Source organism: Pseudomonas sp. JV449, from assembly GCF_032424295.1.
GTDB lineage: Bacteria > Pseudomonadota > Gammaproteobacteria > Pseudomonadales > Pseudomonadaceae > Aquipseudomonas > Aquipseudomonas marginalis.
In genome coordinates this window covers 57,315-112,947 of the sequence record NZ_VYKD01000010.1, presented here as the reverse complement: position 1 = coordinate 112,947, position 55,633 = coordinate 57,315, and the positions used below count along the sequence as shown (strand labels likewise).

At 60.8% G+C, this 55,633-nt stretch carries 54 protein-coding genes, 1 tRNA gene and 4 pseudogenes (2 of these 59 only partly in view); 22 read left to right on the top strand and 37 right to left on the bottom strand.

The genetic code is table 11. From position 1 onward, the window contains the following. Positions 1 to 410 carry the 3' portion of a 3-oxoacyl-ACP reductase family protein gene (locus F6S08_RS11125; RefSeq protein ID WP_027603657.1) on the top strand. The gene continues 337 nt to the left of window position 1, outside the view, so only the last 410 of its 747 coding nucleotides appear in the window; its start codon lies off the left edge, out of view; it ends in the stop codon at positions 408 to 410. A 48-nt stretch (positions 411 to 458) separates the two neighbouring features. On the opposite strand, the gene F6S08_RS11120 is transcribed toward F6S08_RS11125, so the two are convergent. Next, the gene (locus F6S08_RS11120; protein ID WP_053132697.1) at positions 459 to 1,148 is read right to left on the bottom strand and encodes an HAD-IA family hydrolase; all 690 of its coding nucleotides are present in this window, start codon (positions 1,146 to 1,148) and stop codon (positions 459 to 461) included. A gap of 259 nt (positions 1,149 to 1,407) precedes the next feature. Between F6S08_RS11120 and F6S08_RS11115 the strand changes: the two are divergent. The 6 genes and pseudogenes from F6S08_RS11115 to F6S08_RS11090 form a co-directional block, all read left to right on the top strand. Further along, positions 1,408 to 1,659 (top strand): annotated as a pseudogene (locus tag F6S08_RS11115) (type II toxin-antitoxin system RelE family toxin); the annotation flags it as partial. Continuing rightward, positions 1,643 to 1,969, top strand: coding sequence for a helix-turn-helix domain-containing protein (locus F6S08_RS11110; RefSeq protein ID WP_065946900.1), 327 nt, complete (start codon positions 1,643 to 1,645; stop codon positions 1,967 to 1,969). The pseudogene F6S08_RS11115 and the gene F6S08_RS11110, both read left to right, overlap by 17 nt. A 50-nt stretch (positions 1,970 to 2,019) precedes the next feature. Then, positions 2,020 to 2,385 (top strand): DUF2784 domain-containing protein, encoded by a 366-nt coding sequence (locus F6S08_RS11105; protein ID WP_065924798.1) that lies wholly within the window; start codon positions 2,020 to 2,022, stop codon positions 2,383 to 2,385. 54 nt (positions 2,386 to 2,439) lie between these two features. Next, positions 2,440 to 3,018 (top strand): DUF4337 domain-containing protein, encoded by a 579-nt coding sequence (locus F6S08_RS11100; protein ID WP_137212069.1) that lies wholly within the window; start codon positions 2,440 to 2,442, stop codon positions 3,016 to 3,018. Positions 3,019 to 3,109: 91 nt separating this feature from the next. Then, entirely contained in the window at positions 3,110 to 3,445 is a 336-nt protein-coding gene (locus F6S08_RS11095; RefSeq protein WP_074847470.1) for a hypothetical protein, read from the top strand. A gap of 62 nt (positions 3,446 to 3,507) precedes the next feature. Continuing rightward, positions 3,508 to 4,548, top strand: coding sequence for an EamA family transporter (locus F6S08_RS11090; RefSeq protein WP_315871585.1), 1,041 nt, complete (start codon positions 3,508 to 3,510; stop codon positions 4,546 to 4,548). A gap of 50 nt (positions 4,549 to 4,598) precedes the next feature. On the opposite strand, the gene F6S08_RS11085 is transcribed toward F6S08_RS11090, so the two are convergent. From F6S08_RS11085 to F6S08_RS11075, 3 genes are all read right to left on the bottom strand, one after another. Further along, positions 4,599 to 5,057: a DUF2442 domain-containing protein gene (locus F6S08_RS11085; RefSeq protein ID WP_074847472.1), complete on the bottom strand. Its 459-nt coding sequence runs from the start codon at positions 5,055 to 5,057 to the stop codon at positions 4,599 to 4,601. A gap of 3 nt (positions 5,058 to 5,060) precedes the next feature. Then, positions 5,061 to 5,294: a DUF4160 domain-containing protein gene (locus F6S08_RS11080; protein WP_074847473.1), complete on the bottom strand. Its 234-nt coding sequence runs from the start codon at positions 5,292 to 5,294 to the stop codon at positions 5,061 to 5,063. Positions 5,295 to 5,472: 178 nt separating this feature from the next. Next, a tRNA-Ser gene (locus F6S08_RS11075) sits at positions 5,473 to 5,562 on the bottom strand. A gap of 336 nt (positions 5,563 to 5,898) precedes the next feature. Between F6S08_RS11075 and F6S08_RS11070 the strand changes: the two genes are divergently transcribed. From F6S08_RS11070 to F6S08_RS11060, 3 genes are all read left to right on the top strand, one after another. Continuing rightward, a complete protein-coding gene (locus F6S08_RS11070) occupies positions 5,899 to 6,591 on the top strand; it encodes a crotonase/enoyl-CoA hydratase family protein (protein ID WP_315871584.1) in 693 nt (230 codons plus the stop codon). 212 nt (positions 6,592 to 6,803) lie between these two features. Next, positions 6,804 to 7,526 (top strand): lysophospholipid acyltransferase family protein, encoded by a 723-nt coding sequence (locus F6S08_RS11065; protein WP_065924809.1) that lies wholly within the window; start codon positions 6,804 to 6,806, stop codon positions 7,524 to 7,526. A 139-nt stretch (positions 7,527 to 7,665) separates the two neighbouring features. Further along, positions 7,666 to 8,637: a magnesium and cobalt transport protein CorA gene (locus tag F6S08_RS11060; protein WP_027603646.1), complete on the top strand. Its 972-nt coding sequence runs from the start codon at positions 7,666 to 7,668 to the stop codon at positions 8,635 to 8,637. On the opposite strand, the gene F6S08_RS11055 is transcribed toward F6S08_RS11060, so the two are convergent. The 3 genes from F6S08_RS11055 to F6S08_RS11045 form a co-directional block, all read right to left on the bottom strand. Beyond that, the gene (locus tag F6S08_RS11055; protein WP_027603645.1) at positions 8,634 to 9,359 is read right to left on the bottom strand and encodes an amidotransferase; all 726 of its coding nucleotides are present in this window, start codon (positions 9,357 to 9,359) and stop codon (positions 8,634 to 8,636) included. The two genes, F6S08_RS11060 and F6S08_RS11055, sit on opposite strands and share 4 nt — an antisense overlap. Before the next feature lie 94 nt (positions 9,360 to 9,453). Next, positions 9,454 to 11,598 (bottom strand): 3-hydroxyacyl-CoA dehydrogenase NAD-binding domain-containing protein, encoded by a 2,145-nt coding sequence (locus F6S08_RS11050; protein WP_315871583.1) that lies wholly within the window; start codon positions 11,596 to 11,598, stop codon positions 9,454 to 9,456. A 15-nt stretch (positions 11,599 to 11,613) separates the two neighbouring features. Next, positions 11,614 to 12,819 (bottom strand): acetyl-CoA C-acetyltransferase, encoded by a 1,206-nt coding sequence (locus tag F6S08_RS11045; RefSeq protein ID WP_065924811.1) that lies wholly within the window; start codon positions 12,817 to 12,819, stop codon positions 11,614 to 11,616. A 639-nt stretch (positions 12,820 to 13,458) separates the two neighbouring features. On the opposite strand from F6S08_RS11045, the gene F6S08_RS11040 reads away from it, so the two are divergent. After that, positions 13,459 to 14,265, top strand: coding sequence for a c-type cytochrome (locus tag F6S08_RS11040; protein WP_137212058.1), 807 nt, complete (start codon positions 13,459 to 13,461; stop codon positions 14,263 to 14,265). 28 nt (positions 14,266 to 14,293) lie between these two features. Here F6S08_RS11040 and F6S08_RS11035 read toward each other — a convergent pair whose 3' ends face one another. The 14 genes from F6S08_RS11035 to F6S08_RS10970 form a co-directional block, all read right to left on the bottom strand. Then, complete coding sequence (locus F6S08_RS11035; protein ID WP_027603641.1) at positions 14,294 to 15,097, bottom strand: transglutaminase N-terminal domain-containing protein; 804 nt, start codon at positions 15,095 to 15,097, stop codon at positions 14,294 to 14,296. After that, complete coding sequence (locus F6S08_RS11030) at positions 15,094 to 16,044, bottom strand: alpha-E domain-containing protein (RefSeq protein ID WP_027603640.1); 951 nt, start codon at positions 16,042 to 16,044, stop codon at positions 15,094 to 15,096. Before F6S08_RS11030 ends, F6S08_RS11035 begins: the two co-directional genes overlap by 4 nt. 4 nt (positions 16,045 to 16,048) lie before the next feature. Then, positions 16,049 to 17,458, bottom strand: coding sequence for a circularly permuted type 2 ATP-grasp protein (locus F6S08_RS11025; RefSeq protein ID WP_027603639.1), 1,410 nt, complete (start codon positions 17,456 to 17,458; stop codon positions 16,049 to 16,051). Between the two features lie 455 nt (positions 17,459 to 17,913). Continuing rightward, entirely contained in the window at positions 17,914 to 18,255 is a 342-nt protein-coding gene (locus tag F6S08_RS11020; RefSeq protein ID WP_015885395.1) for a ribonuclease E inhibitor RraB, read from the bottom strand. Between the two features lie 213 nt (positions 18,256 to 18,468). Next, positions 18,469 to 18,705, bottom strand: a complete 237-nt coding sequence (locus F6S08_RS11015; RefSeq protein WP_027603638.1) for a hypothetical protein — start codon at positions 18,703 to 18,705, stop codon at positions 18,469 to 18,471. Positions 18,706 to 18,808: 103 nt separating this feature from the next. Then, positions 18,809 to 19,414: an START domain-containing protein gene (locus F6S08_RS11010; protein ID WP_027603637.1), complete on the bottom strand. Its 606-nt coding sequence runs from the start codon at positions 19,412 to 19,414 to the stop codon at positions 18,809 to 18,811. A gap of 41 nt (positions 19,415 to 19,455) precedes the next feature. Continuing rightward, entirely contained in the window at positions 19,456 to 19,710 is a 255-nt protein-coding gene (locus F6S08_RS11005; RefSeq protein WP_065940713.1) for a YkgJ family cysteine cluster protein, read from the bottom strand. 162 nt (positions 19,711 to 19,872) lie between these two features. Next, complete coding sequence (locus F6S08_RS11000) at positions 19,873 to 20,364, bottom strand: translation initiation factor 2 (protein ID WP_137212057.1); 492 nt, start codon at positions 20,362 to 20,364, stop codon at positions 19,873 to 19,875. Between the two features lie 104 nt (positions 20,365 to 20,468). Next, on the bottom strand, positions 20,469 to 21,908 hold the full coding sequence (locus F6S08_RS10995; RefSeq protein ID WP_017527404.1) for a PLP-dependent aminotransferase family protein: 1,440 nt from the start codon (positions 21,906 to 21,908) through the stop codon (positions 20,469 to 20,471). Positions 21,909 to 22,179: 271 nt separating this feature from the next. Continuing rightward, positions 22,180 to 22,995 carry an OmpA family protein gene (locus F6S08_RS10990; RefSeq protein WP_065946914.1) on the bottom strand — a complete coding sequence of 272 codons (816 nt, stop codon included), beginning with the start codon at positions 22,993 to 22,995 and terminating at the stop codon, positions 22,180 to 22,182. After that, positions 22,992 to 23,354 (bottom strand): DUF4398 domain-containing protein, encoded by a 363-nt coding sequence (locus F6S08_RS10985; RefSeq protein WP_115489087.1) that lies wholly within the window; start codon positions 23,352 to 23,354, stop codon positions 22,992 to 22,994. Before F6S08_RS10985 ends, F6S08_RS10990 begins: the two co-directional genes overlap by 4 nt. A 9-nt stretch (positions 23,355 to 23,363) precedes the next feature. Beyond that, a complete protein-coding gene (locus F6S08_RS10980; protein WP_315871582.1) occupies positions 23,364 to 24,179 on the bottom strand; it encodes a transporter substrate-binding domain-containing protein in 816 nt (271 codons plus the stop codon). Between the two features lie 84 nt (positions 24,180 to 24,263). Continuing rightward, positions 24,264 to 25,193 carry an electron transfer flavoprotein subunit alpha/FixB family protein gene (locus F6S08_RS10975; RefSeq protein ID WP_065946916.1) on the bottom strand — a complete coding sequence of 310 codons (930 nt, stop codon included), beginning with the start codon at positions 25,191 to 25,193 and terminating at the stop codon, positions 24,264 to 24,266. Positions 25,194 to 25,195: 2 nt separating this feature from the next. Continuing rightward, positions 25,196 to 25,945: an electron transfer flavoprotein subunit beta/FixA family protein gene (locus F6S08_RS10970; protein WP_065924817.1), complete on the bottom strand. Its 750-nt coding sequence runs from the start codon at positions 25,943 to 25,945 to the stop codon at positions 25,196 to 25,198. Between the two features lie 533 nt (positions 25,946 to 26,478). Here F6S08_RS10970 and F6S08_RS10965 point away from each other — a divergent pair. Beyond that, the gene (locus F6S08_RS10965) at positions 26,479 to 28,143 is read left to right on the top strand and encodes an electron transfer flavoprotein-ubiquinone oxidoreductase (RefSeq protein ID WP_027603630.1); all 1,665 of its coding nucleotides are present in this window, start codon (positions 26,479 to 26,481) and stop codon (positions 28,141 to 28,143) included. 80 nt (positions 28,144 to 28,223) lie between these two features. Here the strand turns inward: F6S08_RS10965 and F6S08_RS10960 are convergent, their stop codons facing one another. Next, positions 28,224 to 29,117 (bottom strand): AraC family transcriptional regulator, encoded by an 894-nt coding sequence (locus tag F6S08_RS10960; protein WP_027603629.1) that lies wholly within the window; start codon positions 29,115 to 29,117, stop codon positions 28,224 to 28,226. Between the two features lie 222 nt (positions 29,118 to 29,339). Here F6S08_RS10960 and F6S08_RS10955 point away from each other — a divergent pair, with 222 nt between their 5' ends. After that, the gene (locus F6S08_RS10955) at positions 29,340 to 30,392 is read left to right on the top strand and encodes an NAD(P)-dependent alcohol dehydrogenase (RefSeq protein WP_315871581.1); all 1,053 of its coding nucleotides are present in this window, start codon (positions 29,340 to 29,342) and stop codon (positions 30,390 to 30,392) included. Here the strand turns inward: F6S08_RS10955 and F6S08_RS10950 are convergent, their stop codons facing one another. The 4 genes from F6S08_RS10950 to F6S08_RS10935 form a co-directional block, all read right to left on the bottom strand. Next, on the bottom strand, positions 30,393 to 31,196 hold the full coding sequence (locus F6S08_RS10950) for an IclR family transcriptional regulator (protein WP_027603627.1): 804 nt from the start codon (positions 31,194 to 31,196) through the stop codon (positions 30,393 to 30,395). 87 nt (positions 31,197 to 31,283) lie between these two features. After that, a complete protein-coding gene (gene araH / locus F6S08_RS10945; protein WP_065924819.1) occupies positions 31,284 to 32,249 on the bottom strand; it encodes an L-arabinose ABC transporter permease AraH in 966 nt (321 codons plus the stop codon). 19 nt (positions 32,250 to 32,268) lie between these two features. After that, entirely contained in the window at positions 32,269 to 33,768 is a 1,500-nt protein-coding gene (araG, locus tag F6S08_RS10940) for an L-arabinose ABC transporter ATP-binding protein AraG (protein ID WP_315871627.1), read from the bottom strand. Then, on the bottom strand, positions 33,765 to 34,772 hold the full coding sequence (locus F6S08_RS10935; protein ID WP_065926374.1) for a substrate-binding domain-containing protein: 1,008 nt from the start codon (positions 34,770 to 34,772) through the stop codon (positions 33,765 to 33,767). Before F6S08_RS10935 ends, araG begins: the two co-directional genes overlap by 4 nt. A gap of 67 nt (positions 34,773 to 34,839) precedes the next feature. Between F6S08_RS10935 and F6S08_RS10930 the strand changes: the two are divergent. After that, positions 34,840 to 34,929, top strand: a pseudogene (locus tag F6S08_RS10930) (outer membrane lipoprotein carrier protein LolA); the annotation flags it as partial. An 11-nt stretch (positions 34,930 to 34,940) separates the two neighbouring features. On the opposite strand, the gene F6S08_RS10925 reads toward F6S08_RS10930, so the two are convergent. From F6S08_RS10925 to F6S08_RS10910, 4 genes are read right to left on the bottom strand one after another with little or no spacing between them, the layout of a single operon-like run. Next, a complete protein-coding gene (locus F6S08_RS10925) occupies positions 34,941 to 35,804 on the bottom strand; it encodes an SMP-30/gluconolactonase/LRE family protein (RefSeq protein WP_074846071.1) in 864 nt (287 codons plus the stop codon). A 19-nt stretch (positions 35,805 to 35,823) separates the two neighbouring features. Further along, positions 35,824 to 37,404 carry an aldehyde dehydrogenase (NADP(+)) gene (locus F6S08_RS10920; protein ID WP_065926376.1) on the bottom strand — a complete coding sequence of 527 codons (1,581 nt, stop codon included), beginning with the start codon at positions 37,402 to 37,404 and terminating at the stop codon, positions 35,824 to 35,826. A 10-nt stretch (positions 37,405 to 37,414) separates the two neighbouring features. Then, positions 37,415 to 38,407, bottom strand: a complete 993-nt coding sequence (gene araD1, locus F6S08_RS10915; RefSeq protein ID WP_065926377.1) for an AraD1 family protein — start codon at positions 38,405 to 38,407, stop codon at positions 37,415 to 37,417. A gap of 15 nt (positions 38,408 to 38,422) precedes the next feature. Then, positions 38,423 to 39,745: an MFS transporter gene (locus F6S08_RS10910; RefSeq protein ID WP_053139479.1), complete on the bottom strand. Its 1,323-nt coding sequence runs from the start codon at positions 39,743 to 39,745 to the stop codon at positions 38,423 to 38,425. 192 nt (positions 39,746 to 39,937) lie between these two features. On the opposite strand from F6S08_RS10910, the gene F6S08_RS10905 reads away from it, so the two are divergent. Next, positions 39,938 to 41,674 carry an IlvD/Edd family dehydratase gene (locus tag F6S08_RS10905; RefSeq protein WP_027603618.1) on the top strand — a complete coding sequence of 579 codons (1,737 nt, stop codon included), beginning with the start codon at positions 39,938 to 39,940 and terminating at the stop codon, positions 41,672 to 41,674. A 48-nt stretch (positions 41,675 to 41,722) separates the two neighbouring features. Next, positions 41,723 to 42,445 (top strand): FadR/GntR family transcriptional regulator, encoded by a 723-nt coding sequence (locus F6S08_RS10900; RefSeq protein ID WP_065926379.1) that lies wholly within the window; start codon positions 41,723 to 41,725, stop codon positions 42,443 to 42,445. A 36-nt stretch (positions 42,446 to 42,481) separates the two neighbouring features. On the opposite strand, the gene F6S08_RS10895 is transcribed toward F6S08_RS10900, so the two are convergent. Then, positions 42,482 to 43,042: a hypothetical protein gene (locus tag F6S08_RS10895; protein ID WP_027603616.1), complete on the bottom strand. Its 561-nt coding sequence runs from the start codon at positions 43,040 to 43,042 to the stop codon at positions 42,482 to 42,484. 87 nt (positions 43,043 to 43,129) lie between these two features. Here F6S08_RS10895 and F6S08_RS10890 point away from each other — a divergent pair, with 87 nt between their 5' ends. Continuing rightward, positions 43,130 to 44,170 (top strand): hypothetical protein, encoded by a 1,041-nt coding sequence (locus F6S08_RS10890; RefSeq protein WP_083221121.1) that lies wholly within the window; start codon positions 43,130 to 43,132, stop codon positions 44,168 to 44,170. Between the two features lie 251 nt (positions 44,171 to 44,421). Here F6S08_RS10890 and F6S08_RS10885 read toward each other — a convergent pair whose 3' ends face one another. Together F6S08_RS10885 and F6S08_RS10880 are read right to left on the bottom strand one after the other, a co-directional pair. Beyond that, positions 44,422 to 46,548, bottom strand: coding sequence for a TonB-dependent siderophore receptor (locus F6S08_RS10885; protein WP_065926380.1), 2,127 nt, complete (start codon positions 46,546 to 46,548; stop codon positions 44,422 to 44,424). 277 nt (positions 46,549 to 46,825) lie between these two features. Further along, positions 46,826 to 47,917, bottom strand: a complete 1,092-nt coding sequence (locus F6S08_RS10880; RefSeq protein ID WP_065926381.1) for an NADH:flavin oxidoreductase/NADH oxidase — start codon at positions 47,915 to 47,917, stop codon at positions 46,826 to 46,828. 90 nt (positions 47,918 to 48,007) lie between these two features. On the opposite strand from F6S08_RS10880, the gene F6S08_RS10875 reads away from it, so the two are divergent. Continuing rightward, positions 48,008 to 48,307 carry an ArsR/SmtB family transcription factor gene (locus tag F6S08_RS10875; protein ID WP_051429299.1) on the top strand — a complete coding sequence of 100 codons (300 nt, stop codon included), beginning with the start codon at positions 48,008 to 48,010 and terminating at the stop codon, positions 48,305 to 48,307. An 8-nt stretch (positions 48,308 to 48,315) separates the two neighbouring features. Here the strand turns inward: F6S08_RS10875 and F6S08_RS10870 are convergent, their stop codons facing one another. From F6S08_RS10870 to F6S08_RS10860, 3 genes are read right to left on the bottom strand one after another with little or no spacing between them, the layout of a single operon-like run. Next, a complete protein-coding gene (locus tag F6S08_RS10870) occupies positions 48,316 to 48,774 on the bottom strand; it encodes a metallophosphoesterase family protein (RefSeq protein WP_315871580.1) in 459 nt (152 codons plus the stop codon). Next, positions 48,771 to 49,817 carry a GGDEF domain-containing protein gene (locus F6S08_RS10865; RefSeq protein ID WP_065926383.1) on the bottom strand — a complete coding sequence of 349 codons (1,047 nt, stop codon included), beginning with the start codon at positions 49,815 to 49,817 and terminating at the stop codon, positions 48,771 to 48,773. The genes F6S08_RS10870 and F6S08_RS10865 overlap by 4 nt, the downstream gene beginning before the upstream one ends. Next, entirely contained in the window at positions 49,802 to 50,680 is an 879-nt protein-coding gene (locus F6S08_RS10860) for a hypothetical protein (RefSeq protein ID WP_065926384.1), read from the bottom strand. The genes F6S08_RS10865 and F6S08_RS10860 overlap by 16 nt, the downstream gene beginning before the upstream one ends. Before the next feature lie 261 nt (positions 50,681 to 50,941). On the opposite strand from F6S08_RS10860, the gene F6S08_RS10855 reads away from it, so the two are divergent. The 4 genes and pseudogenes from F6S08_RS10855 (at position 50,942) to F6S08_RS10845 (ending at position 54,833) form a co-directional block, all read left to right on the top strand. Next, positions 50,942 to 51,832, top strand: a complete 891-nt coding sequence (locus F6S08_RS10855; protein ID WP_065926385.1) for a bestrophin family protein — start codon at positions 50,942 to 50,944, stop codon at positions 51,830 to 51,832. A 144-nt stretch (positions 51,833 to 51,976) separates the two neighbouring features. Then, positions 51,977 to 53,056 (top strand): annotated as a pseudogene (locus F6S08_RS31395) (cache domain-containing protein); the annotation flags it as partial. 348 nt (positions 53,057 to 53,404) lie between these two features. Continuing rightward, positions 53,405 to 53,920 (top strand): annotated as a pseudogene (locus F6S08_RS31390) (methyl-accepting chemotaxis protein); the annotation flags it as partial. Between the two features lie 91 nt (positions 53,921 to 54,011). After that, complete coding sequence (locus F6S08_RS10845) at positions 54,012 to 54,833, top strand: DeoR/GlpR family DNA-binding transcription regulator (RefSeq protein WP_065926387.1); 822 nt, start codon at positions 54,012 to 54,014, stop codon at positions 54,831 to 54,833. A 157-nt stretch (positions 54,834 to 54,990) separates the two neighbouring features. On the opposite strand, the gene otnI is transcribed toward F6S08_RS10845, so the two are convergent. Further along, a protein-coding gene (gene otnI, locus F6S08_RS10840; RefSeq protein WP_315871579.1) for a 2-oxo-tetronate isomerase crosses the window boundary here: on the bottom strand, positions 54,991 to 55,633 show its 3' portion. The gene runs 143 nt beyond the window's last position; 643 of the gene's 786 nt are visible here — the last part of the coding sequence; its start codon lies off the right edge, out of view; it ends in the stop codon at positions 54,991 to 54,993.

Sequence of the window (55,633 nt, the reverse complement as noted above, 5' to 3'; positions counted from 1 at the left end):
CCCTGGCGATCAACGTGCGCAGCGTGTTTATCGCCACCCAGGAAGCCGCCAGGCATATGGGTGAAGGTGGCCGGGTGATCAACATCGGCAGCACCAATGCCGAGCGCATGCCGTTTGGCGGTGGTGGCCCGTACGCAATGAGCAAGGCGGCGCTGGTCGGTTTGACCAAGGGTTTGGCGCGGGACCTGGGGCCGCGCGGCATCACCATCAACAACGTGCAACCTGGGCCGGTGGACACCGATATGAACCCGGCAAACAGTGATTTTGCCGAGAGCCTGATCGGGTTGATGGCGGTGGGCCGTTACGGGCACGTGGAAGAGATTGCCAGTTTCGTGGCATATCTGGCCGGGCCGGAAGCGGGGTATATCACCGGTGCCAGCCTGACTATCGATGGTGGCTTCAGCGCATAACCCAATGTGGGAGCGGCTTGCCCCCTCCCACCTGTTGACCTTGTTGGTTCAGGAGATGGGGGGTAGGCCATAGGCCGCCAGGTCGAAGTCCGCAAGCTTGCGGATGATCTGGTCGGCATGCTGGTACTTGCTGTCGGCCATGGCTTCATCAGGGACGGCGATCGCGGTCATATGGGCGGCCTTCGCAGCCGTTACACCAAACGGCGAATCCTCGAACACCAGGCAATCCTCCGGGGCAACGCCCAAGCGGCGTGCAGCGGTGAGGAAGATGTCCGGCGCCGGCTTGGCGGCACCGACTTCCGGGTCGTCAGCGGTGACGATGGTGTCGAACAAACCAAACCACTCGCGGTGCAAGGTGGTTTTGTGGCCAAACGAATTGCGCGACGAACTGGTGCCCACGGCAATCGGAATGTTGTGCGCCTTCAAGTGCCGCACCAGAGCTTCCGCGCCAGGCATGCCCAAGGCCTTGGGAAAGCGCTCGCTCATCAGCGGTTCGCGAATTTCGAGGAATTCAGCCGGGGTAATCGGCAGGTCCAGCGCCTTGACCACATAGTCGGCCAAATCCTGGGCACCGCGCCCGATGATGTGCTGCTTGATGCCCCAGTCGTAGGTTCGGCCGTAGCGTTCAGCGATGATCTGCGTGACTTCGGTGTAGATGCCTTCCGTATCCAGCAATAACCCGTCCATATCGAAAATCACGGCCTTGATCGGACCGACTGCGGTACGCGGTGCATTCATCACTACAAACCCTGGAAGAAGGACTAAATGGATTCAGCACAATAACGGCCTGGGTTACCTGCAAGCAACCTTCGCGGCCAGGTATTGAGCCGGCACAGGATTGCAGTCTGTGTGCGATCAGTGATTCATACCGGGCAGCAGTTTTACCCGCCCGCCTGCGATGCGGCCGTCTAGGGTTTGTAGGAACAGAGCGTTCGGCCGATAGCTCTCCTTTGAAAAATACCCCTTGCAAACCTTATAAAAGACTTATTAACCTCTGATGAACTCAATCCACTGGACCCGAAAAGCCGTCAAGCAATTGCTTCGATTGCATTCGTATCATCAACAACAAGTACGCGATGCCGTCTTCGCGCTTGAACGCATGCCCGAGGCAGTCAACGTCAAGGCGTTGGTCAACCACCCCCACGGTTACCGATTAAGGGTGGGTCATTACCGAGTCCTTTTCGACTGGGACGGCAATATCCAGGTAGTCAGCATTCAAGAGGTCAAGAAACGTGACGAGCGAACCTACTGCCATACAGATCATCCACAATACGGAGGGCAAGCCAGCCTTCGTGGTGATCCCTTATGAACACTATCTGGCCCGGCAGAACGATCCAAACCTCATTCCCCACGCGGTGGTCAGCCGCCTGGTAGATGGAGCCACTCCGATCCGAGCCTGGCGCGAACACCTGAACCTGACCCAGGAAGAAGTCGCCCAACGCCTGGGCATTTCCCAATCCGCATTTGCACAGCAAGAGGCGGTGAACAAACCTCGCCGGACGACGCGGGAAAAGATTGCCAAGGCATTTGGCATCAACGCCGTTCAACTGGAGCTATAGCCTCAAACGGGACAGTCCGCGCCTTCAGTCACCTAAAAGCGAAACCAAACATGCTCTATCGTCTAGCCGCAGACAGCCTCGTGCTGTTCCACCTGTGCTTCATCCTGTTCGTACTGTTTGGTGGGCTGCTGGCGCTGAAATGGCGCCCGGTTATCTGGCTGCACTTGCCCGCCGCTGCGTGGGGCGTGGCGGTCGAAGTGTTCCACCTGCCCTGCCCGCTGACCCGCTGGGAAAACCTGTTCCGCCACCTCGCCGGGCAGGACGGTTATGGCGGTGGGTTTATCGAGCATTACATCCTCACACTGATCTACCCGGCCGGGCTGACGCCACAGATCCAGCTGGGCCTGGGCGCATTGGTGCTGGCGATCAATATTGCGGTGTATGTGCGCTTGATCCGGCGTTACGTACAGGCTTGAGACAGCTTCACTGGTGAAGAATCAGACTCCCTCAGTCCCTTCACCGGCGCCACCATGTCCGAAGCCTTCGAAGTCCCCAGCCCCCACGAAAAACACCTCGAACACACCACCGAACACGCCCACGTCCACGGCGACAGTTTCGCCAGTCGCATCGCCGTCATGACCGCACTGATGGCCACCCTTGGCGCCATGCTCAGCTACCAGGCCGGCTCCACCGAGAGCGAAGCGGCGATGGACAAGAACAACGCGGCCATCATCAAGACCGAAGCCGCCAACCAGTGGAACTACTACCAGGCCAAGTCCAGCCGGCAGAACCTGGCGGAACTCGCGACCCATATTCCCGGTGTGGATGCCGCCCATTACAAGGATGAGATCGAGCGCTACAAAAGCCAGAAGGAAGAGGTACGCAAGCAAGCGGAGAAACTAGAGGCGACCTCAAAGGAATGGGATGAAAAATCCGAGCAGGCCCTGCACCAGCACCATCGTTGGGCCCAGGCGATGACCGCGATTCAGATCGCGATTTCGCTGGCGGCGATTACGTTGTTGACGAGAAGGGAATGGTTGAAGCGCATGTCCTATGCGGCGGCGGGTGTGGCGGTGGTGTTAGGTAGCCTGGCGTGGTTGCATATCTGACAGGGGAAGATTGATTTCAATCCCTTGCCGGGGCGATTAAAGTGCAGCCCCCGAGAATTGAATCTCGGGCTTTAGTCCATGGAGTTTCCCAGTGAAGTACATCAGTAAAGTGGTTGCAGCAGCCGTTCTCGGTTTCACCCTCGCAGGTTGCACCGGCACCGCCATCAAAACCCCGCAATACGACAGCAGCCAGTACACCGTGCTGGGTCACAGCGAAGCCAGCGCCACCGGCATCATGCTGTTCGGCGTGATCCCGATCGGCCAGAACAGCCGTTTCGTGCGCGCCCAGGACGCCGCCATCAAGGCAAAAGGCGGCGATGCGCTGATCAACACCCAAGTGCAGGAAAACTGGTTCTGGGCCTGGGTGCTCAGCGGTTACACCACCAAGATTTCCGGTGATGTGATCAAGCTGAAAACCGCGCAGTAAAATCGCTCGGGCTTTCAACTGAGCCCGCGCCGTATCATGGGCCAACCTTTCGAGGATGGCCCATGAACCTCAGTATCCTCTATGCACTCGCCGCCGCCGCCCTGTTCGGCGCCAGCACCCCGCTCGCCAAACACCTCGGCCTGGGCCTCTCGCCCGTGCTGCTCGCCGGCCTGCTCTATCTTGGCAGTGGCGTTGGCCTCGCTGGTGTGCGCGTTATTCGTGATCGCGGCTGGAAACCCTCCGGGCTAACCCCTTCGGAATGGCCCTGGCTACTCGGCGCCATCGCATTCGGCGGCATCCTCGGGCCCGTCGCGTTGATGTTCGGCCTGACCCGCACCGCTGGCGCCACCGCCTCCCTGATGCTCAACCTGGAATCGGTGCTGACCGCCGTTATCGCCTGGGTCGTGTTCAGGGAAAACGCCGACCGTCGCATCGTCCTGGGGATGATCGCCATCGTGCTGGGCGGCGTGCTGTTGTCGGGGGCCGACGGCGGTGGCACAAGCCATGACTGGACGGGGCCGCTGGCAGTTGCCGTGGCGTGCCTGTGCTGGGGGATTGATAACAATCTGACACGCAAGGTGTCTGCGTCGGACGCGCTGTTTATCGCCGGGGCCAAGGGGTTGATTGCGGGGCTGGTGAATGGCGGGTTGGCGCTTTATCTCGGGGCGCAGATCCCGGGCATGGCGCAGCTTGCGCCTATCTTGCTGGTGGGTTTTCTGGGCTATGGCATCAGCCTGGTGATGTTCGTGCTGGCGTTGCGCGGACTGGGCAGCGCACGCACGGGAGCCTATTTTTCCACCGCGCCGTTCCTGGGTGCTGCGATTGCGGTGCTGTTGTTGGGTGAGTCAGTGACGCTGGCGTTCTGGATTGCCTCAGCGTTGATGGCCGTGGGGGTTTGGCCGCACCTGACGGAACGGCATGCCCATGAACATCAGCATGACGCGACGGAACACGGGCATCGGCATGTGCATGATGAACATCATCAGCATGAGCACGGGTTTGAGTGGGATTCGGCGGAACCCCATAGCCATGTGCATGTGCACAGTCCGCTGAGGCACAGCCATGCGCATTTTCCGGATGTGCATCATCGGCATCGGCATTGAATGTATTAGGGCGGCGCTATAGGCCGCCCTTCTTTTGACATACAGGCCATTCAAGCGTGATGACCTGCGTGACCTTTATGCTCATATTCCCATCCCTTACACGCCAACCCTACGTGCTTGGGAATCAAGGCAGCACCGCTGCTATACGCCGTGATAGTCCTGCGCGAGAAGCCGAGTTCTACCGCCGCCGCAGAAAGAGACAAATTGTTGGTGAGCATCCACTTTCTGAAATCCTGCGTCAGCATGACCTCACCAGACTGCTCCAATGCCAGACGATGCAACGTAACGGCCGACACTTCGAGGTCACTGCCCCATGCCACATCAAACCCCCACTCACCTACTTGGGCCTGGCCGAATAACGCCAAATCCAAGAGAGGCTCGAGGACCGAGAAATTATTTATATGATCAGTGAGATCAACGGTGTGCCGCTTACCGTTGTGCCACTCGATCTCTAAGGCATGCTTGCCGGCAACTGGTTGCACAGCAGAGATGCGAAGCTTGCTGGCCATAAGTCAGTTCCTCCGGTTTTGTTCATCCCATACGCGCTTGAGATCAGCGATATGGGCTTTTGCCCAAAGCAGGGCGGCTTTCAAAGCTTTCGTTTCGGCACCTATACCGAGCACGACAAGCCCTTCTATCTGAACCAGCGACTCACCATCCGGCGTCTGCACGTGAAAGTGCGGCGGCGCGTGATCGTCAGGATAGATTTTTATTTTCCAGTTTCGTTCAGCGTGTAAGGTAGCCACGTAATCAGATGCTAGAGAAATTTTCTCCCTAGCATAACCGGCCTATTAGAACATCAAAACTGAAATTTTTAGCCATACCTCCAGACCGCGAAGATCTGTGGAGGTTAGTTTTTCAAACCCCTGAAATCACAAAACCCCTGGGTTCTTTCGAAACCAGGGGTTTTGTTTACATCAAATTTGGCGGTGAAGGAGAGATTCGAACTCTCGATACAATTTCTTGTATACACACTTTCCAGGCGTGCTCCTTAAGCCACTCGGACACTTCACCGTATCTCGTCAAACCAGTTCAGTCTGTCGAGGCGCGCTAATGTAGTCGAAAGCCTTTCTGATGGCAAAGGTTTTTTTCAGAATTTTCATGCGGTTAGACGGCTATGCCGGTAGTCGCCCGACAAGGGGTGGTGATTCTGCCATTCTTGGGCATGGGCGGCCTGGGTCTGGGGTCGGTGTTGCGCCCTGCCCCAGGCCTTCCAGTGCTCTCCCTGCGGGGAAAGTCTGACTGGGTAGTCAGTCACGGCGCTTTACCGGGGCGGGCGTGGTGGGTAACGTCTGCGCATGCGCCCCTATAAACAGCCTCTCTATAACAAATCCTACAAGGAACCGCGTCATGAGTGAGTTGATTGCTTACCACCTCGAAGACGGTATCGCGACCCTGACCCTGAGCAACGGCAAGGTGAATGCCATTTCTCCGGATGTGGTCAGTGCGTTTAATACAGCGCTGGACCAGGCCGAGAAAGATCGGGCGATGGTGATCATCACCGGCACGCCGGGGATCCTGTCGGGTGGTTATGACTTGAAGGTAATGACAGCCGGCCCTAAAGAAGCCATCGGCCTGGTGACGTCGGGTTCGACGTTGGCGCGTCGCCTGTTGTCGCACCCGTTCCCGGTGATTGTGGCGTGCCCTGGGCATGCGGTGGCCAAGGGTGCGTTCCTGTTGTTGTCGGCGGATTATCGGATTGGGGTGGAAGGCCCGTTCAGCATTGGCCTGAATGAGGTGGCGATCGGCATGACCATGCACCACGCCGGTATCGAGCTGGCGCGGGACCGTCTGCGTAAGTCGGCGTTTCATCGGTCGGTGATCAATGCCGAGATGTTTGACCCGCAAGGCGCATTGCAGGCCGGTTTCCTCGACAAGGTGGTGGCACCTGAAGAGCTGCAGGCGGCGGCGCTGGAAGCGGCACGTCAGTTGAAGAAGCTGAATATGAACGCCCATAAGCACACCAAGCTGAAGGTGCGTAAGGCGCTGCTGGAGGCGTTGGATGAGGCAATCATCCAGGATCAGGGGCATATCCTGAGTTAAGCCCTACAACCGAAACATCGAAGCCCGACCTTGCGTCGGGCTTTTTCGTACAAATGAATCCGAAACATCTTTAGCCACTCTAGCCTGCCTATATCGGCACATGTTGAAACATGTGCTTAAACATCGCCTATCTCCTACCTCTTTACGGGTAATTGCCGAATTCAGTGCACATCCGTACACTGCGCCACCTTTTATCCCGATGGGCCGTGTCGATGCTTTTTCTGTTACGCATGTTATTGATGGGCCTGCACTTTATGGTGGCCGGTGTACTGGGCGTGCTGCTCGGGGCCTGCCGGCCGTTCAACCCGGACAACAGCCGCTTGTGTGCGCGTCTCTATGCGCTGCCGGCCATGTGGATCCTGCGGCTGAAGGTGAAGACCGATGTAGACTCCCTGCGCAACAAGCCTGGTACGTGTGTGATCATCGCCAACCACCAGTCCAACTATGACCTGTTTGTGCTGGGCACCGTGGTGCCCCATCGCACTGTGTGTATCGCCAAAAAGAGCCTGAAATGGGTACCGCTGTTCGGCCAGTTGTTCTGGCTGGCGGGCAATGTGCTGATCGACCGCGGCAATGCGCACAAGGCACGTCGCGCGATGCTCACCACCACTCATACGTTGCAGCATCAGGACACGTCGATCTGGGTGTTTCCGGAAGGCACGCGCAACCTGGGCAAAGGCCTGTTGCCGTTCAAGAAAGGCGCGTTTCATATGGCCATCGCCGCTGGCGTGCCCATCGTGCCGGTGTGTGTCAGCAATTACGTCACCCATATGAAGCTCAATCGCTGGAACAGCGGTGATGTGCTCATACGTTCGTTGCCGCCGGTTCCTACTGCGGGCCTGACTTCGGATGACATCCCGCAGTTGATGCAGACCTGTCAGGCGCAGATGGATGAGTGCATTGCTGCGATGGATCGCGACGTGCAATCTGCCTGAACACCTTCCGAGGGGCCTGGCCCCCCACGCAAACAAGCTTGCTCGTCACAAAAAGCGAGCACCTGCAAACGCCGCAACGGAACGTCATTCAAGCTAAGCTGCCCAACACCTGTCCTCCTAATAAGAAGTGATCAGCACCATGGGTAGAGTTGTTGCGGCCGCCGTGTACAGCGCCGGAAAGAAAGTCACTGATATCACCCTCGACGAAGGCGCGGCCTGGGCCGCCAAACCCGGGCATTTTGTGTGGATCGGCCTGGAAGAGCCCAACGCGCAGGAGCTGGCCAACCTGCAACGCCAGTTCAACCTGCATGAACTGGCCATCGAAGATGCCCTGGAAAAACACAGCCGCCCCAAGCTGGAAACCTTCGGCGACGCACTGTTTATCGTCACCTATTCACCGGTGCGCGAGAACGGCAAGCTGGAGTTTATCGAGACCCATATCTTCGCCGGCAACGGCTACATCATCACTGCGCGTAACGGCCATTCGGCGTCCTACGGCTTTGTTCGGCAACGCTGTGAGGCGCGGCCGCTATTGCTGGAGCATGGGGAAGATTTCGTACTCTATGCCCTGCTGGACTTTGTCACCGAGAACTACCAGCCGGTCAGCGAGGCGATCCACGCCGAGATCGATGAACTGGAGCACAACGTGCTGTGCAGCTCGCTGAGCGAGCGCGATATCCAGAAGATCCATGGCCTGCGCCGCGATGTACTGCGGCTCAAGCGCTATGTGGCGCCGATGGTGGAGATCAGCCAGGAACTGCAGAAGCTGAGCTTCCCGTTTATCGACAAGAACATGCGCCCGTATTTCCGTGACGTGCAGATCCACGTCACGCGGCAGATGGAAGACCTCACCACCCTGCGCGATATCGCCAGCCAGACCATCGAGATCGGTGTATTGCTCGAAGCGTCGCGCCAGAGCGTGGTGCAGCGCAAGTTTGCCGCGTGGGCGGCAATCCTGGCGTTCCCCACCGCGGTGGCGGGGATTTATGGGATGAACTTCCAGAACATGCCCGAGCTGCAATGGCACTACGGCTATTTTGCAGTGCTCGGGTTTATTGCGTTCGGTTGCACGGGCTTGTGGGCCAGTTTCAAGCGCTCGGGCTGGCTTTAAACCCGGGCCTCAGGCTTGTGCGCCACGAAGCGCATCATCCATTCCGCCACGGTCACGCCGTGGTGGTCGCGCGCCAGGCTGGCGACGCCGTTTGTGTAGACTTTTTCACCCAGGGTCGTCTGAAGAATCTCCAGCAACTCGCGGGAATAATCATGGATAAATTCCGGGTGCCCCTGGAAGCACAGCACCTGGTCGCCGATGTGATAGGCGGCGAACGGGCAAAACTCGCTGGAGGCGATGACCGTGGCATTGTCCGGCAAGGTGGTGACCTGGTCCTGGTGGCTGATCAATAGCGTCAGCTCTGGCACTTCAGGGCTCATCCACGGCGCCTTGGTATCCAGTTTGTAATCGTGAATGCCCATGCCCCAGCCCTGGCCGGCGCGCTCGGCCTTGCCGCCCAGCAGCAGCGCGAGCAATTGATGGCCGAAGCAGATGCCCAGCAACTTGTCGCCGCGCTCATAGCGTTCGAGCAGGTAGGTCTTGAGGGTCTGGATCCAGGGGTCGGTGCCGAAGGAATCGGCCTTGCTGCCGGTCACCAGGTAGGCGTCGAACACTTCGTCGTCCGACGGGTATTCGCCCTGCACCACGTTGTACACAACGAATTCGGCGGCAATCGGCTGCTTGGAGAACAGGCGCTTGAACATCTGCCCGTAGCCTTGGTATTGATCGATCAAGCCTGGACGCAGGATATCGGTTTCCAGGATACAGACGCGTAGCGACATAAAAAATACCTGACACGGTGATGGGAATAATGCACACCCCAGAGCCTGCCTTGAAATACCCTGACAAGGCAAGCCCTGTACATGCCCAAAACCGTCAGAAGGTCGTGTTCTGCGCAGCTTTGTCGAGCAACAACGCCGGCGGCGAGAACCGCTCCCCATACTGTTCGGCCAGGTAGCGGGCGCGGGCGATGAAGTCATTGAGGCCGTACTGGTTGATAAACTGCAACGCGCCACCACTCCAGGCGGCAAAACCGATCCCGAAGATCGACCCCACGTTGGCATCCGCGGTGGACATCAACACGCCCTCCTCCACGCAGCGCACGGTCTCGATGGCCTGGATAAACAGCAAACGGTCGCGCACATCCTGCGCTGAAATGCGCTGGTCGGCTCGCTCAAAGCGCGCTTTCAATTCAGGCCACAAATGCTTCTGCCCGCCCGCCGGGTACTCGTAGAAACCTCCCCCCGCCGCCTTGCCCGCGCGTTTGTACTCGTTCACCAACAGATCAATTACCACCGTGGCCGGATGGCTTGGGACTGTTTTACCTTCAACCTGCAGATCCTTGGCAGCCTGTTGTCGGATATGGCTCATCAGGCTGAGGGACACTTCATCGGACACCGCCAGCGGCCCCACCGGCATACCCGCCTTGCGCGCCTCGGTCTCGATCATCGGCGCAGCCACGCCTTCGCCGAGCATGGCGATGCCTTCATGGGTGAAGGTGCCGAACACCCGCGAGGTGAAGAACCCGCGACTGTCGTTGACCACGATCGGAGTTTTCTTGATTTGCAGGACGAAATCGAACCCCCGGGCCAGGGTTTCGTCCGAAGTGCGGGCGCCCTTGATGATTTCCACCAGGGGCATCTTGTCCACCGGGCTGAAGAAATGCAGGCCGATGAACTTGCCTTGATCCGGCACCGCCGTGGCCAGGCCGCTGATGGGCAAGGTAGACGTGTTGGAGGCGATCACCGCGTCGGCGCCGACCACATTGTGTGCGGCAGCCGAGACCTTGGCCTTGAGTTCACGGTCTTCGAACACGGCCTCGATGATCAGGTCACAGCCGGCCAGATCAGCATCCGAAGCCGTAGGATGAATCCGCGCGAGGGTGGTTTCGCGCTGCTCAGAGGTCAATTGCCCACGGCTGACCTTCTTGTCCAACAGCGCCGTCGAATGCGCCTTGCCCTTCTCGGCGGCCGTCAGGTTGATGTCCTTGAGCACCACATCGATACCGGCGCAGGCACTGACATAGGCGATGCCTGCGCCCATCATCCCGGCGCCGAGCACCCCGACCTTACGCGTCACGTAAGGTGCAAAGCCCTGAGGCCGCGAGCTGCCGGCGTTGATTTCATTGAGTTGGAACCAGAAGGTGCCCATCATGTTTTTCGCCACCTGCCCGGTGACCAATTCGGTGAAGTAGCGGGTTTCGATCACGTGCGCGGTATCGAAATCCACCTGCGCGCCTTCCACGGCGGCGCAGAGGATTTTCTCCGGGGCCGGAAAGCAGCCGTTGGTTTTGCTGCGCAAAATCGACGGTGCGATGGCGAGCATTTGCGCCACTTTCGGGTGAGACGGCGTACCACCGGGAATCTGATAGGCCTTGTTGTCCCACGGCTGCCTGGCCTGCGGATTGGCGAGAATCCATGCGCGGGATTTGGCCAGCAGCTCAGTGCGATCCGCCGCCAGCTCATCGACCAACCCGGCTTGCAGCGCTTGCTGGGGCCGGACTTTCTTGCCTTCGAGCAAATACGGCAAGGCCTTTTCCAGCCCAAGCATGCGCACCATCCTCACCACGCCACCGCCGCCTGGCAGCAGGCCAAGGGTGACCTCCGGCAAACCGAGTTGCACCGACTTGTCATCCAGCACGACGCGGTAGTGACACGCCAGGCAGATCTCCAAACCGCCGCCGAGGGCTGCGCCATTGACGGCGGCCACCACCGGCCTGCCGAGGGTTTCCAGGCTGCGCAGTTGCGCCTTCAACACCAGGACGCTGTCGTAGAAATCCTGGGCGTGGGCCTTGTCGACCTTGATCAGTTCATTGAGGTCGCCGCCGGCGAAAAAGGTCTTCTTCGCCGAGGTGATAACCACGCCGGCAATGTCGTCCTTTTCCGCCTGCAGGCGTGCGACGGTGGCCGCCATTGCCTCACGGTACGCGGCGTTCATGGTGTTGGCGCTCTGGCCGGGCATGTCGAGGGTCAGCACCACGATCTGGTCCTGGCCTTTTTCGTAACGAATGGCATCGGTCATGACAACTTCCTTGGCTCAGAGGCGTTCGATAACGGTGGCGATGCCCATACCGCCGCCAACACACAGGGTGGCCAGGCCGTAGCGCTGCTGGCGCACCTCCAGTTCGTCGAGCAGGGTGCCGAGGATCGCGCAGCCCGTGGCGCCCAGCGGGTGGCCCATGGCGATGGAGCCGCCGTTGACGTTGACGCGCGCGGCGTCGATGCCCATGTCCTTGATGAACTTGAGCACCACCGAGGCAAAGGCCTCGTTGACCTCGAACAGGTCGATGTCCTCCACGTGCAAACCTGCCTTTGCCAGGGCCTTGCGCGTGGCCGGCGCCGGCCCGGTCAGCATGATGGTCGGGTCGGTACCGGTGACCGCCGTGGCAACGATGCGTGCCCGCGGTTGCAGGCCCAGCTCGCGGCCCTTCGCTTCGGAGCCGATCAACATCAATGCGGCACCGTCGACAATGCCGGAGCTGTTGCCTGGTGTGTGGACATGGTGGATGCGTTCCACATGGCTGTAGACCCGCAACGCGGTGGCGTCGAAGCCCATCTGCCCCATCATTTCGAAGCTGGGCTTGAGCTTGCCCAGGCCTTCGAGGGTGGAATCGGCGCGAATGAATTCATCATGGTCCAGCAGCACGATGCCGTTCTGGTCCTGCACCGCGATCAACGACTTGTTGAAGGAACCGTCTGCACGCGCCCTGGCGGCTTTCTGCTGGGACTGTAGGGCAAAGGTATCGACATCCTCGCGGGTGAAACCTTCCAGGGTGGCAATCAGGTCGGCGCCAATGCCCTGGGGCGTGAAGTGACTGTGCATGTTGGTCTGCGGGTCGAGCACCCAGGCCCCGCCATCGCTGCCCATGGGCACGCGGGACATGGACTCCACACCGCCGACCACCACCAGGTCCTCAAAGCCGGAACGCACTTTCATCGCGCCGAGGTTAACCGCCTCCAGGCCCGAGGCGCAGAAGCGGTTGATCTGTACACCGGCGACGCTGACGGCCCAGTCCGCCACCAGGGCGGCGGTCTTGGCGATGTCGGCGCCCTGGTCGCCCACCGGGGTGACACAGCCGAGCACGATGTCATCCACCTGTTGAGTGTCGAGGTCGTTGCGTTGCCCCAGCGCGGTGAGCAGGCCGGCCACCAGGTTTACCGGCTTGACGCTGTGCAGGGCGCCGTCGGCCTTGCCTTTGCCGCGGGGCGTGCGTATCGCATCAAAGATCAAAGCTTGGGTCATGACGTCCTCGAACCATTGCGCAGTAATGCCCTTACCTTAGGCCCGATTGACACGGTTTCAATGACGGATGCGCTCATTGCTTTTGACCGCCACGCTCGGACGAACGGTAGGCACCTAAGGTAATTGCTGGATTAATCGTTTTAGCTGTCTAGCCAAGGCATTGGCGCCAAGATGGCGTTATGCCTCATGCCTTTTTAAGCTGAAATGCTGATTAGGTGATATGAAATGGGTCTAAGCCGCGCAGAACGAGGGCTCTAAGGTTCAATCAGTAAGAAGTTGCTGCCGGGTTTTGCTGGAGCAGCTGTAAGAAAAGCGACACGTCACATTGCGATACTCATATTCAACGGCACGCATTTGACGCTCAGGAATAACAACAAAAGGCAGTCAGCCATGTTTAAACATTCGAAAGTACGTCAGGCAGGACTTATTCTGTTCGCCACCACATTGATTCTGATCTTGCCCAACTTGACCAAGGTCATTGGGTGACCTCTTCTTGAGCCTGTTCTTACCTCAGGATTACCGCTTTTGGCAGCACCTGCCGGGACTTCGTGCATAGCGATCCTGTTGCAGGGGCTGCCTTTTTATCTGCACTTTTCCGCTATCGTGGGCCCTATCGCCACTTAACACGGGGCCGCCGTCTTGAAACCGATCTTCGCATTCCTTGCCTTGTTGCTCGCCCTGCCCGCTTCGGCGGCGCAATTGACCGTCGAGCTGGATCACAGCCGCAAGACCTGGCAGACCGCCGACCTGCTCAAGCATCCGGACGCGCAGACAGTGCAGGTCGTCGATGACGTTTCCTACAAGCGCAACATGACCTATCGCGCAGTACCGCTGGCAGTGCTCCTGCCGGGCCTACAGCCCGATAATCATCTGCAAGCCGTTGCCCTGGATGGCTTCGCCGCCGAACTGACGGCTGCACCGTTGCTGCAAAAAAACGGTGCCCGCGCCTGGCTGGCCGTGGAAGACCCGGCCCACCCATGGCCCCCATTGGCAGACGGCAAGCCGAGTGCCGGGCCGTTCTACCTGGTGTGGACCGATCCGCAGGCCGGGCATATCAGCCCGGAGCAGTGGCCGTTCCAGATCTGCGCGATCAAGCAGTTGAAGACGGTGGCCGAACGTTTTCCGGCGCTGCTGCCCGACCCGACGCTGGCTGCGAATGATCCGGTCAACCAGGGCTTTGCGCTGTTCCAGAAGAACTGCCTGGCCTGCCACCGCCTCAATGGCGCCGGCGACGCACAGGTGGGGCCGGACCTGAATGTTCCCTACAACCCTACGGAATATTTCAGCGGCGACTTCATCAAGCGCTATATCCGCGACCCGCAGAGCCTGAGGCACTGGCCGCAGGCAAAGATGCCAGCGTTCGCCGCCAGCGTGTTGCCTGACAGCGAGCTGGAATTGCTGGTGGGGTACTTGAAGCATATGGCGGGGCGTAAACAACACCCCTGAACCCAGCCTGATCTCGGTGGCGAGCGGGTTATTGCTGCTGGACCAGGACCACCGGCGTCGGCGCCACGAACACCTTGGCATGCATCTGCTCATGCCCTCCGCCACGGCGCATGCCGCGTACCGGGCAAGCGTCGAGGTAGTCCAGGCCCACGGCCAGTTTCAAATGCCGCTCCGGCCGGGCCAGTTGGTTGGTCACGTCAAAGCTGTACCAGGCGTCATCCAGCCAGGCTTCGGCCCAGGCGTGGCTGGCCAGGTGAGTGCTGTCTTCCGTGTACAAATACCCAGACACATACCGCGCAGGAATGCCCAGGCTGCGCGCGCAGGCCAGGAACGCATGGGTATGGTCCTGGCATACCCCCGCCCGCCCTGCGAAGGCCTGGGCGGCGCAGGTGTCGACTTCGGTGGCGCCGGGCGTGTAGACCATCGACTGGTTGAGGGCGTGCATCAGGTCGATCAGGGCCGTGCGATCACGACGCTGGTGGCAATGCTGTTGCGCAAAGGCGCGCAGGGCGTCGTCGGGCTCGGTCAGGCGGGTGCAGCGCAGGAACGGAAAGGCTGACTGGCTCTCGTGTTCAGCCTCACGCAGCTCATCGATATCCACCTGGCCACGGGCGCCAATGATGATGGCGTCGTGGGGTTCGTCCAGGGTCAGCACGTGCAGGATGTTGCCGAACGGGTCGATCTGCGCGCGCACCGGGCGAGGCAGGTCCAGTTGCCAACTGAGCACATGCTGGCGCTCGCTGTCGTGGGGCGTGAGGCGCAGGTACTGGATGCTGGCGCGTACCTGGTCTTCGTAGTGGTAGGTGGTTTCGTGGCTGATGGAGAGTCTCATGCGGCCTCCAGGTAGGAACTGTAGATGGCGTCGCCCAACTGGCGGACCAAGGGGATAAAGTCGGTCAGCCAGGCGTGCAGGCCTTCCTCGAGGATTTCATCGATCGCGGTAAACCGCAGGCGCGCGTCCATCTCGGCAGCCAGGCGCTGGGCCGGACGGCCGTTGATGCCGGGCAGGCTGGCGAGGATCTGGTCGATCTCTTCGCTGCAGGCCCGCAGGGAGCGCGGTACATCGGCGCGCAACAGCAACAGCTCCGCGACTTGCCGGGCACCTGGGGCGTCGCGGTAGATCTCGGTGTAGGCCTCGAACGACGATAACGCGCGCAGCAAGGCACTCCATTGATAGTAGGCGTGGGCGGTGCCATCGGTAACGGCTTCGGCCTGGTCGCCGGCCATTTCATAGCGCGCATCCAGCAGCCGCAGGGTGTTGTCGGCGCGCTCGATAAACGTACCCAGCCGAATAAAACGAAAGGCGTCATTGCGCATAATGGTGCCGTAGGTCGCCCCCCGGAACAGATGGGAACGCTCCTTGACCCACTCGCAGAACCGGCTCATGCCGTAGCGGCTGAGGCCCTGCTGTGAGATTTCGCGAATCTCCAGCCAGGTTGCGTTGATGTTTTCCCACATGTCGGCAGTGATTCGCCCACGCACGGCATGGGCGCTGGCCCGCGCGGCACCGAGACAACTGTAGATGCTGGCCGGGTTGGCCGCATCCAGTGCGAAGAAATGCAACAGGCGTTCGGCGTGCAATTCGCCGTGGCGCTCGCGGTAATCATCCAGCGTGCCGGTGATCAACAGCGGCATGGCCAGTTCATGCAGGCCATCACCGCGCCCATCCTGGGGCATGAGCGACAGCGAATAGCTGACATCGAGCATGCGCGCGAGGTTTTCCGCGCGTTCCAGGTAGCGCGACATCCAGTACAAATCCGAGGCAGTTCTACTCAACATGGCATCAGTCCTCGACCACCCAAGTGTCTTTGGTGCCGCCGCCCTGGGACGAATTGACCACCAGCGACCCTTCACGCAGCGCGACACGGGTCAAACCGCCGGGTACCACACGGGTTTCCTTGCCGGACAACACGAACGGGCGCAGATCAATATGGCGCGGCGCAATGCCGTTTTCGACAAAGGTCGGGCAGGTGGATAAACACAGGGTTGGCTGTGCGATATAGGCGTGGGGCTTGGCCTTGATACGCGCGCGGAAGGCTTCGATTTCCGCGGCCGTGGACGCTGGCCCCACCAGCATGCCGTAGCCGCCGGAGCCCTGGGTTTCCTTCACCACCAGGTCCGGCAGGTTGGCCAGCACGTGGGACAATTCGTCGGGCTTACGGCACTGGAAGGTGGGAACGTTCTGCAGGATCGGTTCTTCATCCAGGTAAAAACGGATCATCTCGGTGACGAAGGGGTACACCGACTTGTCATCCGCCACCCCGGTGCCGATGGCATTGGCCAGCACCACATTGCCCGAGCGGTACGCCGCCAGCAGGCCGGGCACACCGAGCATGGAGTCCGGGTTGAAGGCCAGCGGGTCGAGGAATGCGTCGTCGAGGCGACGGTAGATCACGTCCACGGCTTTGGGGCCGTCGGTGGTGCGCATGAACACACGGTCATCGCGTACGAACAGGTCCGCGCCTTCCACCAACTCCACACCCATTTCCCGGGCTAAAAATGCATGCTCGAAAAACGCGCTGTTGAAGCGCCCCGGGGTCAGTACCACCACGCTGGGATTATCCAGGGGGCTGGCGCTTTTCAGGGTATCGAGCAGCAGGTTGGGGTAATGATCGATCGGCGCGATGCGCTGGGCCGCGAACAGCTCGGGGAACAGGCGCATCATCATCTTGCGGTCTTCGAGCATGTAGCTCACGCCGCTGGGTGTACGCAGGTTGTCTTCCAGCACGTAGTAGGTGCCGTCGCCGTCGCGTACGAGGTCGACTCCGGAGATGTGGGAATACAGGTCGCGGTGCAGGTTCAGCCCCTGCATTGCCAACTGGTATTGCTCGTTGGCCAGTACCTGTTCGGCGGGAATGATCCCGGCCTTGATGATGCGTTGTTCGTGATAGAGGTCGGCGAGAAACATGTTCAGCGCCTTGACCCGCTGGATGCAGCCACGCTCGACCATCCGCCATTCGCTGGCGGGAATGCTGCGGGGGATGGTGTCGAACGGAATCAGGCGCTCGGTGCCCTGCTCGTCGCCGTAAAGCGTGAAGGTGATCCCGGCACGGTGAAACAGCAAGTCGGCTTCGCGCCGGCGCTGGGCCAGCAGTTCAGCGGGGGTGTCGGCCAACCAGCGGGCGAACTCGCGGTAGTGAGGGCGAACCTGCCCTGCCCCATCGTACATTTCGTCGTAATAAGTGCGGATCATGCCGTACTCCTTGTCACCCGGACGCAAGAACCATCGCAAGGCCCGTGCCAGCGGCATAAACACTTAAAAATCAGTGAGTTGAATATAAGCAAAGACCTGATCGCACCGTCCTGGTGCGCAGAATCCCCACTGCACTGCCGCACGCTTCATGGCAATGCAGGCTTTGGCTATCAACAGCATAGTCAGAGTTGATTTCACTGCCCGTGCCAGCCTGCGGATAATTCTCCCCATCCGCTGAACAGGACACGTCCTACAGCCTTACCCATCCCGCACTCGGTACCTTGAAGCTCGTGTACTGACCGGCTCCTTCGGTCTTCCCTTTCAGCCACCCTTTTCGGGTGGCTTTTTTTTTGTGCGGGAAAGGGCAACGGTAGTTCCGGAAATTTTCACACAGCACATACAAAATCGGCCGACCCCAGGGTCAGCCGATACGCTGTGTTGCTCATACAATGGCGCTACATGGGTAACCCACGCACCTCCTGCTTGACGCCCCAACCTTCGATGATTCCGCCCAGCGGCTCGACCACCGCTTCAAAGTCTTGCTCGAAGTCTCCTATGCCATCGTAGGTTGCAAACATGATCTTGCTCAGTTCCAGGTACCAGGCGCCATCGTCGCGCGCACTGACCTGGGCATTCAGGGACTCACCACGAAATTCACCCGCAGCCCTGCGCGCCCGTTCCTCATCCGGGAAAATGGCGTAGAACTCAATGGGGTGGAACCGTGAAAAGTCGAAGCCGCCTTCTTTCATGCGGCGCAGAACGTTGGTGCTGATGTCTTCTTGATAGGCTGTGCTCATGAAACGTCCTCCTCAAACCGATGGATAGACTTTCCGTGCTTCCCAAAGCCCGCGCGCTGACGGCGCGGGTACCACGGCAACAACATCACCACGGGAAAACAAGCATGTAGCTGACAAGACCAGACCTTAGCGATTCATTCGCTGATCTCACTTGCAGAGTAGCGCGAAGCTATCACCTCCACCAGAGGTGCTTGAATGGCATACAGGAAATGTTCAGGCGGCGGGAGAAATGTCGAGGATTTGAATACTGTTCTGGTCTTTGAGGATCTTGACCGTTGGCTCGGGCTTGCGGCCCTCAAGGTCGTTGAGGTCCAGTTCGGCGGCCACGGGCACCAGCTTGTTGCGGATCATGTGTGCCGCATCTTCGAGGCTGGGCTTGTGCTCGCAGGTGAACTGCTCCACGGACTGTACGCCGTGATCATCAACGAAGGTAATCTGCCACTTTTGCATCGGTGCCTCCTCGATAAAACCCATGTGTGGGCTTACCTCTATCTGGACCTTGAGGGCTCGGCAAACGTTCCACTCAAGTCAGGAAGCACCGGATCAAGCACAGTTATTTTTCAGCGTGTTCCTTCAAGGCTTTCAGGGTGTTGAACGGCGCTTCCACCACGAACTTGTTGGCCAGCCACGACGGCACGCTGCCGCCTGGCTCGGTGTGTACCTGGTAGGTGACTTCGGTCTCATTGGCGCCTTTAGGGACCAGTTTCCAGAAGCCCTCGACCTGAGCGACACGCACGTAGCCTTTTTCTTCGGGCTTGTAGGTCGGCACGCCCTGCAGCTTGCGGGTTACGCTGCCGTCGGCGTCCTTGGTGGTGGTGACATGGATGTATGAATCACGATCGGTCACCGGGAAAGGCGCCTTGAACTGGGTGTAGGTCCAGGCCTCATCGCCTTTCTTGTCCACCAGCTTCTGGGATTTGCACTCATGAATCCACGAGCAGGCACCGGCCACATCTTCCTGCAGGGCCTGGATCCTGGCGACAGGCGCCTTGATCACGGTCACACCGCGATACGCCTTGTATTTGGAGCCGGCGACTTCGCTCAGGGACACCTTGATACCGTCTTCATCCTTGGCAACCTGCCAATCCTCAGCCTGGGCAGTGGCAGCAAATACCAGCGTAAAACCGCACAGCACAGCCATTCGTTTCAGCGAACCCATTGTCGTATTCCTTATTGTTGAAGTTCCGATAGTAAAGCCCCTCAAGCCGCCGTCATCTGCTCCCACCAGCCGATCAACCGGATCGCATCGGCCTGGTCGGTGCCGCAGACATCGATATCCGCCTTGAAATCACTGCACACCGCCGGGCGCTCCGGTCGGCCGAACAGTTGGCACAGCTGTTCGACCGACAGGTGCAGGCAGCGTTCGCCCGCCGGTTTGCCATTGGGCATACCGGGTAAGGGCGAACTGATGGAGGGGGCGATGCAGCAGGCGCCACAGCCTTCACGGCAATTCATGACCAGCAGGTCCTCGACGACTCAATAGGGACGGCCGGGCTAGGGTACGCCCTTAAACAGCCGTTTTAAAATGGGTTAACAGGGGTTTTTCGCACAAAATAAAAGTGACCGACCAGTCTGCGACAGATGGTCGATGGCCTGCGTCACTTGGTAGGAAAAAGTTTACTGCTTGAACTCGAATTCCAACGCGGCACCTTCCACTTCACGGCGCTCTTCGTTGCGCAATTGCAGCTTCATCTCATTGCTGAGCAAACGGCCGTTGATCTGGAACGCACTGTTGTCGGTGGGCTTTTCACCGAACATCGGCGGCAACAACGGCACGCTCTTGGGCTTGGGCACGGTACCCAGGGGCTGCAGGTGCCTGACCATGTCCGAAGGCAGGGACAAATCCAACTGTGCCGGTGGCAGTTTGGTCTGTGCCACTTCCTGGGCTGACTTGGATTTTTTCGCCGTCGACGCACGTTTTTTCGCCGTGGCGGTTGGCTTCTTCGCGACGGGGGCTTGCTTGGCGGTGGAAGGTTTTTTTGCCGGGGCATCCGGCTGGGTATTGGCAGCGGGCTTGTTTTCAGCCACGGGTGCCGCCGCCAGCGCTGTGCCGACGTTACACAGGCTTAACAGGCCAATCACCAAAGCAGCGCGAACAATCGAGGTCATATTGCCTACAGCATTAACGGCAGAGGGCCATATGCTCGCTTGTTGTGCGCGGCATGACAAGCGCGGTGATCAGCCAGCTATCGGCGCTGCCCCTTTTCGGCGCCTCAAAAGCCGGCTGCGGTTTCCTGGCATAGCTGGCTGGCCAGCATCCCCAGGGTCATCAGCGCACGCTCTGCTTCGCGGTTCCAAGGTGTGCCGCAGTTAAGGCGAATGCAGTGGTTGAACTGCTCGGTATTGCTGAAGATCAAGCCCGGCGCAATGCTGATGCCCTGTTGCAGGGCGCGCACGTGCAGTTCCTGGGTATTGACCCGCCCAGGCAAACTGACCCACAAAATAAAGCCGCCCGTCGGACGAGTCATCTGGGTGCCTTCCGGGAAATACTGCTGCACCGCCAGTTGGAAGGCGCTGAGATTCTTGCGGTATTCCTGGCGGATGTAACGCAGGTGCCGGTCGTACCCGCCGTTCTCCAGATACGCTGCCACGCCCATCTGGGTGACGCTGCAGGCCGAGTGGGTGCTGAACATTTGCAGGCGCTGGATTTCCTGCTGGTACTTGCCGGCGATCATCCAGCCGATGCGCACACCCGGCGACAAGGTCTTGGAAAAGCTCGAGCAATAGATGACCCGGTCCAGGCGGTCATAGGCCTTGAGAGCCTTGGTGCGGCCGAGTTCGAACATCAGTTCGCCGTAAATATCGTCTTCGACAATCTGGATATCAAAATCCGAGGCCAGGCGCAGCAACTGTTTCTGCCGTTCCTCGGGCATGGTGCCGCCCAAGGGGTTGCTCAGGCGCGTGGTCAACACCAGGGCCTTGATCGACCATTGGTTGGCGGCCAGTTGCAGGGCTTCCAGGCTCATGCCGGTGGACGGGTCGCTGGGGATCTCGATGACCTTCAGGCCCAACAGGTCGGCCAGTTGCAGCAAGCCGTAATAGGTCGGCGATTCAGCCGCGATCAAGTCGCCGGGACGTGTCAGCACCCGCAGCGACATCTGCAAGGCGTCAACACAGCCGTGGGTGATCACCACTTCGGAGGGGTCCACCACCACGCCGGCGTCACGCATGCGAATCGCCACCTGGCGGCGCAACGGCTCGAAACCGGGGCTGAACATGTAGCTGAAGGCGCGTGGGCTCTGGAAGCGCGTGACCTTGGCCAATTGCTGGTGCAGCGCCCGCACCGGCAAGTAGTCGACACTCGGCACGGCGGCGCCCAAGGGGAACACGCCTTCGCGGCGCGACTCACCCAATACTTGCTGGATTATGCTGCTGCGGGTGACCAACCCCGGGCGCTCGACCCGCGCGATGTCCGGCGTCGGAGCGGTGAGCGCCGGCGTCTGGTGCACGTAGTAACCGGACTGCGGCCGTGCCCGGATCAGCCCCTGGTCTTCCAGGTTGGCGTAGGCCTGCAATACCGTAGCGTGGCTGACATTGAGCTGGGAGCTCATCTTGCGCACCGAGGGCACGCGCTCGCCAGGTTGATAGACACCGCGACGGATGTCCTCAGCCAGTTGCTGGGCGATACGTTGGTAAAGCAACAGATTGGTCATGACGCAGCACTCGATTTCACGGGTATTTTATTTTTGTGTGAAACATACCAGCACAGTTTAGAAGTGTACGGGGACAGTTGCCACAATAGTCGAGCGCGCGCGGGAGTGACAGTAAAAACTGTAAGGTGAGTGGAGAGAATACTCAGATGTATACAGAACAATGTGGGAGGGGGCTTGCTCCCGATGACGGAGTGTCAATCGCCGAAAATAGTGACTGATCCACCGCTATCGGGGGCATGCCCCCTCCCACACTTTTGATTTGCGCAAGGCTTCAGCGAGCGGCGCCCAGTTGGCCTTTCTCGTCGGAGAACACTATTTCTACGCGACGGTTCTGCGCGCGGCCACGTTCGGAGGCGTTGGCTTCCACCGGGTACTGGTCGCCGTAGCCCTCAACCTGGATGCGTTTCTCGTCGATTCCCAGGTCCACCAGCACATCGGCCACCGATTGCGCGCGATCACGGGACAGTTTGACGTTTTCCTGCTGACCACCCGTATTGTCAGCGTACCCCTCGATGCGCACCACACGCTTGGGGTTCAGTTGCAGGAACTGCACGATTTTCAATACGGTGCGGTTCGCCGAGTTTTTCAACTCCGCTTCACCGGTATCGAACAGCACGTCGCCCAGGGTCATCACCAGGCCACGATCGGTCTGAGTGGTGGTCAGGCTGGCGATCTGTTCTTCGAGCCATTTACCCTGCTGCTGCACGCTGATCAGCTTGCTTTCACGCAGGGCCAATTGCAGGCGCTGGCGTTCCAGTTCGAGCTTGGCGGCACGCTCTTCGTTAAGTGTCTGCTCGGTGTGTTCGCGGGCGATGGCACTGTAGCGCTGGCTCAGGTAGGCGTAATGCACCACGTCGGCACCGCTGCCCCAGTAGCTGGACAAGCGGTCGGCCCGCGCCAGGGATTCACCGGCGCGGATCACGTCCTTGGGTGCGATACGCAGCACGTTGGCGTCTTCCTTGACCTTCTGGAAGTCGCTGCCCGCCTGTTGCAAGGCCTGTTCGCCACTGGGGTGGCTGGCACAACCGCCCAGTGCCGCACTGCCCAGCAGCACGGCACAGCCCAGACCACGGATCATCGGGTTCATTGGGCTTCTCCCAGCTGCAATTGCTTGCGCAGGCGCGTGATGCGGGTATTGAGCACGTTCAGTTGTTCCTGGCTCTTGCGGGTCAGCACCTGGGCTTCGGCCAGGCGCGCATCCAGCTCGGCCTGTTCGGCCTGCATGCGCGCGTCCTTGTAGGATTGCTCGGCCATGTCGGCCTTGGCCTGGGCGAATTTGTCTTCGGCCAGTTTCAGTTCGGGTGATTCATCGGTGCTGGCGCCCACGGCGTTGGCTTGTTCCAGGGCTTGCTGGGTGAGGCGAATTTGTTCATTCGGCGCAGGATCGGCTGCACATCCCGCCAGAGCGACAACGGCGAGGGCCGCGAAAAAAGGTCGAAGAGTCACTGAAAATCCCTACTTTGTTGGGGTGCCGACGGGTTGTTGCAATTGCGCTTTCCAACGCTCCAGATTGCGCTGCAGCGCGGCTTCCGTCACACCAGACCCGGGCAATTCTGTCATCTTTTTGGCCAGCTGTCCGCGCAGCCACGGATCATTGCAGGCCGAGTTGTGGGAAATCGCCAGGTACAGGCCGGGCTGATCGACGGGCACGTCGCGGGCCACCAGGTCATTGCTCATCCCTAACGTCTGGGCCATGGCCATGCCGGAGTAACGCCCGGCCAGCACGTAGTCCACTTCCCCCAGCAGCAGTTTCTGGAAGGCCGGGGTCAACGTGGGCAGGCGTTGCAGGGTCAGTTGCTGGCCGGCGAAGGTTTCAAAGTCGCGGCTCAAGCGCGCACGTTCCGACACTGCACCCTTGTGGCCATGCAGGTCCGCCGCCGTGGAGTAGGCCAGCGCCGAATCCTTGCGGGTCCAGACCAGATAATCGAGCTGTACCAGCGCGGGGTGGATGTAGTCGAGGGTTTCCAGCTCGCCAAGGTTCAGCGGTGCATCGGCGAGGATGTCCATGCGCCCGCTGCGCACTTCGTCCAGGGCCAGGGAACGCTTGCCGCCGTAGAGCAGGTCGATTTTCAACCCAAGCTCCTTGGCTACCTGTTGCAAGACATCGGCGGTGGCGCCGATCAGGTGCGTCGGGTCTTGGGGGTCGCGCCACAGCAGCGGCGGTGCATCCGGGCTGCCGGTGATCACCAGGCGATCACATTTGCCGGCTGCCTGGGCCAGGCTCGGCAGCAGCGTAAGTCCCAGCAGTACGGCCCAGGGGCGCAGTTCCATGGCGGTTTCTCCGGCGTTCAAAAAAGCCCGGGCCAAAAAAAGCCCGGTCACTAGACCGGGCTCTTTATAAGTGAAGCGGCTGGATTAGACCAGCTTCTCCAACTCGGGTACGGCTTCGAACAAGTCCGCCACCAGGCCGTAATCGGCCACCTGGAAGATCGGTGCTTCTTCGTCCTTGTTGATCGCGACGATCACTTTGGAGTCCTTCATACCGGCCAAGTGCTGGATCGCGCCGGAGATACCGACAGCGATGTACAACTGTGGCGCAACGATCTTGCCGGTCTGGCCGACCTGCATGTCGTTGGGTACGAAGCCTGCGTCGACGGCCGCGCGGGAGGCGCCGACCGCAGCGCCGAGCTTGTCGGCCAGGGCGTACAGGTGCTTGAAGTTGTCACCGTTCTGCATGCCACGGCCGCCGGAAACGACGATCTTGGCAGCGGTCAGTTCAGGACGATCCGACTTGGCCAGCTCTTCGCCAACAAAGCTGGACGTGCCAGCATCGTGGGCAGCAACAACGGCCTCAACGGCAGCCGAACCACCTTCAGCGGCAACCGGGTCGAAACCGGTGGCACGCACGGTGATGACTTTGACGGCAGCGGTCGATTGCACGGTGGCAATCGCGTTACCGGCATAGATCGGGCGCTTAAAGGTGTCGGCGCTTTCTACCGAGATGATCTCGGAGATCTGGTCAACATCCAGCTGCGCGGCAACGCGCGGCAGGATGTTTTTGCCGTTGGAAGTGGCGGCAGCCAGGATGTGGCTGTAGCCAGCGCCCAGCTCTGCTACCAGGGGGGCGACGTTTTCCGGCAATTGGTGAGCGTAAGCGGCGTTGTCGGCCAGCAGTACTTTGCTTACGCCAGCCACTTTGGCTGCAGCCTCAGCCACGGCGCCAGCGCCTTGACCGGCGACCAGTACGTGGATGTCGCCACCGATTTTAGCGGCAGCAGCAACAGTGTTCAGGGTGGCCGGGGCCAGCACCTTATTGTCGTGTTCTGCGATTACCAAGATAGTCATGATTAGATTACCTTCGCTTCGTTTTTCAGTTTCTCGACCAGTTCAGCCACCGACTTGACCTTGATGCCCGCACTGCGTGCAGCCGGCGCTTCAACTTTGACGGTCTTGTTGGTGGAGGCGGTGGAAACGCCCAAAGCATCCGGAGTCAGCACTTCGAGAGGCTTCTTCTTGGCTTTCATGATGTTTGGCAGGGACGCGTAGCGCGGCTCGTTCAAACGCAGGTCGGTGGTGACGATGGCCGGCAGTTTCAGGGAAACCGTCTGCGCGCCGCCGTCGATTTCGCGGGTCACGGCAACGTTGTCGCCGCTCACTTCGACTTTCGAAGCGAAGGTGCCCTGGCCGTAACCGGTCAGTGCAGCCAGCATCTGGCCAGTCTGGTTGTTGTCGCTGTCGATCGCCTGTTTGCCAAGGATCACCAGTTGAGGCTGTTCCTTGTCGACAACGGCCTTGAGCAACTTGGCCACGGCCAGGGAGGTCAGCTCTTCAGCGGACTCGACCAGGATAGCGCGGTCGGCACCCAGTGCCAGGGCGGTACGCAACTGCTCTTGAGCAGTGGTCGGGCCGATGGAAACCACAACGATTTCAGTCGCCACGCCTTTCTCTTTCAGGCGTACGGCTTCTTCCACGGCGATTTCACAGAAAGGGTTCATCGACATCTTGACGTTAGCAAGGTCGACGCCGGAATTGTCCGCCTTGACGCGAACTTTCACGTTGTAATCGACAACGCGTTTGACAGCTACAAGAACCTTCATGGATTCCTCGTTACTCTCCGGTGAAAAGAAAGTCGCCTAGGCGAACCTGGCGGTTGATGCTCATCGGCACACAAGGGCACCTCCAAAAACGGCGGCGAATGACCTTGCTCACGGGAAGTGATGACCGTTCGTCAGTGGTGACTGGGAGGTCATTCTTTATCGCGGCGTGTAAACTGCGCGCCATCAATTAAACGCGCGTCACCTGTTTTGCCTTTGCCGTGCTTTTGGACGTGCTCTTGAAACCTACAGTCTGCCTACGGTCTGTGCAAAACCGACCGTATATTGACCGGAACGCCTATTCTGGTCAATACGGCAAAATGGCCAGTCATAAGCCGCGTTGCTTTGATTTACCTAGCCTGCGGGCAATTCAAACAAACGTTTGTATTGGACGCTGACAGTGGTCTATATATAATGCGCCACCTAGAGAGACAGGTGGGTCATCCCCTGCCGTTGCGCACGGCGATGACGGACACGACACCGAACCTCCACCCATTAGAAAAAAAGCCTGTTGAGCCTTGAGTAGGAGATAGCCTGTGGAACGCGAATACATGGAATTCGACGTGGTCATCGTCGGCGCTGGCCCGGCGGGCCTGTCTGCCGCCTGCCGACTGAAGCAGAAGGCCGCCGAAGCCGGTAAGGAAATCAGCGTCTGCGTGGTCGAGAAAGGCTCCGAAGTGGGCGCACACATCCTCTCCGGTGCCGTGTTCGAGCCCCGTGCCCTGAACGAACTGTTCCCGGACTGGAAGGAACTCGGCGCCCCGCTCAACACCCCCGTGGTGCGCGATGACATCTATGTGCTGCGCAGCGCCGACACCTCCACCAAGGTGCCAGACTTCTTTGTGCCCAAGACCATGCACAACGAAGGCAACTACATCATCTCCCTGGGCAACCTGTGCCGCTGGCTGGCCCAGCAGGCCGAGAACCTGGGTGTGGAAGTCTACCCAGGCTTCGCCGCCCAGGAAGCGCTGTTCGATGAAAACGGCGTGGTGCGCGGGATCATCACCGGCGACCTCGGCGTCGACCGTGAAGGCCAGCCAAAAGAAGGCGTCTACACCCCGGGCATGGAACTGCGTGGCAAGTACACGTTGTTCGCCGAAGGCTGCCGTGGGCATATCGGCAAGCAGTTGATCCAGCGCTTCAACCTGGACAGCGACGCCGACGCCCAGCACTACGGCATCGGCCTCAAGGAAATCTGGGAAATCGACCCGGCCAAGCATCAGCCAGGCCTGGTGGTGCACACCGCCGGTTGGCCGCTGGACATCATGAGCAACGAGAACACCGGTGGCTCGTTCCTCTATCACCTGGAAAACAACCAGGTGGTCGTCGGCCTGATCGTCGACCTGTCCTACAGCAACACCTTCCTGTCGCCGTTCGACGAGTTCCAGCGCCTCAAGCACCACCCGGTGCTGGCCCAGTACCTGGAAGGCGGCAAGCGCATCAGCTACGGCGCACGCGCCCTGGCCAAGGGCGGTATCAACTCGTTGCCGAAGATGGTGTTCAAGGGCGGCGCGCTCATCGGCTGCGACCTGGGCACCATGAACGTGGCCAAGATCAAAGGCAGCCACACTGCGATGAAGTCCGGCATGCTCGCTGCCGATGCCGTGGCCGAACGCCTGCTGGCCGAATCCGAAGGCGGCGATGAGCTGACCAACTATGTCGACAGCTTCAAGGCAAGCTGGCTCTACGAAGAACTGTTCGCCAGCCGCAACTTCGGCCCGGCGATGCACAAGTTCGGCCCGATCATCGGCGCCGGCTTCAACTGGTTCGACCAGAACATCCTCGGCGGCAAGATGCCGTTCACCCTGCACGATACCAAGCCGGACTACGCCTGCCTGAAGCTGGCCAAGGACAGCAAGAAGATCGACTACCCGAAACCCGACGGCAAGTTGAGCTTCGACAAGTTGAGCTCGGTGTTCATCTCCGGTACCAACCACGAAGAAGAGCAGCCGTGCCACTTGAAGTTGAAAGACCCAAGCATCCCGATCGGCACCAACCTGCCGCTCTACGATGAACCGGCGCAGCGTTACTGCCCGGCCGGCGTGTATGAAGTGATCACCCAGGAAGACGGCGAGAAGCGCTTCCAGATCAACGCCCAGAACTGCGTGCACTGCAAGACCTGTGACATCAAGGACCCTTCGCAGAACATCACGTGGGTCACACCGGAAGGTGCGGGTGGGCCGACTTACCCGAATATGTAAGCCAAGCGAGGCTCCCGAATGGGAGCCTTTTTTATGCAGTCAAACTCGGTCAACTGTGGGAGGGGGCTTGCCTGAAATGACTAGGCAGCCCGCTCTTCGCCAGGGTTACGCTCGAAGTAGCGCTTGTACTCGCGACTGAACTGCGACGTACTCTGGTACCCCACGCTGTGCGCCGCCTGCGCCACGCCCATGCCCTCCACCAGCAGCAACTGCTGAGCCTTGAGCAAGCGCAAACGCTTCAAGTACTGCACCGGCGACAACAGCGTGCAGCGTTTGAAATGCTCGTGAAACGTCGACGCACTCATATGCGCGTACCCCGCCAACGTCTCGATATTCAGCGGCTCGGCGTAATGGGCATGCAGGTGATTCAACGACGTGGCGATCCGCGAAAACTGCCCTTGCTGTTCCACCAAGGCGCGCAGCACATCGGCCTGGGGGCCACGCAAGGCGGTGAACAATAATTCCCGCACCCGCGCCGGGCCCATGATCCGGCTTTCCAGTGGATCGTGCAGGCACTGCAGCAGCCGCTCGACGCAGCCGCGCATGGCGTCATCCAGGACCACCGAACTCATCGACTCCAGGGTTTGCGCGGTCGGCGGCGGACCGGCCTGCATGCCCATGGCCATCACCAACTCACCCAGCACCACGCGGTCAATGCCCACGGTCACCCCCAGCAGCGGCGCACCGGGCGCCATGGCGAACGTCTCGCACTCGAACGGCACCGGCATCGCCTGGATCAAGTAGTGCCCGGCGCCATACTCCAGCGTACGCGGGCCCAGGTAGGCGACCTTGCTGCCTTGGGCCACGAACATCAGGCTCGGCTCGTAGATCTGCGGGCCGCGCGCTACGTCGCAACTGGCGCGCAGTACTTGCACACCCGGCAGATGGGTCGGGGAGAAACCGTCGCGGGACGTCAGCCCCTCGATCAGGGCAACCAGCGTGGCGTTGGCATCAACATGGCGGGTCAATAGCATAAAAGCAGTTCTCGGGAGTTTTCAGATCTGAGCATCAGCAAGCTTCAAGCCTCAAGCTGCAAGAGAGCACGCAGTTTATAGCTTGCGACTTGTAGCTTGCTGCTTTTAGCGGCTCCTCCGGAGCTTTAGGCATGAGACTCGGAGCAATCGCCATGGCCGCATCAGGGGGTGACGCGGAAAATGGCCCGCCTCATCTGTCCCTGCTTTTGCGAGGTTTTCGCCATGTATACCGCCATCGGTTACGCCGCCCAGTCGGCCACCACTCCCCTCGCCCCCATGTCGTTTGAACGCCGCAGCCCGCGCGCCGATGACGTGGCCATCGAGATTCTCTACTGCGGCGTGTGCCACTCCGACATCCACCAGGCGCGCAACGAATGGGGCATCGCCGTGTACCCGCTGATGCCGGGCCACGAGATCGTCGGCAAGGTCACCGCCGTCGGCGCCCGCGTGACCGCGCATAAAGTCGGCGACCTCGTCGGCGTCGGCTGCATGGTCGATTCGTGCCGCCACTGCGAAGCGTGCAAATCGGACCTCGAGCAATATTGCCTCGAAGGCCCGACCATGACCTACGCCACCCCGGACCGCGTCGATGGCAGCAACACCATGGGCGGTTACTCCGACAGCATCGTGGTCAGCGAGCACTTCGTGGTGAAGATCCCGGCCAAGCTCGACCTGGCCAGCGCCGCGCCGATCCTGTGCGCAGGCATCACCACCTATTCGCCGCTCAAGCACTACGGCGTCAAGGCTGGCGACAAGGTCGGGATTCTCGGCATGGGTGGCCTGGGCCACATGGGCATCAAGTTCGCCAAGGCCATGGGCGCGGAAGTGACACTGTTCACCCGCTCGGCTAGCAAGGCTGAAGAAGGCCGCCGCCAGGGTGCCGACCATGTGATCGTGTCCACCGATGCCGAACAGATGAAAGCCGCCGCCGGCAGCTTCGACTTCCTGCTCGACACCATCCCGGTGCAGCACGACCTGAACCCCTACCTCGACGTATTACGCTTTGATGGCGTGCACATCCTGGTTGGCCTGATCGAGCCCGTGGACCCACCGGTCAACGCCGCCAAACTGGTATTGGGACGTAAAGTGCTGGCAGGTTCGCTGATCGGTGGCATTGCCGAAACCCAGGAAGTCCTGGATTTCTGCGCCGAGCATGGCATCACCTGCGACATCGAAATGCTCGACATCCGCCAGATCAACGAGGCCTACACCCGCATGATCGCCGGTGATGTGAAGTACCGCTTTGTCATCGACATGGCGACCTTGAAGGCCTGATCAAGCCTTCGCACCCAACTCCGCTGACAGCCGCGCTGCGACCTGTTTGATCACAGGGATCAGCTCGGCCATTTTCTCCAGCGGCATGTAGGGCACGGTACTGGCGATGCTGATGCCGGCGACGATTCGCCGGCTGGCATCGCGCACCGGTGCCGCCACGCACCGGATCGACGGTTCGTTGTCTTCCAGGTCGAACGCATACCCGCCCACCACATACTCACGCATGCGCTGCTCGAACTGCGCCCAGGATTGTTCTGGATGCTGCGGCCATTGCAGGTTTTTCCCACCCGCCGGCAGGCTGGTCTCGTACAAACGCTGCCACTCTTGCACCGAGTCATCCAGCAGCATCGCCTTGCCCACACCCGTGCGCGCCAACGGCATGCGATGGCCGACCCGCGAGCGCATTTCCGGACCGTTGCGGCCAGGGTTCTTGTGCAGGTAAAGCACGTCGTCGTATTCGCGAATGGCCAGGTGGATGGTGTCGCCGGTCAATGCCGACAGCTCATCCAGGTACGGCACCGCCAGGGTCACCAGCGGCAGCTCTTCGCGGGCCTGAAATCCCAGCTCGATCAACTTCGGCCCCAACAGGTAGCCGACTTGCGGCACCACGCGCAGGTAACGCTCTTCCACCAGGCAACTGGCCAGGCGGTGGGTGGTGCTGCGGGTGGTGCCGATGCGCCTGGCGATCTCTTTCAGATCCCGCGCACCGGCCGCCACCGCCTGCACGACGCCCAGGCCACGCAGCAGGGTCTGGGTGCCGGTGGGGGCAGCGTCTTTGACGGGGGTGTGGGCGTTTTCCTGCATATCGGGCCTATAGGTATGAAAGCGGGGGCATTATGGCAAATACCGTCCCTCAATACAGTGGCGATCCAAAGGTGGGAGGTGTTCGGTCTAGCGCTGCTTCATGCGGTCGATGATGACCGCCAGCAACAGGATCGAACCACGAATCACGTACTGGTAGAAGGTGTCGATATTCTTCAGGTTCATCGCGTTCTCGATGATCGCCAGGATCAGCACCCCGGCAATCACATGGCGGATCATGCCGATGCCGCCGCTCAACGACACCCCGCCCAGCACGCAGGCGGAAATCACCGTCAGCTCGAACCCCTGGCCGATCATCGGCTGGCCCGAGGTCATGCGCGAGGCGAGGATCACCCCGGCCAAGGCGCCGATCAGGCCGTGCACGGCGAAGATGATGATCTTGGTGCGATCAACGTTCACCCCGGCGAGCAACGCCGCTTCCTGGTTCCCCCCGATCGCCATGGTGTTGCGCCCATAGGTGGTGTAGTTCAACAGCCAGCCAAAAAACACAAAGCACAGCACGGTGATGATGATCGGCACCGGCACGCCCAACAGTTGGCCGTTGCCGAACACAAAGAAATCCTCGTTCATCACCCCCACCGCCTTGCCGTTGGAGAAGATGTAGGCCAGGCCGCGCACGATCTGCATGGTCGCCAACGTCGCGATCAACGCATTGATACGCAGCTTGGCGATGACAATGCCGTTGATCAGCCCTACCACCAAACCCATGGCTAATGCAGCGGATACACCGAGCGCCACGCTGTCGGTGTCGCGAATCACGATCCCCGCCACCACACCGGCGCAGGCAATCACCGAGCCCACCGACAGGTCGAAGTGCCCCGACGCCAGGCAGAACAGCATGGTGCAGGCGGCGATGCCCACGGTGGAAATCGCCAGGCCCAGGCCACGCATGTTCAGCGGCGAGAGGAAGTTGTCGATAAACAGCGCGCTGAGCACAAAGATGCCCAATGCCGCCAGCAGCATCACCCAGTCATCGAGAAACTTGCGCTGGTTGAAACCCGGCCAGAAGCCCTTTGCAGTTTTTACCTGAGACATGCCTACACCCTCTTATTCTTCAAGCCCGCGAACGCGGGAGTGCCAGTTGCAGCAGGCGTGCTTCATCCGCTTGATCGCGGCTCAGTTCGCCGGTCAGCGCGCCTTCGCTCATCACCAGGATGCGATCGGAGATGCCCATCACTTCCATGAGGTCGCTGGACACCACGATCACCGCAATGCCCTGGGCCGCGAGGTTATGGATAATCTGGTAGATCTCGGCCTTGGCGCCGATGTCGATGCCGCGGGTCGGCTCGTCGAGCAGCAGGACCTTCATCGGCATCGACAGCCAGCGGCCAAGAATGGCTTTCTGCTGGTTGCCGCCGGACAGGTACATGATTTTCTGTTCAGCGTTAGGCGTTTTGACTTTCATCGCCTTGATCTGCTGGTCGGCGTTGCCCTTTTCCCAACCGTCGCGCAACAGCCAGCCAAACGACGCATGGGCGCCACGGGCACTGATGTTGATGTTCTCGGCGACGCTTGCGAGCGGGAGGATGCCCTCCTTCTTGCGGTCCTCGGGGCACAGCAGTACACCGGCGGCGATGGCATCACGCGGTGAGCGCAGTGTCAGTGCTTCACCGCAGAGCTCCAGGCTGCCGGCGCTGGCGCGTTCCAAGCCGCTGAGCAAACGGAACAACTCCGTGCGCCCTGCCCCCACCAGGCCGAACAGACCGAGAATCTCGCCCTTGCGCACCTCAAAACTGACCGGCTCACGCAAACCCGGACCCAGCAAACCGTCGACCTTGAGCGCCACCTCACCGTGCTCGCGCGGGCGGTAGTCGTAGATGTCCTGGATGTCGCGGCCGACCATGCAGGTCACCAACTGGTCGTGGGTCAACGCGCTCATGTCGTCGAAGGTGCGCACGTAACGGCCGTCCTTGAACACCGTGACCGCGTTGCAGATGCGGAACACTTCTTCCATGCGGTGCGACACGTAGAGCACCACTTTGCCCTCGTCCCGCAGGCGCGTAATGATCGCCATCAAGCGGTCGATCTCCCGCGCCGACAGGCTGCTGGTCGGTTCGTCGAAGGCAATCACATGGGCGCCACGGGACAGCGCCTTGGCAATTTCCACCAGTTGGCGCTGGCCCAGGGACAGGCGCCCGAGTTTTTCCTCGGGGTCGATTTCATCCGCCAGGCCCTTGAGACAGGCCAGGGCCTGCTTGCGCAGCAGGCCCCGGTTGACCACGCCGAAGCGCGAGGGCAAATGCCCGAGGAACAGGTTTTCGGCGACGGTCATTTCCGGCACCAGGTGCAGCTCCTGGTGGATCACCGCTACGCCGCTGGCGATGCTGTCGGCGGCGCATTTGAACGCCATGGTCTGCGCGCCGATCTGCACCGTGCCGCTGCTGGGAATATAGGCGCCGCCGAGGATCTTCAGCAGCGTCGACTTGCCCGCACCGTTCTCGCCCATCAGGGCGTGCACCTGCCCCGGGTGGGCGGTGAAGCTGATGCCGTCCAGCGCCTTGACCCCGGGAAAGGTTTTGCCGATAGCGTCGAAACGCAGGGCCGCCGCCGTCATTTCCACAGCCCGATCTTGGTCAGTTCTTCCTGGAAGTTGGCGCGGGTGATCAGGGTCACTTCATCCATGGCCGTGTATTTAGGCGGCTCAGTGCCTTTGGTGACCCACTCGTACATCATCAGCGCAGTGTTGTAGCCTTCGATGTGCGGGCTTGGCAGCATCGAGCCGAAAAAGCCGCTGTTGGCCTTCTTCAATTCGCCGATGGCGTCGGTGCCATTGATGCCGATGCCGATCACATTGGCGGCGGCGAAACCGGCGCTTTCAGTGGCGCGTACGCCGCCGAGCACGGTGTTGTCGTTCATGCCGCCGATGATCAGGTTTTTCGCGCCGCTGGGCAGCTTGACCAGGGCCGAGTTGGTGGCGTCCATGCTGCCGGGGACGTCGAGGGTTTTCAGCGCGGCGGTTAGGATATGGTCCTTGGGAATGCCGGCTTCTTCCAGGGATTTGATCGAGCCATCGGTGCGTTTCTTGCCGGTGTCGAGTTCATTGAAGGTGTTGATCACCGCATAGGTGTCCTTCCAGTCCCAACCGCGTTTTTTCGCCTCGGCGGCCATGGCCGCGCCTTGTTTCTGGCCCACTTCAAACGCGGCCATGCCCAGGTACGGCACGTCTTCCATGAAGTTGCCTTTGGCGTCGACAAAGCGATCATCCACGGCAATCACTTTCAGGCCGTTGGCCTTGGCCTTGGCGACGATGGCCGGGCCCAGGGACACATCCGGCGGGCAGATCACAAAGCCCTTGGCGCCGTTGGCGGCCAGGCTGTCGATGGCCGAGAGGGTTTTCTCGCCATCGGGCACGGCGATCTTGATCACGGTAAAGCCATGTTCCTTGCCGGCTTTTTCGGCAAAGGCCCATTCGGTCTGGAACCACGGTTCCTCGGCCTGCTTGACCAGAAAACCGATTTTCACTTCTTCAGCGGCCAGCAACAGCCCGCTCAAGCTCATGGCCGAGACCGCCACAGCGGCGCAGCACAGGGAACGGATACCACGACGACGATGATTCATACGGGTGACTCCTTGTTGTTGTTTTTTGTTTGCTGTTTTTTGTAGGAGCGAGGGGGACGCCTAGTTCTTGCTCGCGAAAAACGTTAACGATGACGCGTACATCCTGAATGCACGCGGCGCGCTCAGGCTTTTCGCGAGCAAGCTCGCTCCTACAGTGAAGCGGTGCAGCTAACCGGCAAAGCGATGGCAAGGCATGCCGGGTACATCGACTTCGATGGCCAGCACCGCACCGTCCAGAGGGTGATCCAATGGGCTGGCGGCGCTGGTGATATACAAAGTGGTGAGGTTGGGGCCACCGAATACGCAACTGGTGGGGCGACTCACGGGCAACTCGATAATGCGGTCCACCTCCCCCTCGGGCGTCAGGCGCAGCAGGCAACTGCCGTCCCAACGGGCGTTCCAGATGTAGCCTTGACTGTCCATGGCCGAGCCGTCCGGCCCGCCACGCTCATGGGGGCCGAACCACACCTGTGCCGGCTCGAGTTGGCCGTCGGCCTGGATCGAGTACTGGTAGAGCGTGGCGTCCAGGCTGTCGCCGAAATGCACCTGGCGGCCGTCCTCGCTCCACAGTAAGGTGTTGGGAATGCCCAGGCCGTGAAGCAACGGCGTGACCTGCGCATCCGCATCGATGCGAAACAGGCCGCCGGAGCGCCGCGTGATCGGCAAGTCTTCGCCGTGTTCGCCGATGTTGTTCTGCATCGTGCCCAGCCACAGGCGGCCCAGGGCATCGCAGCGCGCTTCATTGCCACGGTTGCCCGGTTGCGGGTCGGCCACGCACAACAGGGTCAGGGCTTCGGTGGCCAGGTCCAGACGGTAGACACCGCTGCTCAGGGTCACCAGCGCATCACCGCGTTCGCACGGGATAAACGCCGAAACGTGCTCGGGCAACTGCCAGATCTGCAACTGCCCGTCCATCAGGCGCAGGGCCTGTTTGCCGGCGATATTGACCCAGTACAGCGCCTGGGTCGGCACGTCCCAGAACGGGCCTTCCCCCAGTTGCGCACGGTGCTCAGTGACAGCGGTACACGACATGACGCCTCCTGATAAGTGTTTACAGCGAGTCGCGGGATGGCGTGCCATCCACCAGGCGCTGGATGCGCAACGGGTTGGCGTTTTTCAACGCGTCAGGCAGCAGGCTATCCGGGTAGTTCTGGAAGCACACCGGACGCAGGAAACGGTCGATGGCCAAGGTGCCGACCGAGGTGCCACGGGCATCCGACGTCGCCGGATACGGGCCGCCGTGCACCATCGAATCGCAGACTTCGACGCCGGTCGGGTAGCCGTTGAGCAGGATGCGCCCGACTTTCTGTTCCAGCAGCGGCGTGAGTTCGGCGAACTGTTGAAAGTCTGCCGGTTCGCCAATGATCGTCGCCGTGAGCTGGCCGTGCAGGCCGTGCAAGGCAGCGCTGAGTTGGGCTTGATCAGCAACTTCGACAAACACCGTGGTAGGGCCGAAGACTTCTTCCTGCAGCACTTCATCGCCATCGATCAGCAAGCGCACATCGGCCTTGAACAGCTGCGGTTGCGCCTGATTGCCCGCCTGGGTGCTACCGGCCAAATGCTGAATGCCAGGGTGCGCCAGGAGTTTTTCCAGGCCTTTGCCGTAGCTGCTCAGGGTGCCGGCATTGAGCATGGTTTGCGCCGGTTGCTCACCGATCAGTTGGGCGACCTGTTGGGTAAACGCGGTGAACTGCGGCGAAGCGATACCGATCACCAGGCCAGGGTTGGTGCAGAACTGGCCGCAGCCTTGCACCACCGACGCGGTCAGATCCCGAGCGACAGCATCCGCCCGCGCTTGCAGGGCCTGGGGTAGGACGATCACCGGGTTGATGCTCGACATCTCGGCAAACACCGGGATCGGCTGCGGGCGTGCCGCGGCCATATCGCACAAGGCGCGACCGCCCTTGAGCGAGCCGGTAAAGCCCACTGCCTGGATCGCCGGGTGCTTGACCAGCGCCTCACCGACGCCGCCGCCGAAGATCATATTGAACACACCGGCAGGCATCTCGGTGGCTTCAGCCGCACGGATGATGGCATTGGCCACCTGTTCAGCCGTGGCCATATGCCCGCTGTGGGCCTTGAACACCACCGGGCAGCCCGCCGCCAGCGCCGCAGCGGTATCACCACCGGCCGTGGAAAACGCCAGGGGGAAGTTGCTCGCGCCAAACACGGCCACCGGGCCCAGGCCAATGCGGTATTGGCGCAGGTCCGGGCGTGGCAGCGGCTGGCGATCGGGTAACGCCTTGTCGATGCGTGCGCCGTAGAAATCACCGCGACGCAGCACCGTGGCGAACAGGCGCATCTGGCCACTGGTACGCCCACGCTCGCCTTTGATACGGGCGGCAGGCAGCGCGGTTTCGCGGCAGACCAGCTCGATGAAGTTATCGCTCAGGCCATCCAGCTCGTCGGCGATCGCGTCCAGGAACTGCGCACGGCGCGCGGCACTCAACGCACGGTACGCCGGATACGCAGCGGCGGCGGCCTTGGCGGCGGCGTCGACTTCTTCCGGCGTGGCCTGATAGAAATCCTGCGGCAAGGTTTCGCCCGTGCTGGCATCGACGCTGTGCAGCTTGACGCTGCCGTTGGCGCTGCGCTGGCCGCCGATGTAGTTGTGGCCGAGGAACTGGGTCATGTTGATCTCCTTAAAGGGGGGTGACTTGGCCGGGTTCAAAGGCCGCATCGCTGCTGCCGACGCCATTGACCAACGGCGCGCCGAACTCGGCCTGGCTGATCTCGAACACATCGCCCGGTTGGGTACGTATACCATCGGCGAATGACAGCGTGGCGGTACCGAAGAAGTGAATATGCACATCGCCCGGCTTGAGGAACTGGCGGTATTTGAAGTGGTGGTACTCAAGATTTTCCAGGCTGTGGCACATATTGGCCTCGCCACTGAGGAATTCGTTCCGCCAGATTTCCTCGCCGTTACGCAGGATGCGGCTGGTGCCGGCCAGGTGCTGGGGCAACTCGCCCACGCGCAGTTCGGGGCCGTAGCTGCAGCTGCGCAGCTTGGAATGGGCCAGGTACAGGTAGTTTTTGCGCTCCATGATGTGGTCGGAGAACTCGTTGCCCACTGCAAACCCCAGGCGATAGGGCTTGCTGTCCGGGCCGATTACATACAGGCCGCCGATTTCCGGTTCTTCACCGGCGTCTTCGGCAAACGGTGGCACCGGGAAGGCTTCGCCTGGGCGCACGACGATGCTGCCGTCGCCCTTGTAGAACCATTCCGGTTGCACACCGGCCTGGCCGGCAGCGGGCTTGCCGCCCTCCACGCCCCATTTGAAGATGCGCATGGTGTCGGTCAAGGCGCTCTCATCGCCGGCCTGCTGGTGCATTTTGTCCCGCGCCGAGGCGCTGCCCAGGTGGGTCAGGCCGGTGCCGCTGATGAGCATATGGGCCGGGTCCGGGTGGTCCAGCGGTGGCAAAATCTTCAGGTCGGCCAGCAGTGCGGCGTAGTCATGGCTGTCGCCCAGGCCCAGGCTCTCGACCTGCTGCTGCAACTTGACGCCCGCCTCGATGGCGGCCAGCGCCAGTTCGCGCACGCTGCGCGCGGTACGCACTTCGCGCACTGTGGCGCCTTCTACAACGCCGACCCGGCGTTCACCGTTGCTTGACTCGAACTGAACTAAACGCATGAAACTTCTCCCAGATTAAGTACGTGTGGCGCCACGGGCGCTGGCGGCGAATTGATCGGCGGGCAGTACGTGCTTGCGCTCCAGCAGGCGGTAGACCACGCCGGTCAAGACCAGCCCGAACACCATGACCCCGGACAGGAAGTACAAGCCCGAGGCGAGGTTGCCGGTGTATTCCTTGAGCGCACCGATCACGAACGGACCGATATAGCCGCCGAGGTTGCCCACCGAGTTGATCAAGGCAATGCCCGCCGCCGCACTGGCGCCGGCAAAGAAGCGCCCCGGCAAGGTCCAGAACACGGCGGTGCAGGAAAACATCGCAAACGCCGCCAGGCACAGCGCGGCCATTTGCAGCACCGGCACACTCAGCCAGGCGCTGAAAAACAGGCCGATGGCGCCCAGCACATACAGCACGGCCAGGTGGCCGTAGCGATCATTCAGGCGGTCGGAACTGCGCGGGATGATCAGCAGGCCGATGATGCCGAAGATGTACGGTACGGCGGAGATAAAGCCGGTGACCAGGTCGGTGCCGCCAAACTGTTTGATCAGGGTCGGCAACCACAGGCCCAGGCCGTAAATGCTCAGGGTCACCGGCAGGTAGAACAGCGCCAGCAGCAACACGCGTTTGTCCTTGAGGGCATGCAGCGGGTTGCCGTGGCGGGTCTGGCCGTAGGCTTGCAGGTCCTTGGCCAATTCATCGGTGAGCCAGGTTTTTTCCGCGTCGCTCATCCATTTGACCTGCTTGGGGCCATCCGGCAGGTAGCGCAGCACTGGCCAGGTGAGCAGGATCGCCGGGGTGCCGATCACGATGAACAGCCACTGCCAGCCATGCAGGCCGAGGATGCCGTCCATGCCCAGCAGGCCGCCGGACACCGGGCCGGTGATCATCATCGCAATCGGTTGAGAGAGGATGAACAGCCCGAGGATCTTGCCGCGATGGCGCACCGGGAACCATTGGGTGATGTAGTACAGGACGCCGGGAAAGAACCCGGCTTCGGCAGCGCCGAGCAGGAAGCGCATCACATAAAAGCTGTGCGGCCCTTGCACGAAGGCCATGCCGATGGTGATCGCGCCCCAGGTGATCATGATCCGCGCGAACCAACGCCGTGCGCCGAAGCGGTCGAGCATCAGGTTGCTGGGGATCTCGAAGAGGAAGTAGCCAATAAAGAACAACCCCGCGCCCAGGCCATAGGCCGCATCGCCGATACCGACGTCGGCGCCCATGTGCAGCTTGGCAAACCCCACGGCGGAACGGTCCACGTAGGCGATCAGGTACAGCAGGATCAGGAAGGGAATCAGTTTCAGCGTGATGCGCCGAATAAGCCGCAGTTCCTGGCTCATGGGGTCGATCTCCGATTGTTGTTTTTATAGAAGCTCGGGGGACGCCTCTCGCGGAAATCCGCCAGGGTCATACCTCAGTTAAGCCAGACTATATAGTAGGACTATTTGCAAAACAACTCTTCCAAAGCATCGATTTTGCGCTTATGTTTAAGCACACATAGAACATATAGTCATACAATAAGAGAATCGATCATGTCTGATAAAAAGCCCGGCCTACGCTCCGCCCAGTGGTTTGGTACCGCCGACAAAAACGGCTTCATGTACCGTAGCTGGATGAAGAACCAGGGCATTGCCGACCATCAGTTCCATGGCAAGCCGATCATCGGCATCTGCAATACCTGGTCGGAGCTGACCCCGTGCAATGCGCATTTCCGCCAGATCGCCGAGCACGTCAAACGTGGCGTGATCGAGGCCGGTGGCTTCCCGGTGGAATTCCCGGTGTTCTCCAACGGCGAATCCAACCTGCGCCCCACCGCCATGCTCACTCGCAACCTGGCGAGCATGGACGTGGAGGAAGCCATCCGCGGCAACCCGATTGACGGTGTGGTGTTGCTGACCGGCTGCGACAAGACCACCCCGGCCCTGCTGATGGGCGCCGCCAGTTGCGACGTACCGGCCATCGTGGTCACCGGTGGGCCGATGCTCAACGGCAAGCACAAGGGCCAGGACATCGGCTCGGGCACCGTGGTGTGGCAGCTCAGTGAACAGGTCAAGGCCGGCACCATTACCCTGGATGATTTCCTCGCGGCCGAAGGCGGCATGTCGCGCTCGGCGGGCACCTGTAACACCATGGGCACTGCGTCGACCATGGCCTGCATGGCCGAGGCACTGGGCACGTCCCTGCCCCACAACGCGGCGATCCCGGCGGTGGATGCGCGGCGTTATGTGCTGGCCCATATGTCCGGCATGCGTGCGGTAGAGATGGTGCGCGAAGACTTGAAGCTGTCGAAGATCCTCACCAAGGAGGCGTTTGAAAACGCCATCCGCGTGAACGCCGCCATCGGTGGTTCGACCAACGCCGTGATCCACTTGAAAGCCATCGCCGGGCGCATCGGCGTCGAGCTCGACCTGGACGACTGGACCCGCATCGGTCGCGGCATGCCGACCATCGTCGACCTGCAACCGTCCGGGCGCTTCCTGATGGAAGAGTTCTACTATGCCGGCGGCCTGCCCGCCGTGCTGCGTCGCCTTGGTGAAGCCAACCTGATCCCGCACCCGAACGCCCTGACCGTCAACGGCAAGACCCTCGGCGAGAACACCAAGGACTCGCCGATCTACGGCCAGGACGAAGTGATCCGCACCCTCGATAACCCGATCCGCGCCGACGGCGGCATTTGCGTGTTGCGCGGCAACCTGGCGCCACTCGGCGCGGTGCTCAAGCCGTCGGCAGCCAGCGCCGAGCTGATGCAGCATCGCGGCCGTGCGGTGGTGTTCGAGAACTTCGACATGTACAAGGCGCGCATCAACGACCCTGAACTGGACGTGGACGCCAACTCGATCCTGGTCATGAAAAACTGCGGGCCCAAGGGTTACCCAGGCATGGCCGAAGTCGGCAACATGGGTTTGCCGGCGAAACTGCTGGCCCAAGGCGTGACCGATATGGTGCGGATCTCCGACGCGCGCATGAGTGGCACCGCCTACGGCACCGTGGTCTTGCATGTGGCGCCGGAAGCCGCTGCCGGTGGACCGTTGGCCACCGTGAAGGAAGGTGACTGGATCGAACTCGACTGCGCCAATGGCCGCCTGCACCTGGACATCCCCGACGCAGAGCTGGCGGCGCGCATGGCCGACCTGAAACCGCCGCAGAACCTGATCGTCGGCGGCTACCGCCAGTTGTACATCGATCATGTGCTGCAGGCCGACCAGGGTTGCGACTTTGACTTCCTGGTGGGTTGCCGTGGGGCTGAAGTCCCCCGGCATTCCCACTAATTGGGATGCTATGATGCCGCGAATTTAAGTCAGAGCATCCCTGTCGTTATGGATCACCAGCCGCCCAAGCCGCGCAAGAGCATGCATGCCCAGATCGTTCAGGACTTGGGCATGCACATCGTTTCAGGTCGCTTCAAGCCCGAAGAACGGCTGCCCATGGAGGCCACGCTCTGCGAGGAGTACAAGGTCAGCCGTTCGGTGTTGCGCGAGGCGACCCGGGTGCTCAGCGCCAAGGGCCTGGTGTATTCCAAGCCGCGGGTGGGCGCGGTGGTGCGGCCGCGCTTGAAATGGCACCTCCTCGACCCGGACGTGTTGTCCTGGCTGATGCAGTCCACGCCCCACAGTGAATTCTTCAATACCCTGGCCGGTGTGCGGCGCATCCTCGAGCCGGAGATCGCCGCCATGGCCGCGACCACCGCCACCGATGAAGACATCGCCACCATCGAAAAAGCCTACCAGGGCATGGAAACCGCGCAGACCCACGAACAGCTGCTGCAGGCCGACCTGGACTTCCACCGCGCCATTGCCGATGCCACCCGCAACGACCTGCTCGCCTATATGTGCAACATGCTGTCGTTGCCGCTGCGCGAGTCGATCAACATCACCAACCGCCGCCCGGACATCCAGGGCCTGAGCCTGCCCCGGCACAAGGCGATCCTCACCGCGATCCAGAACCGCGACGCCCTCGGCGCGCGGCATGCGTCGCTGGTGCAGCTGGATGACACGCGAGTGGCGTTGGATACGGTGATGAATGTGCTGACGCCGCTATAACCCGATAGAGCCTCCACGCTCAACTCGGCGCAAGGGTCAACGCGTCGACATCACGGCCGACTTGACCGGTAGCTCGGAATATTGCGGGTGCTGCTTGACGAAGGTGCGAACGGACTGCTCCTGTCGATCCACCACACAGATGCCAATGCTGGGGTAATCAACGGTGCAGGTCCCCAACGCAAGGAGTCCGCAGTTTTTCACGCCATAGATCGCGGCCGGGCGAGCCGCGAGCGGGCAACCATAGGTCATTTCGCCCACGTAATTGATTTGTCCATTGGTGACGGTAAAGCGCAGCGGCTTCGAGTAGGGTCCCATCACGCCACGACGCGAGCCAAGGTCACTGACTTCATAGGTGCCTCCAGGCAACCATGCCGAGTAGTAGTCCTTGGGGCCCCAGCCATAGTCTTTGCCGGTGTCCACATTGTGAAAGCTCATCCAGGTTCCGTAGGGCCCACCCTCGATCAGTGCGCCCAGGACAAGACCTGCGTTTTCGGCGGAATAGACTTTTGAATCCAATGCCATTTCAGGTGGCAATGCCGAGCAGGCACTCATCAAGGCCACGGTTCCGATCACAAACAACTGACTTATTTTGCGCATTCAATCCTCGGTCCATCGAAAAAAGTTCAACTTTGCCAGTATCATGCGGCACTTCTCAACATCGGCGTTAAGGATGACCCCCCTTCCATGAGTAATTTATTTGCAGGCCGTGCGCTCGGCGCAACATTTTTCGCGTTGATATTGAGCGGCTGCAGCGTGTCGGGTACGTACCCCGATGCCACCGGACCGGATGCTGCCAAGCTACGATTTGTCAGCGACATGAGCAGCGCCACGCTGAGTGTAATAGATGCGCAACATTGCGATGGACAGACCACCGGCATCCTTAACAATCTGTTCCTGGCCAACACCCGCAGGCGGGCGGACATGTCGATGCCGCCGGTCTCCGAAAAAACGCCCTACCTGGAAATCCGCTTGCCCGCCAACAAAGAACTGTTCCTGCACTTGAATACCCAAGGCACAGGTTCGGTGTGCGGCATGGCTTTCACCCTCACTCCGCAAAACGGCGCGGAATACGAGGTGACGTTCACTGGCGCAGGCCGCCAGTGTGTGACGACACTCAAACGTCTGCATTCAGTAAAAGGCCAGGTGGTGCGCTCACCGGTCCCGGTGATCAATAAAGGGCTGCCCAGCTGCGTAGGTGCCAATGCGCTGTTCCCCGCGCCGCCGAAAGGCCTCCCCGCCACCCCGGAGCGTGATGCCTTGGCCGAGCAGATTATCGCCCCGAGCATCATTGCGGAAATGAAACCCCAGGCCAGCCCGCTGGACGACAGCGCGCGCGATCACGCAACTGATCTGGTGGTCAACAAGCGCAAGGCCCAGATGAACCTTGATCTGCCGGATGCCTATTGGGCGCAGTATCGTCAGAACGTCGTGAACTACCTGGTCCAGGCTCAGGGCGTAAAGGCCAAAGCACTTGAGCAGTACAAGGTTGAGTACCGTGCGCGCCTCTCACGGCTGGACACGCCCACGTTAAGAACCCTGGTGCCCGATACCCCGGCCACCGACATCACTCAGGCATTGGCTGTCAACGGTGCGATGCTGCAGTACTACCGGCAGTTGAATGGATTGCTGGAGAAAGAAGCAATGGCCGACAACTGGGCACACATGGCCGAATTGGATAAGCGTTATGGCGTGTGTGAGCGGTATGCGCAGTGCTGGCAGAATTGAAGGACCTGACGACGCCTTGTGAAACTTAACGCCAAGGGCTTGGTGTATGCCAAGCCCGGATGGGCGCGGTGGATCAGTCACAGCGTCATCGGCCGATCTACCGTCATCGGGGCATAGGTATCTACACATTTTGAGCAAGCTTGCGCATAGATACCGTCTTATCAAATACCGCGCAATATCACGTCGAGAATGTGTAGATACCCATGGTCATCGGGGGCAAGCCCCCTCCCACATTGAAACCGTGTAGGCCGTTAGAGGGTGTAGGCGATGCCGACCTGCACCGTGCGCGGTTCGCCGGGGTAGGCGTATACGTTGCCGAACGCACCTTCTTCATAGTCGCGATTGAACAGGTTCTTCACGTCCAGGTTCAGCCGCACCTTGTCGTTGACCTTGTAGTAGCTGAGCAGGTCGACCACGGTGTAGGCATCCATCGAGAAGGCGTTGTTGGAGGTCTGCCCGGCCCGTTCATCCACATACTTGCCACCCGCGCCGAGGCCCAGGCCCTTGAGGGCGCCGTCCTGGAACTCGTAGACGTTGAGCAGGCTGAAGCTGTTACGCGGGATGTTCAGCAAGCGCGTGCCGCTGCGCAGGGTGTTGTCCTTGGTCACTTCGGCATCCACGTAGGCGTAGCCACCGATCACACGCCACTCGGGGGTGATATTGCCCGCCACGTTCAGGTCGAAACCACGGCTGCGCACCTGGCCGGCGGCGACGCTGAAGGTGGAGTCGAGAGGGTCGGTGGTGAGCACGTTTTTCTTCTCGATCTGGTAGATCGCGGCGTCGACACTCAGTTGACGGTCCAGGGCTTCCCACTTGATGCCCATCTCGTAGGATTTGCCTTTCTCCGGTTCAAAACCACCGCCCTGGCGACTGGCGCCGGTGTTGGGCTTGAACGAACGCGCGGCGTCGGCGTAGACCGCAACGGTGTCGGTGAGGTCGTAGATCACGCCCACGCGTGGGGTGACGGCGTTGTCGCTGGCTTCCCAGCTTTTACCGCCCGGCACGTAGGTGTGGTAGTCGTGTTCAAAGCGCTCGAAGCGTGCGCCGGCAAGGACTTTCAAACGCTCGGTGAGGGCCACCTGGTCTTGCACAAAGGCGGCGTAAGTCTTGAGGTTTTCCTTGTCGTGGGTCGGCGTGCGCGTGAGGTTCGGGCGCGCCTGGCCGTAGACCGGGTTGAAGATGTCGATTGAATAAGCACCCACTGCGCCGCTGGAGCGCTGGATGATCGACTTGTAGTCGTAGTCTTCGAATTCGACGCCGGTGAGCAAGGTGTGGTCGAAACCACCGGTGGAGAAATGCCCGGTGAGGTTGAGCTGGGTGTCCTTGTCGGTCCACTCCAGTTTGCGATAGTTGAAGTTGCGGCCCAGGGTGCGACCGTCGGCGGCCAGGCCGTTGGCTTCAATGGCATTGCCTTGCAAGGTGCCGTCCAGCCATTGGAAACCACCGCCCAGGGTCCAGCTGTCATTGAGCAGGTGCTCGAAACGCAGCTGGGCCATGCTGTTGTCGTTGTGCAGTTTGCCGACGTCTTTTTCACCCCAGAAGGTGTCGCGCGAGGCAGTGCCTTTTTGATTGGGGTAGCGCGTCAGGCCACGGTCCAGCGGGTGGTTGTTGCGCATGAAGTCGCCTTCGAAGATCACCTTGGTGTCATCGCTGGCCTGCCAGGTGATCACCGGGGTCACGCCGTAGCGTTCGGTCTCGACGTGATCACGGAACGTGTCACCGCCCTCGCCCACCACGTTCAGGCGATAGGCCAGGCGACCTTGTTCGTCCAGCGGGCCGGAAGCGTCGAGGGTGGCGCGCTGCATGCCCTGGTCATCCAGTTGGCTGCCGAGGGTCACGGTCGGCTCGGCCAGCGGTTGCTTGGACACCACGTTGAAGGTGCCGCCGGGATCGCCACGGCCATACAGCATGGTCGCCGGGCCGCGCAGCACTTCGAGGCGTTCGATGGTGTTGGCGTCCGGCATGTTCGGGTAACCGCGGTTGATCGGGAAACCGTTGCGGTAGAACTCGCCGGTGGTAAAGCCACGTACGGTGAAGGTGGTGAGCCCCTGGCCGCCGAAGTTATTGGCGCGGCCGACGCCACCGGCGTAGTCCAGGGCGTCCTGCAAACGGGTGGCGCCGATGTCTTCGACCACATCCTTGGACACGACGCTGATGGACTGCGGGGTTTCATGAATCGAGGTGTCAGTGCGCGTCGCACTCGCCGAACGTGTGGCGTGGTAGCCCTTGACCGGCCCTTGAGCCGTCTCGTAGTCCGCCTCGCCGGTGACATTGGTGGCTTGCAGCTCAAGACTGGCCTTGTCGGCAGGGACAACCTCGGCCCAGGTAAACGGGGAAAACGCCTGAAGCACGCAGAGGGAAATCAGGGTACGACGCATGGATGTTGAACCTAGTGAATGAGCCAGATGGGGCGGCAAACCTGCCAAAAATTCGCGCGAATGGTATACCAATCCATTCGCGTTTGACATCTGTTCTCATTCGCTATTTTTCAGGTAACCCCTTGGTATCGACATGCAGGAAGTTTGATGCGAACCCAATGTGGGAGGGGGCTTGCTCCGATAGCGGTGGATCAGCTGAAAATAAGCTGGCTGTTCCACCGCTATCGGGAGCAAGCCCCCTCCCACATTTGGATTTCTATATGTCGTCAGGATCCGATCAGCGATACCGCTCCAACCAATGGGCGTAAGGCGCCGGCAAGGTCCAGGACGACTTCTCAACCCCCAGTTCCTTGGCCGCAAAGTACGCCCAATGCGGGTCAGCCAGGTGCGCACGACCGACCGAGACCAGGTCCAGGTGCCCAGCCTGCAACGCACCTTCCGCCAGTTGCGGCGTGCCAAAGCCCCAGGCCGAGGTCACCGGGATGCCCGCTTCGCGGCGCACGCGCTCGGCGATCGGGCCCATAAAGGCCGGGCCCCACGGGATATTCGTGTCGGGGATGGTGAAACCGACGCTGACGCTCAGCAGGTCCAGGCCGCCGGCCTTGAAGTTACGGGCCAGTTCGATGGATTCGGTCAGGGTCTGTTCGTCCCGGCCGTCGTATTCGATCACGCCAAAACGCGCGGTCAGCGGCAGGTTTTCCGGCCAGACCTCGCGCACGGCAGCCAGGGTTTCCAGGAGGAAACGGCTGCGGTTGTCGAAGCTGCCACCGTAGGCGTCGGTGCGCTGGTTGGAATGCTCGGAGAAGAAGCTCTGGCCCAGGTAGCCATGGGCGAAGTGCAGTTCGATCCACTCGAAACCGGCGTCACGGGCACGGCGGGCGGCGTCGACGAAGTCCTGCTTGACCCGAGCGATGTCGTCCAGGGTCATGGCGCGTGGCACTTGCGGCAGGTTGGCACCAAAGGCGATGGCCGACGGCGCGATGGTTTCCCAGCTGCGCGCATCGGAGGCAGGTATGTGGTCGTCCCCTTCCCACGGGCGGTTGGCGCTGGCTTTGCGACCGGCGTGGCCGATCTGGATGCCGGGCACCGAACCGGCGGCCTTGATGGCCTTGACCATGGGCACGAACGCTTCGGCGTGGGCGTCGCTCCAGAGACCGGCGCAGCCTGGGGTGATACGCCCCTCAGGCGCTACAGCGGTGGCCTCGACCACCAGCAAACCGGCACCACCCCGAGCCATACTGGCCAGGTGTACGAGGTGCCAGTCGTTGACGATGCCGTCATCGGCCATGTATTGGCACATTGGCGGGATGGCGATGCGATTGCGCAGGGTGACGTCTTTGAGTGTGAACGGTTCGAACAAAGCGGACATTGAGAACTCCGGGAGCGAGTGGATGATTCGATAGTTCGATGGTAATCGAACTATGGTATTCGATGATAGCCCCCTGTTATAATTCGTTTCATGCGAGCCTTTAAACACCCCACCCCGGAAGACCTGACCCTCGAGCGCCTGCTATACGCGCTGAGTGATCCGGTGCGCCTGGAGATTGTCCGCTGCCTGGCCGGCGTGCCCGAGGCCAGTTGCGGCGAACTGGACGGCGGGCGCCCCAAGTCCAGCATGTCCCACCACTTCCGGGTCCTGCGCGATGCCGGCCTGGTACACACCCGCAGCGTGGGCACTACCCACATGAATTCATTGCGCGGCGAGGTGCTTGAGGAACGGTTTCCGGGATTGTTGCAGAGCATCCTGACGCAACGATAAAAACCGGATCAGTCCAGCAGCGCGATCAGCTGCGACTCGATCGTCATTTCCCGCACGTCCAGCACCGCCAACGTCACCGGCAACTTGAAGCGCCGCCGCCCTGCACTGCCGGGGTTTACGTACAGTGTTGCGCCCCGCCATTCGATCAGGGGCTTGTGCGAATGGCCGGTGATCACCAGCCGAGTAGACGTGTGGAGTAAGGCGGGTACGTCGGCGATATCATGCACCACCAACGTCCGCCATCCGTCCACCTCCAGCATCAGATGATCGGGCACCTGCTCCGCCCACGCCGCGTCGTGGTCATTGTTGCCACGCACCACGTGCAGGGGCGCGATCTGTGCCAATTGCTGAAGAATCTCAGGGCTGCCGATATCGCCGGCATGGATGATCTGTTCACATCCCTGCAAGGCCGCCACGGCTTCAGGCCGCAGCAGGCCATGGGTATCGGAAATCACGCCAACTTTCATAAGGCCTCCGGGGTGGACATCGAACGGTGAAACACCGGCGCGCCATCCAGATATACACGGTCCTTGCCGTTGCCCTTGGCGGCGTAGAGGTTGCGGTCGGCACGTTTGAGGACCGCCGACATATCGGCCCCGGCCGTAAAGCGTGTCATGCCCGCACTGCAGGTGTAGTGATGGGGCGGCGCGACACTGCACCGAATCCCCTGCAGCAGGCGCAGCGCGTAGTCGGTGGCGACATCAGGGTCATCGCCCACCAGCAGCACGCCGAATTCTTCACCGCCAATCCTGCCGAAACTGTGGCTGCCGGGGGTGGCTTTCAGGCACGCGGCCATCGCACAGAGAATCCTGTCGCCGACGTCATGGCCGAACTGGTCATTCTTCAATTTGAAACTGTCGATATCCAACATCATGAAGTAGCCCGTATCACCGGCCGCAATCAGTTTGGCGAAGCTCTCCATAAAGGCGCGCCGGTTCAGGATGGAGGTCAAGTAATCCGTCTCGGCCAATTCCCGAAACTCACTCTCGACCAGTAACACGGAGCGCAGGTTTTTCAGGTAGTAGACATTCAAGACAGAACCGATCGCCACCGACGCGGCGCAAAAGATAAACACGTAGGTGTCGACGCCTGCGTAAAGGCTCAACTGAATGTGGGGCCACGTCAGTAACCAGACCAACGCGGCGCAGAACAGAAAATCCTGAACCACGATAAACAGGATTGCGCTGCTCATTACCAGGGTCACGGCCAGCGGCAAGGCAAACACCTGCAACGCAGGCCGGGTGTGAACCACATAGGCAAAACCTGCGGACAGCAGCGCCATGTAGGCCACGCCCAGCGCCCGCCACAGCACATACTGAGTCACCACCCGGTGGACCCCATACACCGCGCACAGACCCATCGTGACCAGCACGACCGGCCAGCCGAACATCCTCCCGCGATCAACCAGCAACACCGCCAGCCAGGCGAAAATCCCGATCAGTTCGGCCTGGGCAATGGCGGGCGACAGCAGCCTTTGCATCCGTGGCCTGAGCTTTACATTAGCCGGCATCCCGTCACTCCCTGTGCATGAGTGGCCGCTTTATTATCGACATGACTCAGTTGAAGACTGTGCAGGCAGGTCGCAAACGAATACGCCATGAACCGCCTTACCAACACGATAAAAGGTGGCAGGACTTCAAGCAGTGTCTTGGAATGAATCTTGAAATAGCCCCGGTCGGCCCCCTCTTGCACCAGACGAATAACGTGGGTCTTGGACACCGAGAGTTGCTCAGCGATGGAAAGGTAGGACGAAGACCTGAAACTTGCCCCTTGATTATCCAGCGCACACGCATCGTTATAGATCGCCAGCATCAACATATGTCCGGCATCGCGTTTTACCAGCCAATAACAATCAGGCATCAACAGGTCAATCGTCACGTTCTGGCGCAGAAGCACCGAAAAACCTTTGAAATAACGGGCCAGATAGGCGCGATCATCCAACCCGGCCATTGACCCGCACACCTCGGTTTCCGGGCACATCACGCCCAGCGGCTCGACCACGGACGTAAGCATCAGCCTGATCTCCTCGCAGGCTTGGGATGACGGACTGAATACCCGCAAACGACTGTCATCCGCATGCCTCGACACCGTCATGAACCCCAGGACCCTGAACAGCAGGAAGATCGACTCCAGGCTGTTTCTCGAACAGAACCCGCGCGCCACACAAAACTCTTTCACCTCGGACAGTAAGGGAACTGGCTTGGAGAAATACGTGCTCAATAACGTAAAGGACACCATCAAGCGACTGAACTTCAGTGCGGTCTTGTAGAAAAACGGTCTTTTTGAATAGGACTCCAGCAAAATCGAATAATGGGTACGAATACTCGCTTCAAACTCCACATGGCGCTCAAACGCCCGCGCCGACTGTTCCATCGCCAACTTCAACGAACCACTGCACATGAGAAAGAGCCCTGATCAAACAACTTGGATCCACTGATCTCAATTGCAGCACCGATAATGGCGTTTTGCCTTGGGCGCAATCTAGCGTGATTAGCTCTGAGGACACCGTCGCTACCAAAATTGTTCCAGAAAACTCAGGCGGCTTAACCGTTTCAGGCGCCGCAGCGAACCTTCCCCGCCAGCCGACGTCCGAGCTAAGGCACTGTTGCCTACTGCTCGCCGCGAGGTTGTCGTTTGAAAGCCGCCATCATCAAAAAGTACCGCCTGATCATCAAGACCATGGGCTATGTGGGCTGGTCGCTGTTCTGGCTGTTGTTGTGGGACGTCGCCGTCACCGTGGACTTCATGCTGTTCCTCACCGCCAAGATCAACTTGCCGCTGATGCCCCTCACCCTGCTGGGCTCGGCACTGATCGTGCTCATCAGCTTTCGCAACAGCAGCGCCTATAACCGCTGGTGGGAAGCGCGCACGCTGTGGGGTGCGATGGTCAACAATTCGCGCAGTTTTGCCCGTCAGGTTTTGACCTTGCTGGACGATCCTGACGGCGAAGTGAACCCGATCAAGTCCACCCTGCTGCGCCGCCACGTGGCCTACGTAAATTGCCTGGCCGCGCACCTCAGGGGCGAACCGTGCCCTGATGAAGTACGCGCCTTTATCCCCACCGAGGAATTCGCCCGCAACGGCGCCACCAACAACTTTGCCAATGACATCCTCACCGGCTCGGCGGCGTTGCTGGCCCGCGAATACAAGGCCGGGCACCTGGACAGCATTCGCCTGGCGCGGCTGGAGTCGACCCTGGTGGATCTGTCCAATGCCCAGGGCGGCATGGAACGGATCGCCAACACACCACTGCCCTACCCTTACGTGTATTTCCCACGCCTGTTTATCTCGCTGTTCTGCCTGATCGTGCCCGTGGGCCTGGTGGAATCCCTGGGCTGGTTCACCCCGCTGGCGTCCACCGTGGTGGGTTTTATGCTGCTGGCCATCGAACGCATCGGCACCGACCTGCAAAGCCCGTTCCGCTCCAGCGAACACCAGATCCAGATGGAAGCCATCTGCGAAACCATCGAGAAGAACCTGCAATCGATGCGCCGCGACGCCCTGGCCGACCACTCAATCGGCTGATCACGCCCCGCGCCCTAAAGTGCGTGCCCCTTCGGTCGATAAACCGGAGGTACGCATGGGCCTTACCCCCTTCATAACAACACATGCGGCATTCAGCACTAGCGTTTCCCCTTGCCAAAACTATAAATACCCGCAGGTGAAGTCATGAATATCAAGCAGAAGCTGACCTGGGCGTTCGCGGCTATCGCGTGCCTCCCGGTCATCCTGGTGGCCGTGTTGGTAGTGCTGAATCTGCGCGAGGGGGCCCTGGCCAATTTCCTCGACAGCAGCGGTCGCGAGATCCGTCAGATCGACAACGGCATGAAGCAGTTCTTCGATGGCATCAGCCAGAACGTCGACTTCGTGGCCAAGGACCCGCGCGTTGTCGCGGCCAAGGATCTCAAGAGCTACGCCGGCGCCGACGCCGCGCAAATCCCCCTGACCCAGACCAACAAAGACCTGCTGGCGATTTTCGACCAGTTCGCCAAGAGCCACCCGAGCACCGCCTACTTGTCTTTGGGCCTCGCCGACGGCGGTTATGCCAGCTGGCCTGATGACACCAAACTGAACAACTACGACCCACGCGTACGCCCCTGGTACAAAGCCGCCATCGCCGCGCCAGGCGCCACCGTGCGCACCGGCGCCTATTACTGGGCACCGGACGACGTGGTCCTGATCGGCACCGTGCACACCGTCGCCGACGCCACCGGCAACATACTCGGCGTGGTCGGCCTGGACGTGTCGCTCAAGCAGCTCACCGAGCTGGTGCGCAACATCAAGCTGGGCGACAGCGGCTACCTGATGCTGGTGGAAGCCAACGGCAACGTGCTGGTGGACCCCAGCGACGCCAAGCACAACTTCAAGCCGATGGCCGACCTGGGCCCCAACTACGCCGAACTGGCCAAGCGCGGCGACGGCGTGACCCAGATCGACATCGACGGCGTGGCCTACATGGCCAACGTGGTCAGTTCCAAGGATCTGGGCTGGCGCTTTATCGGCCTGATCAAACGCGATGAAGTCATGGCCGGCGCCACCAGCCTCACGTGGTTGATCGCCGCGATTGCCGCCGCCCTGGCCGTGGTGTTCGCGATTGTCGGCGCCAGTTTTGCGAGCATGATCGTGCGCCCGATTCGCGGGGTGGCCGACGGCCTGCAGGAGATTGCCGAAGGCGAAGGCGACCTGACGCGCCAACTCAAGGTGCAAGGCAAAGACGAAACCGCCAGCCTGGCGGGCTGGTTCAACCAGTTCCTGAGCATGATCGCGCAACTGGTGCAGCGCATCGGCAACGCCTCTTCCGACCTGCAAACCGCCGCCGCCGACACCAGCGAAGTCGCCAACAACATGAACCAGGCCGCCGGGCGCCAACGTGAAGCCGTGGAGCTGGTAAGCACCGCGTTCAACGAAATGGTAGCCACCGCCAACGAAGTCGCGCGCTCCTGCAGCGCCGCCGCCGCGAGTGCCGACGAGGGTTACCGCGACGTGCACAATGGCCAGCAGCACATCGGCGAAGCCACCGGCAGCGTGCTCAAGCTCAGCGAAGACCTGCAAAAGTCGACCCAGACCATGCAGTTGCTGGAGCAGGACAGCCAGAACATCAACACCATCCTCGACACCATCCGCTCGATCGCCGAACAGACCAACCTGCTGGCACTCAACGCCGCGATTGAAGCCGCGCGCGCCGGTGACCAGGGCCGCGGTTTTGCCGTGGTCGCCGACGAAGTCCGCGCCCTGGCGCGCCGCACTGCCGACTCCACCGGTGAAATCGACAGCCTGCTGGGCAACCTCGCCCGCCGCACCCAGGAAGTCACCCAACAGATGCAGGGCAGCCTGCTGGTGTCCCACACCAGCGTGGAACGCATCCAGCAGGCCCGCGACAGCTTCGATAAGATCCAAGGCTCGGTGGACTCGATCCGCGACCAGAACACCCAGATCGCCACCGCGGCCGAAGAACAGCACCAGGTGGCCGAAGAGATCAACCGGCACATCGCGCAGATCCATGCCGATGCGCAACTGGTCGAAGGCTTTGCCCACTCGGCGCAGACCGGATCTGGGCGGTTGACGGATATTTCCGGTCAGCTCAAGGGGTTGGTGGGGCGGTTCAAGTTCTGACCGCTGTCACACCGGGGTCGCCGGCGGGGGCGTGTATTGGCTACTATAGCCACGCACTCCCCGCCTCTTACCCAACCACTGCGGAGCCTTAATGCCCAACCCGAAGGACACGGCCACCGACAGCAGCACCCCGATGATTCCCGAGCAGCGTCGCGAACAGATCCTGCGGCAGTTGCGCAAGCATCAGGTGATGAGCGTGCACCAGTTGATGGAGATGTTCGACTGCTCGCACATGACCGTGCGCCGCGATATCGCCCTGCTGGAGCAGGAAGGCCGGGCGTACTCCGTCACCGGTGGGGTCCGGATCGCCAGCCAGTTGCACAGCGAACCCAGCCATCAATCCAAAGCCGTGGTGGAGTTGCCGCAAAAGCAGGCGATGGCGCGACTGGCGGCGCGGTTGCTGCACGCGGACATGACGGTGTACCTGGATGCCGGCACCAGCACCCTGGAGATCGTCCCGTATATCAAGGCGCTGTCGGGGATGACGGTGGTCACCAATGACTTCGGGATCGTGCAGGCCCTGATGGATGCGACGCAGGTCACGGTGATCCACACCGGCGGCCAACTGGACCATGACAACCATTCTTCCGTCGGCGGGCTGGCCGTGGCAACCCTGCGCCAGGTGGTGACGGACATCGCCTTTGTGTCCACCAGCTCCTGGGATTTGCACCGAGGTATCACCACCCCCTCGGCGCTGAAAGTCGAGGTCAAGCAAGTGGCGATGCAATCGGCGTCCCAGGTGGTGCTGGTGGCGAGCAGTTCCAAATACGGCACCTTCAGCATGTACCGCATCGCCGGGCTGGAACCCTTCGACGTGATCATCAGCGACGACGCCCTGGCCCCGGCAGCGGCAGATGGCATCCGCAAGCGCGGGATTGAATTGATGCTGCCGGGTGATCCGTTGCCGGCGTGATGCCCTCCCTTTGTAGGAGAGGTCGAGCTTTAGCTAGGCTTCGATGGCGGTGGCAGGGTTGGTAGAGGTGTTGGCTGACATACCGCTATCGGGGGCAAGTCGAATCGTCGCACCGCCCCTCCCACATTTGAACCGAACCGACACAGAGGCTCGTCGACTACCGAGCCGCTTTCCAGTCCCGCAACCATTGCAGGCCCGCCGAGGTGTCGCCCTTTGGCCGGTATTCGCAGCCGACCCAGCCGTCGTAGCCCAACTGGTCCATCAGTTCGAATAGGAACCCATAGTTCAGCTCGCCCAGGTCAGGCTCGTGACGGTCCGGTACCCCGGCAATCTGGATATGGCCAATGCCGTCGAAATCGCGACGCAGCTTGGTGGCCAAGTCGCCTTCGACGATCTGGCAGTGGTAGCAGTCAAACTGCACCTTGAGGTTGTGCGCGCCGACCTCCCGGCAGATGGCGTGGGCCTGGTCCTGGCGGTTGAGGAAAAACCCCGGCATGTCGCGGGTGTTGATCGGCTCCAGCAACACGGTGACGCCGACCTTGGCCGCCGCCGCGCTGGCGTAGGCGAGGTTTTCCAGGTACACGGCCTGATGGCGCTGGCGCAGGCTTTCCGAGGGCAGCAAGCCGGCCATGACGTGCACGCGGTCGTTGCCGAGCACGGCGGCGTATTCCAACGCGCGGTCGAAGCCACTGCGAAACTCGGCCTCACGCCCCGGCAGCGTGGCGATGCCGCGCTCCCCCGCCGCCCAATCGCCCGGTGGTGCATTGAACAGGGCCTGGACCAGGCCGTTGTCACTCAGG

What these genes read in the sequence shown, in the direction of transcription:
- F6S08_RS11120 (WP_053132697.1), bottom strand. Translation starts at nt 1,148, where the DNA reads ATGAATGCACCGCGTACCGCAGTCGGTCCGATCAAGGCCGTGATTTTC.
- F6S08_RS11105 (WP_065924798.1), top strand. Translation starts at nt 2,020, where the DNA reads ATGCTCTATCGTCTAGCCGCAGACAGCCTCGTGCTGTTCCACCTGTGC.
- F6S08_RS11100 (WP_137212069.1), top strand. Translation starts at nt 2,440, where the DNA reads ATGTCCGAAGCCTTCGAAGTCCCCAGCCCCCACGAAAAACACCTCGAA.
- F6S08_RS11090 (WP_315871585.1), top strand. Translation starts at nt 3,508, where the DNA reads ATGAACCTCAGTATCCTCTATGCACTCGCCGCCGCCGCCCTGTTCGGC.
- F6S08_RS11085 (WP_074847472.1), bottom strand. Translation starts at nt 5,057, where the DNA reads ATGGCCAGCAAGCTTCGCATCTCTGCTGTGCAACCAGTTGCCGGCAAG.
- F6S08_RS11070 (WP_315871584.1), top strand. Translation starts at nt 5,899, where the DNA reads ATGAGTGAGTTGATTGCTTACCACCTCGAAGACGGTATCGCGACCCTG.
- F6S08_RS11065 (WP_065924809.1), top strand. Translation starts at nt 6,804, where the DNA reads ATGCTTTTTCTGTTACGCATGTTATTGATGGGCCTGCACTTTATGGTG.
- F6S08_RS11060 (WP_027603646.1), top strand. Translation starts at nt 7,666, where the DNA reads ATGGGTAGAGTTGTTGCGGCCGCCGTGTACAGCGCCGGAAAGAAAGTC.
- F6S08_RS11055 (WP_027603645.1), bottom strand. Translation starts at nt 9,359, where the DNA reads ATGTCGCTACGCGTCTGTATCCTGGAAACCGATATCCTGCGTCCAGGC.
- F6S08_RS11050 (WP_315871583.1), bottom strand. Translation starts at nt 11,598, where the DNA reads ATGACCGATGCCATTCGTTACGAAAAAGGCCAGGACCAGATCGTGGTG.
- F6S08_RS11045 (WP_065924811.1), bottom strand. Translation starts at nt 12,819, where the DNA reads ATGACCCAAGCTTTGATCTTTGATGCGATACGCACGCCCCGCGGCAAA.
- F6S08_RS11035 (WP_027603641.1), bottom strand. Translation starts at nt 15,097, where the DNA reads ATGAGACTCTCCATCAGCCACGAAACCACCTACCACTACGAAGACCAG.
- F6S08_RS11030 (WP_027603640.1), bottom strand. Translation starts at nt 16,044, where the DNA reads ATGTTGAGTAGAACTGCCTCGGATTTGTACTGGATGTCGCGCTACCTG.
- F6S08_RS11025 (WP_027603639.1), bottom strand. Translation starts at nt 17,458, where the DNA reads ATGATCCGCACTTATTACGACGAAATGTACGATGGGGCAGGGCAGGTT.
- F6S08_RS11020 (WP_015885395.1), bottom strand. Translation starts at nt 18,255, where the DNA reads ATGAGCACAGCCTATCAAGAAGACATCAGCACCAACGTTCTGCGCCGC.
- F6S08_RS11015 (WP_027603638.1), bottom strand. Translation starts at nt 18,705, where the DNA reads ATGCAAAAGTGGCAGATTACCTTCGTTGATGATCACGGCGTACAGTCC.
- F6S08_RS11010 (WP_027603637.1), bottom strand. Translation starts at nt 19,414, where the DNA reads ATGGGTTCGCTGAAACGAATGGCTGTGCTGTGCGGTTTTACGCTGGTA.
- F6S08_RS11005 (WP_065940713.1), bottom strand. Translation starts at nt 19,710, where the DNA reads ATGAATTGCCGTGAAGGCTGTGGCGCCTGCTGCATCGCCCCCTCCATC.
- F6S08_RS11000 (WP_137212057.1), bottom strand. Translation starts at nt 20,364, where the DNA reads ATGACCTCGATTGTTCGCGCTGCTTTGGTGATTGGCCTGTTAAGCCTG.
- F6S08_RS10995 (WP_017527404.1), bottom strand. Translation starts at nt 21,908, where the DNA reads ATGACCAATCTGTTGCTTTACCAACGTATCGCCCAGCAACTGGCTGAG.
- F6S08_RS10990 (WP_065946914.1), bottom strand. Translation starts at nt 22,995, where the DNA reads ATGAACCCGATGATCCGTGGTCTGGGCTGTGCCGTGCTGCTGGGCAGT.
- F6S08_RS10980 (WP_315871582.1), bottom strand. Translation starts at nt 24,179, where the DNA reads ATGGAACTGCGCCCCTGGGCCGTACTGCTGGGACTTACGCTGCTGCCG.
- F6S08_RS10975 (WP_065946916.1), bottom strand. Translation starts at nt 25,193, where the DNA reads ATGACTATCTTGGTAATCGCAGAACACGACAATAAGGTGCTGGCCCCG.
- F6S08_RS10970 (WP_065924817.1), bottom strand. Translation starts at nt 25,945, where the DNA reads ATGAAGGTTCTTGTAGCTGTCAAACGCGTTGTCGATTACAACGTGAAA.
- F6S08_RS10960 (WP_027603629.1), bottom strand. Translation starts at nt 29,117, where the DNA reads ATGCTATTGACCCGCCATGTTGATGCCAACGCCACGCTGGTTGCCCTG.
- F6S08_RS10955 (WP_315871581.1), top strand. Translation starts at nt 29,340, where the DNA reads ATGTATACCGCCATCGGTTACGCCGCCCAGTCGGCCACCACTCCCCTC.
- F6S08_RS10950 (WP_027603627.1), bottom strand. Translation starts at nt 31,196, where the DNA reads ATGCAGGAAAACGCCCACACCCCCGTCAAAGACGCTGCCCCCACCGGC.
- araH (WP_065924819.1), bottom strand. Translation starts at nt 32,249, where the DNA reads ATGTCTCAGGTAAAAACTGCAAAGGGCTTCTGGCCGGGTTTCAACCAG.
- araG (WP_315871627.1), bottom strand. Translation starts at nt 33,768, where the DNA reads ATGACGGCGGCGGCCCTGCGTTTCGACGCTATCGGCAAAACCTTTCCC.
- F6S08_RS10935 (WP_065926374.1), bottom strand. Translation starts at nt 34,772, where the DNA reads ATGAATCATCGTCGTCGTGGTATCCGTTCCCTGTGCTGCGCCGCTGTG.
- F6S08_RS10925 (WP_074846071.1), bottom strand. Translation starts at nt 35,804, where the DNA reads ATGTCGTGTACCGCTGTCACTGAGCACCGTGCGCAACTGGGGGAAGGC.
- F6S08_RS10920 (WP_065926376.1), bottom strand. Translation starts at nt 37,404, where the DNA reads ATGACCCAGTTCCTCGGCCACAACTACATCGGCGGCCAGCGCAGCGCC.
- araD1 (WP_065926377.1), bottom strand. Translation starts at nt 38,407, where the DNA reads ATGCGTTTAGTTCAGTTCGAGTCAAGCAACGGTGAACGCCGGGTCGGC.
- F6S08_RS10910 (WP_053139479.1), bottom strand. Translation starts at nt 39,745, where the DNA reads ATGAGCCAGGAACTGCGGCTTATTCGGCGCATCACGCTGAAACTGATT.
- F6S08_RS10905 (WP_027603618.1), top strand. Translation starts at nt 39,938, where the DNA reads ATGTCTGATAAAAAGCCCGGCCTACGCTCCGCCCAGTGGTTTGGTACC.
- F6S08_RS10900 (WP_065926379.1), top strand. Translation starts at nt 41,723, where the DNA reads ATGGATCACCAGCCGCCCAAGCCGCGCAAGAGCATGCATGCCCAGATC.
- F6S08_RS10895 (WP_027603616.1), bottom strand. Translation starts at nt 43,042, where the DNA reads ATGCGCAAAATAAGTCAGTTGTTTGTGATCGGAACCGTGGCCTTGATG.
- F6S08_RS10890 (WP_083221121.1), top strand. Translation starts at nt 43,130, where the DNA reads ATGAGTAATTTATTTGCAGGCCGTGCGCTCGGCGCAACATTTTTCGCG.
- F6S08_RS10885 (WP_065926380.1), bottom strand. Translation starts at nt 46,548, where the DNA reads ATGCGTCGTACCCTGATTTCCCTCTGCGTGCTTCAGGCGTTTTCCCCG.
- F6S08_RS10880 (WP_065926381.1), bottom strand. Translation starts at nt 47,917, where the DNA reads ATGTCCGCTTTGTTCGAACCGTTCACACTCAAAGACGTCACCCTGCGC.
- F6S08_RS10875 (WP_051429299.1), top strand. Translation starts at nt 48,008, where the DNA reads ATGCGAGCCTTTAAACACCCCACCCCGGAAGACCTGACCCTCGAGCGC.
- F6S08_RS10870 (WP_315871580.1), bottom strand. Translation starts at nt 48,774, where the DNA reads ATGAAAGTTGGCGTGATTTCCGATACCCATGGCCTGCTGCGGCCTGAA.
- F6S08_RS10865 (WP_065926383.1), bottom strand. Translation starts at nt 49,817, where the DNA reads ATGCCGGCTAATGTAAAGCTCAGGCCACGGATGCAAAGGCTGCTGTCG.
- F6S08_RS10860 (WP_065926384.1), bottom strand. Translation starts at nt 50,680, where the DNA reads ATGGAACAGTCGGCGCGGGCGTTTGAGCGCCATGTGGAGTTTGAAGCG.
- F6S08_RS10845 (WP_065926387.1), top strand. Translation starts at nt 54,012, where the DNA reads ATGCCCAACCCGAAGGACACGGCCACCGACAGCAGCACCCCGATGATT.